Origin of the sequence: Lentzea albida, from assembly GCF_900111005.1 — a bacterium.
In the GTDB taxonomy this organism is placed as follows: domain Bacteria; phylum Actinomycetota; class Actinomycetes; order Mycobacteriales; family Pseudonocardiaceae; genus Lentzea; species Lentzea albida.
Window position 1 is genome coordinate 57,672 of sequence record NZ_FOFV01000002.1, and the last position, 57,430, is coordinate 115,101.

The 57,430-nt window shown below is 70.4% G+C and carries 52 protein-coding genes (2 of these 52 only partly in view); 23 read left to right on the forward strand and 29 right to left on the reverse strand.

The window, feature by feature from the left end:
* The 4 genes in view from BMY74_RS05680 to menC are tightly spaced (at most 1 nt apart) and all read left to right on the forward strand, a layout consistent with a single transcriptional unit that may run on beyond the window.
* On the forward strand, positions 1–2,790 hold the 3' portion of the coding sequence (locus tag BMY74_RS05680) for a serine hydrolase (protein ID WP_245785923.1). The gene continues 432 nt to the left of window position 1, outside the view; 2,790 of the gene's 3,222 nt are visible here — the last part of the coding sequence; the start codon falls outside the window, past its left edge; the stop codon is at positions 2,788–2,790.
* Position 2,791: 1 nt separating this feature from the next.
* Positions 2,792–3,856: a M20 family metallopeptidase gene (locus BMY74_RS05685; protein ID WP_177229595.1), complete on the forward strand. Its 1,065-nt coding sequence runs from the start codon at positions 2,792–2,794 to the stop codon at positions 3,854–3,856.
* Positions 3,853–4,656, forward strand: a complete 804-nt coding sequence (locus BMY74_RS05690) for a GNAT family N-acetyltransferase (RefSeq protein WP_089910707.1) — start codon at positions 3,853–3,855, stop codon at positions 4,654–4,656. The genes BMY74_RS05685 and BMY74_RS05690 overlap by 4 nt, the downstream gene beginning before the upstream one ends.
* Complete coding sequence (gene menC / locus BMY74_RS05695; RefSeq protein WP_089910711.1) at positions 4,653–5,756, forward strand: o-succinylbenzoate synthase; 1,104 nt, start codon at positions 4,653–4,655, stop codon at positions 5,754–5,756. The genes BMY74_RS05690 and menC overlap by 4 nt, the downstream gene beginning before the upstream one ends.
* Positions 5,757–5,813: 57 nt before the next feature.
* Here the strand turns inward: menC and BMY74_RS05700 are convergent, their stop codons facing one another.
* Both BMY74_RS05700 and BMY74_RS05705 read right to left on the reverse strand, forming a co-directional pair.
* Positions 5,814–6,206 (reverse strand): PPOX class F420-dependent oxidoreductase, encoded by a 393-nt coding sequence (locus BMY74_RS05700; protein ID WP_089910714.1) that lies wholly within the window; start codon positions 6,204–6,206, stop codon positions 5,814–5,816.
* 10 nt (positions 6,207–6,216) lie between these two features.
* A complete protein-coding gene (locus tag BMY74_RS05705) occupies positions 6,217–6,846 on the reverse strand; it encodes a TetR/AcrR family transcriptional regulator (protein ID WP_245785985.1) in 630 nt (209 codons plus the stop codon).
* A 106-nt stretch (positions 6,847–6,952) separates the two neighbouring features.
* Between BMY74_RS05705 and BMY74_RS05710 the strand changes: the two genes are divergently transcribed.
* Positions 6,953–8,128: an epoxide hydrolase family protein gene (locus BMY74_RS05710; RefSeq protein ID WP_089910717.1), complete on the forward strand. Its 1,176-nt coding sequence runs from the start codon at positions 6,953–6,955 to the stop codon at positions 8,126–8,128.
* Positions 8,129–8,163: 35 nt separating this feature from the next.
* Here BMY74_RS05710 and BMY74_RS05715 read toward each other — a convergent pair whose 3' ends face one another.
* Complete coding sequence (locus BMY74_RS05715; RefSeq protein WP_143091457.1) at positions 8,164–9,390, reverse strand: glycosyltransferase; 1,227 nt, start codon at positions 9,388–9,390, stop codon at positions 8,164–8,166.
* Positions 9,391–9,522: 132 nt separating this feature from the next.
* Here BMY74_RS05715 and BMY74_RS05720 point away from each other — a divergent pair, with 132 nt between their 5' ends.
* The gene (locus BMY74_RS05720; protein WP_089910724.1) at positions 9,523–10,125 is read left to right on the forward strand and encodes a TetR/AcrR family transcriptional regulator; all 603 of its coding nucleotides are present in this window, start codon (positions 9,523–9,525) and stop codon (positions 10,123–10,125) included.
* Between the two features lie 81 nt (positions 10,126–10,206).
* On the opposite strand, the gene BMY74_RS05725 is transcribed toward BMY74_RS05720, so the two are convergent.
* The 4 genes from BMY74_RS05725 to BMY74_RS05740 all read right to left on the reverse strand — a co-directional run bounded on the left by BMY74_RS05725 (position 10,207) and on the right by BMY74_RS05740 (position 13,882).
* On the reverse strand, positions 10,207–10,998 hold the full coding sequence (locus tag BMY74_RS05725; RefSeq protein WP_218159529.1) for a hypothetical protein: 792 nt from the start codon (positions 10,996–10,998) through the stop codon (positions 10,207–10,209).
* Positions 10,999–11,161: 163 nt separating this feature from the next.
* Entirely contained in the window at positions 11,162–12,343 is a 1,182-nt protein-coding gene (locus BMY74_RS05730; protein WP_089910727.1) for a winged helix DNA-binding domain-containing protein, read from the reverse strand.
* A gap of 30 nt (positions 12,344–12,373) precedes the next feature.
* On the reverse strand, positions 12,374–12,787 hold the full coding sequence (locus tag BMY74_RS05735; protein ID WP_089910731.1) for a DUF1761 domain-containing protein: 414 nt from the start codon (positions 12,785–12,787) through the stop codon (positions 12,374–12,376).
* A gap of 45 nt (positions 12,788–12,832) precedes the next feature.
* Positions 12,833–13,882: an aldo/keto reductase gene (locus tag BMY74_RS05740; protein ID WP_089910734.1), complete on the reverse strand. Its 1,050-nt coding sequence runs from the start codon at positions 13,880–13,882 to the stop codon at positions 12,833–12,835.
* Positions 13,883–14,042: 160 nt separating this feature from the next.
* Here BMY74_RS05740 and BMY74_RS05745 point away from each other — a divergent pair, with 160 nt between their 5' ends.
* Positions 14,043–15,650: a PucR family transcriptional regulator gene (locus BMY74_RS05745; RefSeq protein WP_089910737.1), complete on the forward strand. Its 1,608-nt coding sequence runs from the start codon at positions 14,043–14,045 to the stop codon at positions 15,648–15,650.
* Here the strand turns inward: BMY74_RS05745 and BMY74_RS05750 are convergent.
* A complete protein-coding gene (locus tag BMY74_RS05750) occupies positions 15,598–16,464 on the reverse strand; it encodes a LysR family transcriptional regulator (protein WP_089912442.1) in 867 nt (288 codons plus the stop codon). The genes BMY74_RS05745 and BMY74_RS05750 overlap by 53 nt on opposite strands.
* Before the next feature lie 69 nt (positions 16,465–16,533).
* Here BMY74_RS05750 and BMY74_RS05755 point away from each other — a divergent pair, with 69 nt between their 5' ends.
* A complete protein-coding gene (locus BMY74_RS05755; RefSeq protein WP_089910740.1) occupies positions 16,534–17,124 on the forward strand; it encodes a short chain dehydrogenase in 591 nt (196 codons plus the stop codon).
* On the opposite strand, the gene BMY74_RS05760 is transcribed toward BMY74_RS05755, so the two are convergent.
* Positions 17,112–17,693 (reverse strand): TetR/AcrR family transcriptional regulator, encoded by a 582-nt coding sequence (locus BMY74_RS05760; protein ID WP_089910743.1) that lies wholly within the window; start codon positions 17,691–17,693, stop codon positions 17,112–17,114. The two genes, BMY74_RS05755 and BMY74_RS05760, sit on opposite strands and share 13 nt — an antisense overlap.
* A 105-nt stretch (positions 17,694–17,798) precedes the next feature.
* Between BMY74_RS05760 and BMY74_RS05765 the strand changes: the two genes are divergently transcribed.
* The 5 genes from BMY74_RS05765 (at position 17,799) to BMY74_RS05785 (ending at position 25,090) form a co-directional block, all read left to right on the forward strand.
* A complete protein-coding gene (locus tag BMY74_RS05765) occupies positions 17,799–19,322 on the forward strand; it encodes an MFS transporter (RefSeq protein ID WP_089910746.1) in 1,524 nt (507 codons plus the stop codon).
* A gap of 14 nt (positions 19,323–19,336) precedes the next feature.
* Positions 19,337–19,822, forward strand: a complete 486-nt coding sequence (locus BMY74_RS05770; RefSeq protein ID WP_089910751.1) for a universal stress protein — start codon at positions 19,337–19,339, stop codon at positions 19,820–19,822.
* Positions 19,823–20,126: 304 nt separating this feature from the next.
* Positions 20,127–22,250: a DUF8189 domain-containing protein gene (locus BMY74_RS05775; protein ID WP_089910754.1), complete on the forward strand. Its 2,124-nt coding sequence runs from the start codon at positions 20,127–20,129 to the stop codon at positions 22,248–22,250.
* Positions 22,251–22,311: 61 nt separating this feature from the next.
* A complete protein-coding gene (locus BMY74_RS05780) occupies positions 22,312–24,615 on the forward strand; it encodes a glycoside hydrolase family 95 protein (protein WP_089910757.1) in 2,304 nt (767 codons plus the stop codon).
* Between the two features lie 34 nt (positions 24,616–24,649).
* Positions 24,650–25,090, forward strand: coding sequence for a hypothetical protein (locus BMY74_RS05785; RefSeq protein ID WP_089910760.1), 441 nt, complete (start codon positions 24,650–24,652; stop codon positions 25,088–25,090).
* On the opposite strand, the gene BMY74_RS05790 is transcribed toward BMY74_RS05785, so the two are convergent.
* Positions 25,087–26,091, reverse strand: coding sequence for a LacI family DNA-binding transcriptional regulator (locus tag BMY74_RS05790; protein WP_218159530.1), 1,005 nt, complete (start codon positions 26,089–26,091; stop codon positions 25,087–25,089). The two genes, BMY74_RS05785 and BMY74_RS05790, sit on opposite strands and share 4 nt — an antisense overlap.
* A 99-nt stretch (positions 26,092–26,190) precedes the next feature.
* Between BMY74_RS05790 and BMY74_RS05795 the strand changes: the two genes are divergently transcribed.
* The 3 genes from BMY74_RS05795 (at position 26,191) to BMY74_RS46630 (ending at position 30,076) form a co-directional block, all read left to right on the forward strand.
* A complete protein-coding gene (locus tag BMY74_RS05795) occupies positions 26,191–28,047 on the forward strand; it encodes a discoidin domain-containing protein (protein WP_089910766.1) in 1,857 nt (618 codons plus the stop codon).
* Positions 28,048–28,135: 88 nt separating this feature from the next.
* Entirely contained in the window at positions 28,136–29,905 is a 1,770-nt protein-coding gene (locus tag BMY74_RS05800) for a ricin-type beta-trefoil lectin domain protein (RefSeq protein WP_177229596.1), read from the forward strand.
* A 36-nt stretch (positions 29,906–29,941) separates the two neighbouring features.
* Positions 29,942–30,076, forward strand: coding sequence for a hypothetical protein (locus BMY74_RS46630; protein ID WP_281244954.1), 135 nt, complete (start codon positions 29,942–29,944; stop codon positions 30,074–30,076).
* Between the two features lie 173 nt (positions 30,077–30,249).
* On the opposite strand, the gene BMY74_RS05805 is transcribed toward BMY74_RS46630, so the two are convergent.
* From BMY74_RS05805 to BMY74_RS05815, 3 genes are all read right to left on the reverse strand, one after another.
* Positions 30,250–30,525: a hypothetical protein gene (locus BMY74_RS05805; protein WP_089910772.1), complete on the reverse strand. Its 276-nt coding sequence runs from the start codon at positions 30,523–30,525 to the stop codon at positions 30,250–30,252.
* A gap of 86 nt (positions 30,526–30,611) precedes the next feature.
* Entirely contained in the window at positions 30,612–31,016 is a 405-nt protein-coding gene (locus tag BMY74_RS05810; RefSeq protein WP_089910775.1) for a DUF6292 family protein, read from the reverse strand.
* A gap of 72 nt (positions 31,017–31,088) precedes the next feature.
* Positions 31,089–32,459, reverse strand: coding sequence for a M14 family zinc carboxypeptidase (locus tag BMY74_RS05815; protein ID WP_089910778.1), 1,371 nt, complete (start codon positions 32,457–32,459; stop codon positions 31,089–31,091).
* 111 nt (positions 32,460–32,570) lie between these two features.
* On the opposite strand from BMY74_RS05815, the gene BMY74_RS05820 reads away from it, so the two are divergent.
* Complete coding sequence (locus tag BMY74_RS05820) at positions 32,571–33,296, forward strand: spermidine synthase (RefSeq protein WP_143091458.1); 726 nt, start codon at positions 32,571–32,573, stop codon at positions 33,294–33,296.
* Positions 33,297–33,693: 397 nt separating this feature from the next.
* Here the strand turns inward: BMY74_RS05820 and BMY74_RS05825 are convergent, their stop codons facing one another.
* The 10 genes from BMY74_RS05825 to BMY74_RS05870 all read right to left on the reverse strand — a co-directional run bounded on the left by BMY74_RS05825 (position 33,694) and on the right by BMY74_RS05870 (position 45,372).
* Complete coding sequence (locus tag BMY74_RS05825; RefSeq protein ID WP_218159531.1) at positions 33,694–34,347, reverse strand: GntR family transcriptional regulator; 654 nt, start codon at positions 34,345–34,347, stop codon at positions 33,694–33,696.
* An 18-nt stretch (positions 34,348–34,365) separates the two neighbouring features.
* Positions 34,366–35,709: an ABC transporter substrate-binding protein gene (locus BMY74_RS05830; RefSeq protein ID WP_089910784.1), complete on the reverse strand. Its 1,344-nt coding sequence runs from the start codon at positions 35,707–35,709 to the stop codon at positions 34,366–34,368.
* Positions 35,706–36,611: an acetylxylan esterase gene (locus BMY74_RS05835; protein ID WP_089910787.1), complete on the reverse strand. Its 906-nt coding sequence runs from the start codon at positions 36,609–36,611 to the stop codon at positions 35,706–35,708. The genes BMY74_RS05830 and BMY74_RS05835 overlap by 4 nt, the downstream gene beginning before the upstream one ends.
* A complete protein-coding gene (locus tag BMY74_RS05840; protein ID WP_089910790.1) occupies positions 36,605–38,764 on the reverse strand; it encodes a glycosyl hydrolase family 95 catalytic domain-containing protein in 2,160 nt (719 codons plus the stop codon). The genes BMY74_RS05835 and BMY74_RS05840 overlap by 7 nt, the downstream gene beginning before the upstream one ends.
* Positions 38,761–39,642: a carbohydrate ABC transporter permease gene (locus BMY74_RS05845; protein ID WP_089910793.1), complete on the reverse strand. Its 882-nt coding sequence runs from the start codon at positions 39,640–39,642 to the stop codon at positions 38,761–38,763. The genes BMY74_RS05840 and BMY74_RS05845 overlap by 4 nt, the downstream gene beginning before the upstream one ends.
* 9 nt (positions 39,643–39,651) lie before the next feature.
* Positions 39,652–40,611, reverse strand: a complete 960-nt coding sequence (locus BMY74_RS05850) for a carbohydrate ABC transporter permease (RefSeq protein ID WP_218159532.1) — start codon at positions 40,609–40,611, stop codon at positions 39,652–39,654.
* Between the two features lie 14 nt (positions 40,612–40,625).
* Positions 40,626–42,593 (reverse strand): alpha-galactosidase D, encoded by a 1,968-nt coding sequence (locus tag BMY74_RS05855; RefSeq protein ID WP_218159533.1) that lies wholly within the window; start codon positions 42,591–42,593, stop codon positions 40,626–40,628.
* 19 nt (positions 42,594–42,612) lie between these two features.
* On the reverse strand, positions 42,613–43,701 hold the full coding sequence (locus tag BMY74_RS05860; protein WP_089910800.1) for a mandelate racemase/muconate lactonizing enzyme family protein: 1,089 nt from the start codon (positions 43,699–43,701) through the stop codon (positions 42,613–42,615).
* Between the two features lie 252 nt (positions 43,702–43,953).
* Complete coding sequence (locus BMY74_RS05865) at positions 43,954–44,409, reverse strand: SRPBCC family protein (protein WP_089910803.1); 456 nt, start codon at positions 44,407–44,409, stop codon at positions 43,954–43,956.
* Positions 44,410–44,442: 33 nt separating this feature from the next.
* Positions 44,443–45,372, reverse strand: coding sequence for a D-2-hydroxyacid dehydrogenase family protein (locus BMY74_RS05870; RefSeq protein WP_177229597.1), 930 nt, complete (start codon positions 45,370–45,372; stop codon positions 44,443–44,445).
* Between the two features lie 25 nt (positions 45,373–45,397).
* On the opposite strand from BMY74_RS05870, the gene BMY74_RS05875 reads away from it, so the two are divergent.
* Entirely contained in the window at positions 45,398–45,856 is a 459-nt protein-coding gene (locus BMY74_RS05875; protein WP_177229598.1) for a DUF3291 domain-containing protein, read from the forward strand.
* Between the two features lie 245 nt (positions 45,857–46,101).
* Here BMY74_RS05875 and BMY74_RS05880 read toward each other — a convergent pair whose 3' ends face one another.
* From BMY74_RS05880 to BMY74_RS05895, 4 genes are all read right to left on the reverse strand, one after another.
* The gene (locus tag BMY74_RS05880; protein WP_089910808.1) at positions 46,102–47,232 is read right to left on the reverse strand and encodes a lipase family protein; all 1,131 of its coding nucleotides are present in this window, start codon (positions 47,230–47,232) and stop codon (positions 46,102–46,104) included.
* A gap of 86 nt (positions 47,233–47,318) precedes the next feature.
* Positions 47,319–48,725, reverse strand: a complete 1,407-nt coding sequence (locus BMY74_RS05885; RefSeq protein WP_089910811.1) for an FAD-binding oxidoreductase — start codon at positions 48,723–48,725, stop codon at positions 47,319–47,321.
* A 63-nt stretch (positions 48,726–48,788) separates the two neighbouring features.
* Positions 48,789–49,886, reverse strand: a complete 1,098-nt coding sequence (locus BMY74_RS05890) for a calcium:cation antiporter (RefSeq protein ID WP_089910814.1) — start codon at positions 49,884–49,886, stop codon at positions 48,789–48,791.
* A 132-nt stretch (positions 49,887–50,018) separates the two neighbouring features.
* Positions 50,019–50,375, reverse strand: a complete 357-nt coding sequence (locus tag BMY74_RS05895) for an SSI family serine proteinase inhibitor (RefSeq protein ID WP_177229599.1) — start codon at positions 50,373–50,375, stop codon at positions 50,019–50,021.
* 277 nt (positions 50,376–50,652) lie between these two features.
* Here BMY74_RS05895 and BMY74_RS05900 point away from each other — a divergent pair, with 277 nt between their 5' ends.
* From BMY74_RS05900 to BMY74_RS05920, 5 genes are all read left to right on the forward strand, one after another.
* Positions 50,653–51,240 carry a D-alanyl-D-alanine carboxypeptidase family protein gene (locus tag BMY74_RS05900; protein ID WP_245785924.1) on the forward strand — a complete coding sequence of 196 codons (588 nt, stop codon included), beginning with the start codon at positions 50,653–50,655 and terminating at the stop codon, positions 51,238–51,240.
* 90 nt (positions 51,241–51,330) lie between these two features.
* A complete protein-coding gene (locus BMY74_RS05905; RefSeq protein ID WP_089910820.1) occupies positions 51,331–51,948 on the forward strand; it encodes a TetR/AcrR family transcriptional regulator in 618 nt (205 codons plus the stop codon).
* 57 nt (positions 51,949–52,005) lie between these two features.
* Positions 52,006–52,488, forward strand: coding sequence for a hypothetical protein (locus tag BMY74_RS05910; protein WP_089910823.1), 483 nt, complete (start codon positions 52,006–52,008; stop codon positions 52,486–52,488).
* A gap of 33 nt (positions 52,489–52,521) precedes the next feature.
* Entirely contained in the window at positions 52,522–53,019 is a 498-nt protein-coding gene (locus tag BMY74_RS05915) for a COG4315 family predicted lipoprotein (RefSeq protein WP_089910826.1), read from the forward strand.
* A 213-nt stretch (positions 53,020–53,232) separates the two neighbouring features.
* Positions 53,233–55,473 carry an exo-beta-d-1,3/1,6-glucosidase gene (locus tag BMY74_RS05920; RefSeq protein WP_089910829.1) on the forward strand — a complete coding sequence of 747 codons (2,241 nt, stop codon included), beginning with the start codon at positions 53,233–53,235 and terminating at the stop codon, positions 55,471–55,473.
* Here the strand turns inward: BMY74_RS05920 and BMY74_RS05925 are convergent.
* Together BMY74_RS05925 and BMY74_RS05930 are read right to left on the reverse strand one after the other, a co-directional pair.
* Positions 55,451–56,212, reverse strand: coding sequence for a hypothetical protein (locus BMY74_RS05925; protein WP_089910832.1), 762 nt, complete (start codon positions 56,210–56,212; stop codon positions 55,451–55,453). The two genes, BMY74_RS05920 and BMY74_RS05925, sit on opposite strands and share 23 nt — an antisense overlap.
* Positions 56,209–57,430, reverse strand: partial view of a methyltransferase domain-containing protein gene (locus BMY74_RS05930; protein WP_089910835.1) — the 3' portion only. Its footprint extends 527 nt past the window's final position; only the last 1,222 of its 1,749 coding nucleotides appear in the window; its start codon lies off the right edge, out of view; the stop codon is at positions 56,209–56,211. The genes BMY74_RS05925 and BMY74_RS05930 overlap by 4 nt, the downstream gene beginning before the upstream one ends.

Here is a 57,430-nt window from a genome sequence, read left to right on the forward strand (position 1 = left end):
GTCCGCGCCCACGTCCACGTCCTCGACCTGGACACCCGCGAGGTGCGGCAGCTGACCGGCGGTGACTGGCACGCGAGCAGCCCCGCGTGGTCACCGGACGGCACCAAGATCGCCTTCACGGCAGCCCGCGACGACGACGCCGACCTGACGTTCCGCACGCCGGTGCACGTCGTCGAGGCCGACGGCCACTCCGACCCGGAGGTCGTCGGGCTCGCGGAAGGGCAGGCCGCGACCGTCACGTGGACCGGGGAGGGCCTGCTGGTCGTCGGACGCACCTCGTCCGACTCCGGCCACCTCGACCTCCTGCACCTCACGCTGGACGGCGAGGTGCGCAGCCTCTCGGGCTCGCTGGACCGCAACCTCATGCCCGGCGCGCCCGGCTACCCCGGCGGACTGCCGGCCCGGCACGGTGACGCGGTGCTGTTCTGCGCCCGCGACCGGGGCTGCACCCAGCTCTACTCCGCCGACCTCGGTGGCGGTGCGGCACCGCGTCTGGTCCTCGGCGGTGAATCCCGTTCCGTGGCAGGGCTTTCCGTGGTGGGTGACAAGGCGGCGGTCGTCCTGAGCACCCCCACCTCGTTCGGCGAGGTCGCGACCGTCGACCTGACCACCGGCGAGGTGGCCGTCCACACCGGACACACCAAAGTGGAGCCGATCGTCCGCGAAGAGCGGGAGTTCACGATCTCGGACGGCACGGTCGTGCACGGCTGGCTGGTCCGCAAGCCGGAGACCACCGGCCCGGCGCCGCTGCTGCTCGACGTCCACGGCGGCCCGCACAACGCGTGGAACGGCACCGCAGACCCGGTCCACCTCTACCACCAGGTGCTGGCGGAGCAGGGCTGGGCGGTGCTGTTGCTCAACCCGCGCGGCAGCGACGGCTACGGCGAGGCGTTCTACCGGGCGGCGCTCGGCGCGTGGGGCACGGCCGACGCGAAGGACTTCCTGGAGCCGATCGACCAGCTCGTCGAGGAGGGTCTCGCGGACCCGGAGAAGCTCGCCGTCACCGGCTACAGCTACGGCGGCTACATGACCTGCTACCTGACCAGCCGCGACACCCGGTTCGCCGCCGCCGTCGCGGGCGGTGTGGTGAGCGACCTGACGAGCATGGCGGGCACGTCCGACGGCGGCCACTACCTGACCGCGCTGGAACTGGGCGGCGCCGGTGACCACCTCGCGGAGATGTCACCGCTGACGCGCGTCGGTGACGTCCGCACGCCCACTCTGGTCTACCAGGGCGCGGCCGACGACCGGTGTCCCGCGGGCCAGGCCGAGCAGTGGTTCACCGCCCTGCGCCAGAACGGCGTGCCGGCCGAGCTCGTGCTCTACCCGGACGAGTCGCACCTGTTCATCCTCAACGGCAAGCCTTCGCACCGCGCGGACTTCAACCGGCGGGTGGCCGACTGGGTGCGCGAGCACGCGGAGCACCGCAGGCCCCTCGACGCGAAGCACTGGCAGCGCAGGCTTTCCGCGATCGCGGACAAGCACGGCGTGCCGGGCGCGGCGCTCGGGATCCTCTACAAGGGACAGACGGTCCAGGCGCACCACGGCGTGCTGAACACGGCCACCGGGGTGGAGGTCACCGACGACACGATCTTCCAGATCGGGTCGATCGGCAAGGTCTGGACGACGACGGTCGTGATGCGGCTCGTCGACGAGGGCCTGCTCGACCTCGACGCGCCGATCACCGACGTGCTGCCCGAGCTGAGGCTCTCCGACCCTGTGGTGGGCCAGAAGGTGACCATGCGGCACCTCCTCACGCACACCAGCGGCATCGACGGCGACAACTTCACCGACACCGGCCGCGGCGACGACTGCCTCGAGAAGTACACCGAACTGCTCGCCGACGCCGCCCAGAACCACCCGCTCGGCGCGACCTTCTCCTACAGCAACGCCGGTTTCGTGCTGGCGGGCAGGGTGATCGAGAAGCTCACCGGCAAGACGTGGGACGTCGCGATGCGGGAGAAGCTCTTCGCGCCGCTCGGCCTCACCCGCACCGGCACGCTGCCGGAGGAGGCGCTGCTGCACCGCGCCGCCGTCGGCCACGTCAAGAACGAGGGCAAGCTGGAAGTCGCCCCCGTGTGGGCACTCCCGCGCTCGGTCGGCCCGGCGGGAACGATCTTCTCGACCACCGAGGACGTGCTCGCGTTCGCCCGGATGCACCTCGAAGGCGGCCTGGCGGCGGACGGCACGCGCGTGCTGTCGGAGAAGTCGGCGGCCGTGATGACCGAGAAGCAGACCGATGTGCCCGACAAGAACGCGTTGGGCGACTCGTGGGGCGTGGGCTGGATCCGGTTCGACTGGGACGGGCACCGGCTGATCGGCCACGACGGCAACACGATCGGGCAGTCCGCGTTCCTGCGGCTGCTGCCGGAGCAGGACCTCGCGGTCACGTTGCTCACCAACGGCGAGGGCGCCCGCGAGCTGTACCTGGAGCTGTACCGCGAGATCTTCGCCGAACTGGCGGACGTCGTGATGCCCCGCCCGCTGGTGCCGGCCGCCGAACCCCCGGCCGTGGACGGTTCGCGGTACGTCGGCAGGTACGAGCGGGCCTCGATCACCCTCGACGTCTCCGAGGGCGAGAACGGGCTGGTGCTCGACGTGACGCCCACGGGTCCGCTGGCCGGTCTCTTCCCCAAGCCGCCGCAGGTCTCGCTGATCCCGGTCGACGACTCCACGTTCCTGTTCCGGGAGTCCGGGGACAGGAGCTGGTCGTCGCTCGTGTTCTACGCGCTGCCCACCGGGGAGCAGTACGTGCACATGGGTGTCCGCGCCACGCCGAAGGTCTCCTGAGATGAACCTGATCGACGACATCGGGCGGCTCGTGTCCTGCGAGTCGCCGTCCACCGACCTGGCCGCGGTCGCCCGCAGCGCCGAGGTCACCGCCGAGGTGGGGTCCGCGCTGCTCGGCGCGGAACCCGAGCGGATCGTGCTCGACGGCCGCACGCACCTGCGGTGGCGGCTCGGATCCGGACCCCGCAAGGTGTTGCTGCTCGGCCACCACGACACGGTGTGGCCGATCGGGACGCTGGAACGGATCCCGTTCGGCGTCGAGGACGGCGTGCTGCGCGGGCCGGGCTGCTTCGACATGAAGACCGGCGTCGCGATGATCTTCCACGCCGTCGCCGCGCTCGGTTCTCCCGACGGCGTCACGGTTCTGATCACCGGCGACGAGGAGATCGGCTCGCCGTCGTCGCGCGGGCTGATCGAGTCCGAGGCCGTGGAGCACGCGGCCGTCCTCGTCACCGAGGGCTCGGCCGACGGGGGCGCGCTCAAGACCGAACGCAAGGGCACGTCGATGTACGAGGTGACGCTGCACGGCCGCGCCTCGCACGCCGGCCTGGAACCCGAACGCGGGGTGAACGCCACGATCGAGGCGGCGCACCAGGTCCTGGCCGTCGCGCGACTGGCCGACGCCGGCACCGGGACCACCGTCGTGCCGACCGTGCTCTCCTCCGGCACGACGACGAACACCGTTCCCGCACAAGGGAGGTTCATGGTGGACGTGCGTGTGCGGACCACCGCCGAACAGCTCCGCGTCGACGAGGACATCAAGGCCCTGCGGCCCGTGCTGGACGGGTCGAAGGTCGAGGTGACCGGCGGCCCCAACCGGGCTCCGCTGGAGCTGTCCGCCTCCAGCGCGCTGTTCGACCTGGCGTCCGGGCTGCTGCCGGGGCTCACGCAGGCGGCGGTCGGCGGGGCGTCGGACGGCAACTTCACCGCGGGCGTCGGCGTTCCGACGCTCGACGGCCTCGGTGCCGTCGGCGGAGGAGCGCACGCCGAGAGCGAGCACGTGCTGGTGTCGGAACTCGTCCCGCGCACCGAGCTGCTCGCGGCGCTCGTGAGGGAGCTGACATGACGCTGGTGGCGCAGAACGTGGTGGTCCGGCAGCTCACCGAGATCTCGGAACTGCTGGCCACGCAACGGTTGTACGAGTCGATCTGGCGGCCGACGGACGGCGGCACTCCCCCGGTCACCGCCGAGCTGCTGCGCGCCATGACCAAGGCGGGCAGCTACGTGGCGGGCGCGTTCGACGGCGACGAGCTGGTGGGCGCCTGCATCGGGTTCTGCTCACCGCCCGCCGCCGGCGCGCTGCACAGCCACATCGCCGGGGTGGCCGCGGGCATGCGCGGGCGCAACGTCGGCTACGCGCTGAAGCTCGACCAGCGGACGTGGGCGCTCGAACGCGGTCTCACCGAGGTCACCTGGACGTTCGACCCGCTGGTGCGCCGCAACGCCTACTTCAACCTGGTGAAGCTCGCCGCCGGCGCGACCGAGTACCTGCCCGACTTCTACGGCTCCATGCACGACGACATCAACGGCGGCGGCGAGACCGACCGGCTGCTGGTCAGCTGGCGCGTCGACGCCCCGGAGGTCGTCGCCGCGTGCGCCGGGCGGCCGCGGACCGTCAGCGCGACGGGCGTGGTCGGGCTCGGGATCTCCGACGACGGCCTGCCGGTGCGCGGGACGTCGTCGGGCGGCACGGTGCTGGTCGCCGTCCCACCGGACGTCGAGACGCTGCGGGCCACGAACCCGGCCGCGGCGCACGAATGGCGTCACGCGGTGCGGGACGTGCTCGGCGGGCTGCTCGCCGAGGGCGCCCGCATCACCGGGTTCGACAGGTCGGGCTGGTACGTCGTGGAGAGGAACGGTTCGTGAAACTGGACGGGGTCGAGCTCCGCTGGGTCGAGATGCCGCTGAGGTCGCCGTTCCGCACCTCCTTCGGCACCCAGACCGTGCGGCAGCTGTTGCTGCTGCGGGCGGTCGCGGACGAGGGCGAGGGCTGGGGCGAGTGCGTCGCGATGTCCGAGCCGGTGTACTCCTCGGAGTACCAGGAGGGCTGCGCGGACGTGCTGCGGCGCTACCTCGTGCCCGCGCTGACGGGTGAGGTCGACGGCATCTCCGTGGTGCCGCGGCTGAAGAAGTACTACGGCCACCGGATGGCCAAGGCGGCACTGGAGATGGCGGTGCTCGACGCCGAACTGCGCGCGCGTGGCGTGTCGTTCGGCCGTGAGCTCGGCGCCACGCGCGACCGGGTGCCGTGCGGGGTGTCGGTCGGGATCATGAACTCGATCCCGGAGCTGCTGGACGCCGTCGGCGGCTACCTCGGCGAGGGGTACGTGCGGATCAAGCTGAAGATCGAGCCGGGCTGGGACGTCGAGCCCGTGCGGGCCGTGCGCGAGCGGTTCGGTGACGAGGTGCTGCTGCAGGTCGACGCGAACACCGCCTACGCGCTCGCCGACGCACGGCACCTGGCGAGGCTCGACCCGTTCGACCTGCTGCTGATCGAACAGCCGCTGGACGAGGAGGAACTGCTCGCCCACGCCGAGCTCGCGAAGGTCGTCCAGACGCCGATCTGCCTGGACGAGTCGATCACCTCGGCGTCCTCGGCCGCGGACGCGATCAGGCTCGGCGCGTGCCAGATCGTCAACATCAAGCCCGGCAGGGTCGGCGGGTACCTGGAGGCGCGGCGCATCCACGACGTCTGCGCCGCGAACAACATCGCGGCCTGGTGCGGCGGGATGCTCGAGACCGGCATCGGCAGGGCGGCGAACGTGGCGCTGGCGGCGTTGCCCGGCTGCACGCTGCCCGGCGACACCTCGGCGTCCGACCGCTACTACAAGCTCGACGTCACCGAGCCTTTCGTGCTCGACGACGGCCACCTGACCGTGCCGGCAGGGCCCGGACTCGGCGTGACGCCGCTGCCGGAGGCGTTGGAGGAGGTCACGGTGAAGACGGAGTGGATTCCGCTGGCGTGACAGCCGCGCCGGCCTGCGGAAGTACCACTCCCGCAGGCCGGCGCCGCCCGGCTCACGTCAGGGCGTGTGCACGCGGTCGACCTCGATGGTGAGCACGACCCGCTGCTGCGCACCGCCGCCGAACCCGGGATAGGGCCGGCCGAGGTACTTCTCGGACAACTCGTCGATGTGCTCGCGAGCGCCGTCCTCGGTGATGTCCACGACGCTGCCGCGCAGGGCCCAGTAGCGGGAGGGAGCGGCGGGGTCGGCGATGCCGAGGGCGACCCGCTGGTCGCGGCGGACGTTGCGGGTCTTCTGGTGGGTGTCGACCGTGTTGACGAGCACGTGCACGCCGTCGGTGCCCGCCCAGGTCTGGGAGATCTGCGGCGACCCGTCCGGCATGAGCGTGGACACGAAGCAGATGGCCTTCGCGTTGAGGACGTCGATCAGGTCGTCGGACAGAGCCGTCATGGGTGGTCCTTCACTTCGTCTGGTCGTTGTACAGGTGGTCGATGACCGTCTCGTCCGGCTGGTCGCCGGACAGGTCGGCGTGGCGCAGGCCCGTCAGGGCGATCCGCAGCGCACGGCGCCACAGCTGCGGAGCGTGCTCGCGGGAGGCGTCCATGACGCTGCCCACCATCACGTGCACCGCGGCGAAGTCCGAGGGCGTCGCCCCGGCCGGCAGCTGTCCTGCCCGAACTGCCCGGTCGACGAGGCCGGCGACCAGTGGCGTCATCTGCTCGTGCGCCCGTTGCACCAGTTCGCTGGCCTGGTGGCGGCTTCGGAGCAACTCCCCCAGTCCTCGGCTCTGCGCCTCGATCTCGAGCTGCCGTTCGAGGAACCAGGCGAGCCCGGCCCACGCGTCGTCGTACCGCGAGGCCTGCACGGCGAGGTCCGTGACGGTGTCGATGTGCTCGCTGAACAGGGCGTTCAGCAGGTCCTGCCGCTCGGGGAAGCGGCGGTACACCGTGCCCATCCCGGTGCCCGCGGCCCGAGCGATGTCCTCGTAGGAGACGTCCAGCCCTTGTGAGGCCATGAGCTCACCGGCGGTGCGCAGCAACAGCTGGCGGTTGCGCTCGGCGTCGCGGCGCAGAGGAGGAGAGGCGTCCATCACGGACACGACCGTAGTCAAGTGGAAGAGAAATTCCAAGTTGAAGAACTCTTCCACTTCTGCCTACGATCATGCCGTCCCTCCCCTGATCCCACGGAGCACTCCTGTGTCCTTCACGCCTGCCCACGACGCGGTGGAACCGTTCCCGATCTCCGTGCCCGACGCCGATCTGGTGGACCTGCGCAACCGCCTGGCCGCGACCCGGTGGCCGGACCGCGAGACCGTCCCCGACAGCCGCCAGGGGCCGCGGCTCGACCGGATCCGGGACCTGTGCGCGCACTGGGCCACCGGGTACGACTGGCGGCGCGCCGAGCGGGACATCAACGCCCTCGGCTCGTTCCGCACCGCGATCGACGGGATCGACGTCCACTTCCTGCACGTCAGGTCCGCCGAGCCGCACGCGGTTCCCCTGCTGCTGTGCCACGGCTGGCCCGGCTCGATCCTCGAGTTCCGCCGCCTGGCGGGCCCGCTGACGGATCCGGCCGCACACGGCGGCGACGCCCGCGACGCGTTCCACGTGGTGATCCCCTCGATGCCGGGCTTCGGCTTCTCCGGCAAGCCGGCCTCGACCGGCTGGAACACCGCGCGCATCGCCGACGCGTGGATCACCCTCATGCGCCGCCTGGGCTACGGGAGCTTCTTCGCCCAGGGCGGCGACTGGGGCGCCGCCGTCGTGGAGCAGATCACCCGCAGGGCGCCCGAGTCGTGCCTGGGCGCGCACTTCAACCTGCCACTGGTGTTCCCCACCGCGCAGGAACGGAACGAGGCGACCGCGGAAGAGCGACAGATGATCGCTCGCGCCCAGCACTACCAGGACCGGCAGAGCGCGTACGCCCGCGAGCAGGCGACCCGGCCGCAGACGATCGGGTACTCGCTCGCGGACTCGCCGGCCGGGCTCGCCGCCTGGATCTACACGCTCTTCCAGGACGTCACCGACAGCGGTGGCGACCCCGAGACCGTCCTCGACCGCGACGACATCCTCGACGACGTGATGCTCTACTGGCTGCCCAACGCTGCGGCGTCCTCCGCCCGGCTGTACTGGGAGGAGGACTTCGGCGGCGCCGTGCCGGCCTCGCAGCCGAACCCCGTGCCCGCCGGGTTCAGCATCTTCCCCGGCGAGGCCGTGCAGGCCTCCCGGCGTTGGCTCGAACGCCGCTACGAGAGCGTGCTGCACTACGCCCAGCTCGACCGCGGCGGTCACTTCGCCGCGCTCGAGCAACCGGAGGTCCTCACCGAGGAGATCCGGAAGACCTTCCGCTCACTGCGGAGTTCCCGGTCGTGATGTGTCCACAGAGGACATGATCGGCCTGCACGAGGTCACGGCCCGGATGCTCGGCCGACGATCTCGACCGCGGTGGCGATGCCGTCCTCGGCGGTGATCCGACCACCCAGCGCAGCGGCGCGCTCGCGCATGCCGCGGTCCGTGAGAGTGGTCTGCAGTGCGGTGGCCAGCGACTGCTCGGACAGCGCCGACCGAGGCAGTGGACGCGGACCGACGCCGAGCGCGGCGATCCTGTTGCCCCAGAACGGCTGGTCGACTCCATGTGGCACCACGACGGAGGGGACGCCGGCGCGTGCGGCTGCCGCCGTGGTGCCGGCACCGCCGTGGTGCACCACCGCCGCGACTCTCGGGAACAGCCACGAATGCGGTACCTGGTCGACGACGAGCACGTCGTCGCCGTCGGCGACGTCCTGCATGCCGCCCCATCCGGTGAGCAGGACGGCACGCACCCCCGCCCGGCGGACCGCCCCGGTCACCAGCCGGGCGGTCGCCGCGGGGTCCGCGCCCACCATGCTGCCGAAGCCGATGCACACGGCGGGCTCGCCCTCGGCCAGGAACCGCTCGAGCTCCTCCGGCGGGGTCCAGCCGGGGTCCTCGGGCAGGAACCAGTAGCCGGTGACGTTCCAGTCCGCGGGCGCGGACACCAGGTGCCGGCTGAACCCGTAGAGCGGGGGTGACCCGAGCTCCGGACGAGGCCGGCGCCGGGGAAGGCCGAGGACCTCGGTGCGCACGGCGCGGGACACAGCGCGGAACGGCATGGTGAGCGCGGCCTCGGTGATCGCGGAACCGACCAGGTTGCCCGCTCTGCCCGTCCAGGCGGGCATCCACGGCGTCAGCACGCCGGGCAGCGCGGAGGACACCAGCCCCACCGGGTGCAGGTGCGCGTGCACGAACGGCACACCGAGCCGCTCGGCCACGTCCTGCCCCAGCACGGCTCCCCCGATCCCGCCCATCAGGACGTCACTGCCCTCGGCGTGGCCGAGCAGCTCACGGGCCTGCACGACCGACTGCTCGACGAGTCGCGCGCGCATCCCCCTGGGCACCACGCCACCGGAGAAGTCCATCTCGGCCGCGGCACGCGCGGCCTCGTCCATCCGTCCGGTCAGCGGCGCGGCGTCCAGTCCCATGCCGGTCAGCCAGCCGGTGAAGTCCTCCGGTGCCACGACCCGCACCGCGTGGCCCGCTCGCGTCAAACCGAGCGCGAGAGCCGCATAGGGCTGGACACCACCTCGGGTGTCGACAGCGACGACACAGATCTGCACGACGTCCTCCATTGCAACTTGTTGTTGCAATAATAACCGCGTCCGTCGACTCGTTCGCAACTGCGAGTTGCAATGTGGGCGGCTGCGGGATACTGATCAGCGACGAGCAGCACGGCCGAATCGGAGCACGACATGAGCAGCGGCGATCCCGGCGCTCCACGACGGCGTGACGCCGGCCGCCCTCGTGGCGCGTCCGTGGTGGCGGCGATCCTCACGGCCGTGCGCGCCGAACTCGCCGAGACCGGGTTCGAAGGGCTGAGCGTCGACCGGGTGGCACGGCGCGCCGAGGTGAACAAGACCAGCGTCTACCGGCGCTGGCCCACCAAGGAGGCACTGGTGGCGGCCGCCATGGACGGGCTGCGCACCGACTTCGCCGACAGCCCCGACACCGGCAGCCTGCGCGGCGACCTCCACGCCCTCGTCACCCCCATCGCCGAACTCCTGTCCCAGGCCGAAGGCACCGCACTGGCGCGAGCCGCGATCAGCTCCGGCGCCGCGAGCGACATCGCCGCTCTCGCCGCCCACCGGCTCTCCGAGCAGACGACACAGGTGCTCACCTTGGTCGAACGAGCTCGCGCTCGCGGTGAGTGGCGCGAGGACGCCGACCCGCGACAGGTCATCTTCACGCTGGTCGGCGCCCTGTTGCACCGAGTGCTCCTGGAACACGACGACCCCACGGGCCCCTGGCTGGACTCCTTGATCGACCTCGTGCACCGCGGCGTCGCCCCGAGCTGACCGGCCTCGCTTCCGATTCCCGGGCACGGCGGTGCGCGGGAGGAGGACGAAGCAGGCATCGTCGCCCGCCGAGCAGTCAGGTCATGCGACGACCGGCCTCCGCAGCCGGAACCACGTGGTGGCCGCCGCCACGAGCAGCAGCGCCGCGGCCGCGATGACCGAGAGCACCGGCTGCTGCGCGTCCGCGGTGGCGATCACCACCGCGACGAGTGCCCAGACGACCGCGAGACCGTAGGACAGCAGGCCGGACGTGCGCCACAGCAACGCCACGGCGGTCGCGGTCGCACCCGCGAGGATCGCGATCTGCCCGGTCACACCGGCGGGACCGTCGATCGGCGCTCCGCTCTCGGTGAGCGCGGTGGTGAGGTTGACCCAGATGGCCACGCTGCTCCAGCCGGTGTAGACGCCCAGCATCGACCACAGCAGCGCTCGTGGGGCCCGGTGCCACCCCGTGATCTCGGCACGATGGCGTACCGCGATGTTCAACGCTGTGAGCAACCCGATCAGCATCACGACGAACACGGCCACCGTCGACCACACGGGCTCCACCTCCGCCGCGACGAGCCACGCGGTGAAGCCGGCGAACACCACGGACAGCGGCCGTGCCAGCCGATCGCGGAGCTGCTGTCCCGGAGACCGGGTCACCAGGGCCCAGACCGCGTACGCGAGGCACAGGACCTCGACCAGGCCCCAGATCGAGAACGCGTAGCCCGCCGGCACGATCGGTGGCTCACCGGCACGGTCGGAGGTCGTGAACGCTCCCCCACCGAGTGCCGACACCAGCAACGGGCTCACGACCTGCCCCAGCGCCAGCACGACCAGCACGACCCGCCACACCAGCCCTGTGCGCCCACCCAGTCCCGCAGTCGACACCACGATCTTCCTCCCGCTTCGCGAGCCGCCCGGCAGCACCTCACCTCAATCGTGGTGGTGCCGCGCGCGACCTGCACGACGAGCGAGGTGGTCACCAGGTCTCGGACAGGAGCAGCCGGTCCGGAACCGATCCTTCCCAGGCGCGCGGACAACGGAGTGACCGTCACCCCGCCAGTTCGCGCTCGAGCGGCGTGCGCATCCGCGGTACCACCCCAACCCCGCCCAACCACGTCGAGCAGCGCTCCGCGGCCTCGTCCACCCGCTCCTGCTCCTCCGCCGAGACCTCCTCCAGCAACCGGTACACCACCTCGCCGGTCGAACGCTGGGCCCAGCCACCGACGACGCGGCCGTTCGCCCAGACCGTCGGTCCCACGTTGCCCGCGCGATCGAACAACGCCGCCTTGTGCTCGCCGAGGAACCAGTCGCGGTCCTGCCAGCCCATCGGTGTCGGGTCCATGCTCGGCAGCAATGCCGCCCACGGCTCCGGTGTGGACACCGGTTCCACGTCGTCCTGCAGCACCACGCCCGCGACGCCCGCCAGGTCGACCTCCACCGTCGCGAGCCCGGCCAGGGCCTTCCTCGTCCGGCCGACCGTCCACCCCGTCCACCAGCGCAGGTCCGACACCGGTGCCGGCCCGTACGCGCGCAGCCACGACCGCGCGAGCTCCACTCGCGCCGCGTCGGGTTCCCACGGCCTCAGCCCGTCCGGGATCCAGTCCCGCAGGGCGTGCCAGACGTACTGCGTGCTCAGCCAGGTGCCGCGCGGCCGGCCGCGGACGATCCGGCCCTCCGCGGCCAGCTGGAACAACACCCGGCTGGTGACGTAGCTGGTCGCCTCGTAAGGCTTGCCGGGGAACAACTTCAGCTGCTGGCGCAGCCGTGGCTCCGCGGCGCTCAGCTGCTGTGCCGTCGCCGAACCGAGGCCGCGCAGCACGCCTTCTGTCGCTCTTTCGACCTCGGCGAGCCACTTCTCCGGCTCCGGGACGTCGTCCGGGTGTCCCTGCCGCGCGAGCTGCTGCACCAGCAGCCGCCGCTGCTTCGCGGCGACGTCCTCGGAACAACCGTGCTGCACCAGTGCCGCGGTCTCCAGGTCCGTGACGAACACCGTGCGGCGCATGCCGAGCAGCCGAAGAACCGTGCGCTCCTCGTACAGCGCGCGTTCGACCTCCGCGACCGCCGGCCGGCCGAGCCGGGCAGCCGCGCTGAGGTGCACCGTCGCGGGGTCGGTGGCGTGCAGGGCGACGACACCCGCGACAGCGTCGCCGACCGTGGCGGCAGACGTGGCCAGGTGGTGGCGGACACCCAGGCGTGCCCGGCGCTGCTCGACACCGATCTTCGGTGGCATCTGTACTCCCGTTGTCACTGAAGGTCGGCGTCAGATCAGCACCAGGGCGAGACCGGTGAGAACGCTGCCGACGACGAAGTAAGGAGCGTTGAGCAGGCCGTAGCGCAGCGGATGCGGGAAGTTCGGGTTGATCGCGATGGTGAAGGTCATCGCGGCGAGGTACCCGACACCGACGACCACGCCGAACGTCAGCGCGTCACCCACGGACGTGATGCGCAACGCGGCGAACAGCAGCCCGCTGGTCAGCACGTTGACCAGAGTGCACAGCAGCGGGCCGATCCCGTCGATGGTGCGACGCTCGGGGGCCGGCGCACCTTCACGGCCGAGGGCACTGGCGTACTGCCGCGGGATCACGAACATGAAGTACACGGCGCCCAGGCCGGCGAGCACGACCGTGGACACGGCCACGGCGATCCAGTTGATCTCGGACACAACGGCGAACATGGTTCTCGTCCTTCTGTTTTTGTTGTGCTGTAAGGCTTCAGGGCGTCACTGCGTGGACAGTTGCCGTGCCGCGCGGGTGTCGGCCGTGCGCCGCCGGAGACCGGGCTGGGTGATCGACGGCGGCGCGTAGGCCACGTCGACCGGCCCGACGTCGGTGCCCGGCGGCACGATCTCGTCGATGCGGTCGAGCACGTCGTCGCCGAGCAGCGTGTCCGCTCCCGCGACGAGGTCGTCGAGCTGGTCGGGGGTGCGGGGGCCGATGATCGCGGAGGTGACCGCGGGGTGGCCGGTCACGAACGCCAGCGCGAGGTGCGGCAACGAGATCCCGGCCTGGCCGGCGACCTGGGCGAGCGCTTCGACGGCGTCGAGCTTGCGCTCGTCGGTCATGTGCCGGCGGGCCCAGTGCAGGCGTCCGGCCGAGGCGGTTTCGGCGCTACCCCTGCGCAGGCGGCCCGCGAGCAGGCCCATCGCGAGCGGGCTCCACACCAGGACACCGAGCCCGTGACGCTCGCAGACCGGGAGGATCTCGCGTTCGATCTCGCGGTTGAGGATGGAGTAGTGCGGCTGCTCCGTGCGGAAGCGGGCAAGCCCCCGCCGCTCGGCCACCCACTGGGCCTCGACGATGTCCGACGCCGGCAGGTTGGAGTGACCGATGGCCCGGATCTTGCCGGCGCGGAGCAGGTCGGTCAGCGCGGCGAGCGTCTCCTCGACGTCGGTGCCGGGTTCGGGGTGGTGGGCCTGGTAGAGGTCGATGTGGTCGACCCCGAGGCGGCGCAGCGACCCTTCGACGGCGGCGACGATCCAGCGGCGGGAGCTGCCGCGCTGGTTGACGTCGGAACCCATGGGGCCGTTGAACTTCGTGGCGAGCACGACGTCGTCCCGGCGGCCACGCAGGGCTTTGCCGACGATCCTCTCCGATTCGCCGTCGCCGTAGACGTCCGCGGTGTCGATCGTGTTGATGCCCGCGTCGAGGGCGCGGTGCACGATGCGGACGCAGGCGTCGGGGTCGGGGTTGCCGTACGGGCCGAACATCATCGTGCCCAGGACGTAGGGGCTGACCTGGATGCCGGTGCGTCCGAGTGGGCGGGTGCGCATGTGTTCTCCTGCTGTGCCGGGTGACGTCGAGAAGGACGATGTCACCAGAAGAGGACAGGGAACGTCCGCTACTGCCGCGTGGCCATCGCGGAGGTGCCTGTACGTTCCAATTGGCGCAGACCGCTTGGGTTCCTCTGTAGACGGTTGGCACAGTGGTGGGATGAGCCCGCGAACAGGCCTCACCCGCGTCCTGGACGACCTGGGCACCACGCTGATCGACCTCGTGCGCGGTGACCCGGGCAGGTCCGCCGGTGTCGGCGGTGTCGTGATCCACGACCCGGACGACGACCAGGTGCTGCCGCCGTCCGCGTTGGTGCTGGGCGTCGGTGTGCGGGACCCGGCGGAGGTTCTCGGCGCGCTCGGTGAGGAGGGCGCGGTCGCGCTCGTCGTGCGCGGGCCGGTCGTGGTCACCGACGCGCTGGCCGCGGCCGTGGACCGCTCCGGCGTCGTGTTGCTCGGCCTGGCGCCGGGGGCGTCGTGGACGCAGCTCGCCGCGATGTTGCGCTCCCTGCTCGCCGAAGGCGAGGTGGACCCGTCCGAGACCTTCGGCGGGGTGCCGGCCGGTGACCTGTTCGCGCTGGCCAACGCGGTGGCATCGCTGATCAGCGCCCCGGTGACGATCGAGGACCGCAGCTCGCGCGTGCTCGCGTTCTCGGGGCGCCAGGACGAGGCGGACCCGTCGCGCGTCGAGACGATCCTCGGCAGGCAGGTCCCCGCGCGGTACTCGCAGCTGCTGGAGGCGCGCGGGGTGTTCCAGCAGCTCTACCGCAGCGACGAGCCCGTCACCATCGAGGAGCTGCCCGCCGACGACGGGTCGTTCTGCCTGCCGCGTGTCGCCGTGGCGGTGCGGGCGGGCGACGAGTTCCTCGGCTCGATCTGGGCCGCCGTGCACTCACCGCTGTCCCCCGACAGCACCGCCGCCTTCCGCGACGCGGCGAAGCTGGTGGCGTTGCACATGATGCGGCAGCGCGCGGGCGCCGACGTCGAACGCCGGCTGCGCGCGGACCTCGTCTCGACCGCCGTCGAAGGAGGCGCGGGAGCGGCGGAAGCGGTGCGGCGCCTGGGTTTGGCGGACCAGGCGTGCGTCGTGCTGGCGCTGGCCCTGGCCCACTCGCACGGTGACGACCCGGCCGCGCACGCCCGTCTGCTGGCCGAACGGCAGCAGGTCGCGGACGCGTTCGCCATGCACCTGACGGCCGTGCACCCGCGTGCCGCCGCCGCGTTGATCGGGGACGTCGCCTACGCGATCCTGCCCGCGGAGTCCGAGGACCGGGCGATGCGGATCGCCGCGGACTTCCGCAACCGCATCGGCAACCAGGTGCTCGTCGGTGTCGGCGAGGTGTCCGACGGCCTGACGCTCTCGCGGTCGCGCGCCGGTGCCGACCTGGTGCTGCGGGTGCTGCGGGCCGGGCGCGCCTCCCGGCCGGTGGCGCGCGTGTCCGACGTGCACAGCGAGGGACTGCTGCTGGAGCTCTCGGACCTGATCGCCGAACGCGGCGACACGCTGACCGGACCGGTCGCGCGGCTGATCGAGTACGACCGCCGGCACAACGCCTGCCTGGTCGAGACGCTCGGCGCGTGGCTCGACGCCTTCGGTGACGTGGCCGCCGCGTCCGCCGCGGTCTTCGTGCACCCCAACACCTTCCGGTACCGGCTGCGGCGGCTGTCCGAGGTCGGGGAGATCGATCTCGGCGACCCGAACGCGCGGTTCGCGGCTATGCTCCAGCTTCGGTTGTGGCGGCCAGATGGCGCCGCGCCAGAGCGGTGAACGCCCCGGTCGACGGGTGCGGTGCCGCCGCGGGCCACGCCAGGTGCACGACGATCGGCTCGGCGTCGGTCAGCGGCAGGTAGGTCACGCCGGGGTGCGGGTGGTGGTGGCTCGTGCCGGCCGCCGTGACCCCGACCGTCGCTCCCGTCGCGATCGACGTCAGCCACTCGACCACGCCCGGCACGTCCACGGTGCGCGGCCGTCCGCCGGAGGGCCAGAGGTCGGCGCTGGTCGTCGCCGCGGTCTCGCACACCGCGACGCACTCGCCCACCAGGTCGGCGAGCACCAGGGCGTCGCGGGCGGCGAGCGGGTGGTCGTCCGCCACGGCGGCGACCCGCGGTTCCTCGATCAGCGCCAGGTGGTCGAGGCCCGCCTGCGCGGGGCTGGTGCGCAGGACCGCGATGTCGGCGTCACCGCGCCGCAGCGCCGCCTCCGGGTCGTCGGCGCGGCGGATGCGCACCAGGACGTCCGGGTGTTCGGCCCGCCACTCGCGCAGGAACGGGATGGTGAACCGGCCGAGCGCGGCCCAGGCGAACGTGAGCCTGATCGGCTGGGGCCGGGTGGCCTCGGCGAGCGCCGAGTCGAGCGAGGTGAGGATGCGGTGGCTGTGCTCCCACAGCCGCCGGCCGGGTTCGGTCAGCGCCACGTGCCGGGTCGTGCGTTCGACCAGCCGCACGCCGATGCGCCGTTCGAGCTGGTCGAGCGTGCGGGACAGCGCGGGCTGCGTGACGTGCAGCGCGAGGGCGGCCGCCGTGATCGACCGGTGGTCGCCGATCGCGGCCAGGGCGCGCAGGTGACGCAGCTCGACATTCATGACCACCGATCATAAGTGCTGCACGAACGGCATTTCACTCCTCTTCGGAGCCGACCTAGCGTCGGTGGCATGAAGATTCTTCTCGTAGGAGCGACCGGCACGCTGGGCAGCGCCGTGCACCAGGAACTGGTCGAGCGCAAGCACGACGTCGTGACCGTCTCCCGCACCGGGGGCGACCTCCAGTTCGACGTGACCGATCCGGCACAGGTCGCGGAGCTGTACCAGACCGTCGGGCAGGTCGACGCCGTCGCGTCGGCCGCGGGGCACGTGCCGTTCAAGCCGCTGCGGGACCTGACGGTCGAGGACTACCAGGCGGGCGTGACCGGCAAGGTGCTCTCGCAGGTCGTCCTCGTCCGGGAGGGCCTCGCGCACGTGACGGAGTCGTTCACGCTGATCACGGGCGTGCTGGCACGCGAACCGATCGTCACCGGCGCCGCCGCGTCGCTGGTCAACGGCGCGGTGGAGGCGTTCGTGCGGGCCGCCGCCATCGAGATCGCACCGCAGCGGATCAACGCCGTCAGCCCTACGGTCTTCACCGAGGCGCTCGACGTGTACGGCGACTACTTCCCCGGCATGAAGCCGGTGCCGCTGGCCGAGGTGGTGCGGGCGTACGTGCGGTCGATCGAGGGACGGCAGACCGGGCAGGTCTACGTGCCCTGAACGCTCACGCGGCCGAGCAACCGGTCCACGAGCTCGGGCAGCTGCTGCTTGCCGCCGCCCTCCAGCCACAGCGAGATGCCGGTGCGCACCGTGACGAGGAACGTCGCCGCCATGAGCCGGGCGATCTCCTCGTCCGGTTCGCGGTGCACCAGCACGGCGGTCAGGTCGCGTTCGAGCGCGACCTGGTCGCCCGCCTGCCGGGCGATCAGGGACGGGTGCCGGCGCAGCAGCCGCAACTGCTCGATCCACTCGACGTCCGGCATCGGCCGGTCGCGGTACAGCTCGGCGGTGGACGCGCGCAGGGCCTCCCACGGCCCCTCGTCCGCCGGCCGGGCCCCGACCAGCGTGACCAGCGCCCTGATCCGCTCGCGGTCGGCGTCGACGACCGCGTCCTCCTTGCTGGTGAAGTAGTTCGAGAACGTCCTGCGCGACACCCCTGCCTCGTCCGCGATCTCCTCGACCGTCACCCCGTCGAGGCCGCGTTCCATCGCGAGCCGCAACGCCGCCGCGGCCAGCGACCGCCGGGTCGCCGCCTTCTTGTGCTCACGCAGCGTGATGAGGGTCTCCATGCACTCAGCCTAGCGGCGGAGTAAGTTTCACATTGCGCAAATTTGCACAACGCGCAAGAATTATGGGGACGAAGGGGCGAGACGTTGAAGAACGAAAGTCAGGCGATGGGTCACCGGCAGGTGATGGAGTCGCTGTCCGGTCTGCTGCTCGCGCTGTTCGTGGCCCTCGTCAGTTCCACGGTGGTGTCCACCGCCCTGCCGCGGATCATCGGGTCGTTGAACGGCACGCAGACGCAGTACACGTGGGTGGTCACCGCCACCCTGCTCGCGGCGACGGCCACGACCCCGATCTGGGGCAAGCTCGCCGACCTGTTCAACAAGAAGACGCTGGTCCAGGTCGCGATCGTGATCTTCGTGATCGGCTCGCTGCTCAGCGGCTTCGCCCAGGACACCGGACAGCTCATCGCCGCCCGCGCGTTCCAGGGCCTCGGCGTCGGCGGCCTGCAGGCACTCGTGCAGGTCGTGATCGCCGCGATCATCCCGCCGCGCGAGCGCGGCCGGTACAACGGCTACCTCGGCGGCGTGCTGGCCGTCGCGACGGTCGGCGGCCCGCTGCTCGGCGGTCTCATCGTCGACGTGTCGTGGCTCGGCTGGCGCTGGTGCTTCTGGATCGCCGTGCCGCTCGCCGCCATCGCGTTCGTGGTGCTGCAGGCGACGCTGAAGCTCGAGACCGTGCGCCGCGAGAACGTGAAGATCGACTACCTCGGCGCGGCCCTGATCGCCGCCGGCGTGAGCGTGCTGCTGATCTGGGTGTCGTTCGTCGGCAACTCGTTCGCGTGGGCCTCCTGGGAGACGGCGACCATGGTCGGCGCCGGCGTGGTGCTGCTCGGCGCCGCCATCGCGGTGGAACGGCGGGTCAAGGAACCCGTGGTGCCGCTGCACATCGTCGTCCAGCGCACCCCCGCTCTCGCGATCATCGCGAGCCTCGCCGTGGGCGTCGCCATGTTCGGCGGCTCGGTGTTCCTCGGCCAGTACTTCCAGATCGGCCGCGGGTACAGCCCGACCGAGGCGGGCCTGCTGACCATCCCGCTGCTCGCGGGCGTGCTGGTGTCGTCCACGATCTCCGGCCGCATGATCAGCCGTTCCGGCAAGATCAAGCCTTACATCGTGGCAGGCACGATCCTGCTGGTGCTGGGCTTCCTCGGCCTCGGCTTCATCGACCACGCCACCCCGCTGTGGGAGATCGGCGTCGCGATGGCCGTCGTCGGCACCGGTGTCGGCATGAGCATGCAGAACCTCGTGCTGGCCGTGCAGAACGGCGTGCCGCTGAGCGAACTCGGCGTCGCCAGCGCGACCATCACGTTCTTCCGCTCGCTGGGCGGCACGATCGGCGTGTCGGTGCTCGGCGCCGTGCTCGCCAACCGCGTCACCGCCGACCTCTCCACCGCACTGCACGTGCCGGCGGGCCAGTCGACCGGCACCACCAGCGCGTTGAACCTGCAGGCCCTGCCGCCCCAGGTCCAGACGATCGTGCACACCGTCTACGGCGACGCCACCGCGCACATCTTCATGATCTCCGCGGCCGTCGGCGTGATCGGCATCATCGCGGCACTGCTGCTCAAGCCGATCACGTTGCGCACGACGATGGATCTCGAGAAGAAGGACGCAGACTCGGTGGTCGCGCGATAACCAGAGGGGGAACCATGAGCGCCGGCCTCAACAACGCCTTCGAGTCCACCGTGGACTGCTTCGGTCCCGTTCCCCGCCCGTCGTCGCGGACCATCATGGTCGGCCTCGACGGCTCCGACACGGCGATGCGCGCGGCGGCCTCGGCGTTCGGCCTCGCCCGCCGCCAGGAAGCACGACTGGTGGTCACGTTCGTCGCGTGCCACTCGTCCCTGGCGGCACTGAGCCCCGCCGCCGCGTCGGTGTTCGAGCACGAGGCGACCGCCCACCTGTACGCCGAGCTGCGCGACCAGGTCCGGCAGTTCGCGGAGGAGCTCGACGTGCCGGTCACCTTCGTGAAGGCGTTCGGCGACCCGCTCACGGTGCTGCGCGACTCGGCCGACCAGTGCCAGGCCGACATGGTGGTCGTCGGCGCCTCGCAGCAGGCGGGGCACCGGTTCGCCGGGTCGGTGGCGACACGCCTCATCCGGTCGGGTCACTGGCCGGTGCTCGTCGTGCCCTGACGCCTGCCCCTTTCCGACACCTTGTGCCCGCGCTCGCTCGTCGAGCGCGGGCACCGTGGTGTTCACGTGGTGTTGCTCGCGACGCGCGGCCTTCCCTGGACGAGGCCGTGCCCGCACACATCCGACCACTATGACCTCTACCGGACAGAAAGTACCGGAACAAGCCGCACACGATCCCCATACATCGGATCGCTGCTACGGTACGTCCGGACACAGTCATCACTAAACTTAATTTAGTATTTATTCTTGACGCGCCCAGCCGGCCGCCGCACACTTCAGCCACTCGACGACGAGAGGTACGGGTATGCCGAGAACCCTGCTGTCCGTGGCCACCACCGCCCTGTTGCTCCTCACGCCCACGGCGGCCGCCGCCCCGTCCGCGCCGCCCGAACACGCGGGCGTCGACCAGGGCGCCCCGACCTACTACGACTCGGGCCTCGCCCGCACTCCGTACATGGGCTGGAACTCCTACTTCGCCGTCGGGGCGGCGTCGGAGGAGAAGGTGCTCGGGGTGGCCGACCACCTCGTCAGCAGCGGGCTCGCCGAAGCCGGTTACGACATCGTCTGGATCGACGGCGGCTGGAACGCGAACCCGCCGCGCGACGGCAGGGGTGCGCTCGTACCCGACCCGGCACGCTTCCCCAGCGGCTTCCACCAGCTCGTGGACACGTTGCACGCCAAGGGGTTGAAGGCGGGCATCTACACCGACGCGGGTGCGTGGGACGGCAAGAACTGCGCCGCCGGCAGCGGTGGCGGGTACTACGAGGCCGATGCGAAGCAGTTCGCCGGGTGGGAGTTCGACGCCATCAAGATCGACTTTCTTTGCGGCATCGCGCAGAACATGGACCCGGCCGTCGCCTTCACGCAGTTCTCCGCGGCGGTGCGGAAGGCCGGGCGGAAGATGATCCTCAACCTCTGCAACCCGGTCACCGACGAGTGGGGCGTGCCGCACCGCTGGGACCAGACCGCGTACGTGGCCTACACGTACGGGCCGCGCGTCGGCGACTCGTGGCGCACCTCCACCGACGTCGCGTTCGGCACGCCGTACGAAGGCATCTGGCGTGACGTGCTGCGGAACATGGACCGCAACCTCTATCGGCCCGGCGCACAGGGGCCCGGTCACTACAACGACCCGGACTACCTGATCCCGATGCGCAAGACCGAGCAGGGCACGTACGAGCTGAACGAGGAGGAGTCGACCTCACAGCTCGTCCTGTGGTCGGTCATGGCCTCGCCGCTGATCATCGGCTCGGACCCGCGCACGCTGCCGCCGTCGATGATCGAGACGCTGAAGAACCCCGAGATCATCGCCGTCGACCAGGACCCGCTGGCCATCCAGGGCGTGCGGGTCGCCGGGTCGAACAACGTCGACGTCTACAGCAAGGTGTTGCAAGGCAGGGGTGAACGGGCCGTCGCGGTGCTGAACCGCAACGACCGGCCGGCGCAGTACGACGTCACCATCGGCGACACCGGGCTCAAGGGCACGGTCAGCGTCCGCGACCTGAGGGCCCGCGCCGACCGCGGCACCACGACCGACAAGATCACCGTCACGGTTCCCGCGCACGGCACCGCGTTCCTCAAGCTGCGCGGTGAGACCGCCGTTCCCGGCACCGACCTCGGCGGCGAGACGTCGGCCAGCCCGGCGCTGATCCGCTGGGACGACAGGACCATGGCGACGTTCGCGCGGGACAGGTCGGGCCGTCTCATCCAACGCTCGATGGTCGGCGGCGAGTGGCGCGACTGGATCGTCCTCGGCGGCCCCAACAACGGCCAGGTCCTCGGCCAGCCGAGTGCGTTCGCGAGCCCGAACGGCCGCATCGACCTCTTCGTCCGCGGCACGGACAACGTGGCGTACCAACGGACTTACGCGGGCGGCAAGTGGGGCGACTGGACTTCGCTGGGCGGCAGCCTCACCGACTCCGTGTCGGTGGCGTTCACCGGACCGGACAGCTGGAGCCTCTTCGGCCGCGGCGCCGACGGTCGCGTGTGGACGCGCGACAGGAACAACCCCACCTGGACCTCGGTCGGCTCCCCCGGCAACCAGCAGATCTACGGCAGGCCCTCAGCCGCGACGGTCGCCGCCGGCACGTTCGTCGTGGTCCGGCTGCAGGACGACTCCGCCTGGTACCGCAGGCGCACCGCGAACGGCTGGTCCGCGTGGACCTCGCTGGGCGGCGTGATCAGCGGCAGCCCGACGGCGGTCGCGAACGGCGACCGCGTCAACGTGTTCGTGCGCGGCAGCGACTACACGCTCTGGCAGCAGGACCTCGTCGGCGGCGCGGGCACCTGGTGGTCCAAGCGCGACCAGTTCGTCAGCAACGCCCTGACCGGCGCCGTCGGCGGGGCGGCCGGGGTGAACGGCTCGACGTGGGTGGCGGTGCGCGGGCCGGACGACGCGGTGCACGTGTCGAACCTGACGGCGCCCTGACCCCGGAGCAGCAGATGAAGCCCCCGTACCCGCTCACACCCCACCTCCCCGGAGCCCACCGATGACCTCACGCCGCACTTTCCTGAAGGCCACCGGAGCGTGGGGGCTGGGAGCCGTGGTCCTGCCCGCGTTCTCCGCCCACGCCGAACCCCACCGGCCGGCCACCGATCCGCTCGCCGCCGACCCGACCACCCTCTGGTACCCCGCTCCCGCCGACGAGGCGAAGATCATCGAGCAGGGCCTCCCGATCGGCAACGGACGCCTCGGCGCGCTCGTCGGCGGTGGTGTCGAGAAGGACTTCCTGTACCTGACCGACGTCACCCTGTGGACCGGCGAGCTGAACGACACCCTCGAAGGCGACGGCCAGCTCCCTTACGACTCCACGCACTTCGGCACGTTCTCGATGCTCGCCAAGCTCTACGTCGAGGTACCGGCACACGCCGGCGCCACGGACTACCGGCGTGAGCTCGACCTGAGCAACGGCCTCGTCACGACGAGGTACGTCCACGGCGGCAGGCGGTACCGCCGCGAGATCTTCTCGAGCCACCCGGACGACGTGGTGGTCGTCCGGCTCGTCGGCCCGGACCAGTCCGGCACCATCACGCTCCAGGGCGCGCACGGTGAACCGACCGTCGGCGACGCACCGCACACCGCGGCCGTCTTCACCGGCTCGTTCCCGAACAAGCTGGCGTACAGCGGTGTCGTGACCGCGTTCAGTCCTGATGGAACGGTCGAAGTGGACGGTGCGAACCTCGTCTTCACCGGGTGCTCCGACCTGGTGGTCGTGTTCTCCGGCGGCACGAACTACGTCCCGGACGCCTCCCGGGGCTTCCTGGACCCGCTCGTCGAGCCCGCGCAGCTGGCGCTGCGGAAGGCGGCCGTGCGTGCCAAGGCGGACGCCCTGCTGCGCACGCACGTCGCCGACTACCGCAAGAAGTACGACCGGCAGAGGGTCGACCTCGGCCGGTCCACCGACGCCCAGCGCGCGATGGACACGTGGACCCGGCTCCGGGCGAGGGCGTCCAGCCCCACGCCCGACCCGGAACTCGAGGCGAGCTACCTCCAGTTCGGCCGCTACCTCGCCATCACGGGCTCGCGCGACAACCTGCCGATCAACCTGCAGGGCCTGTGGCTGTCGAACAACACCCCCGACTGGTACAGCGACTACCACACCGACATCAACATCCAGATGAACTACTGGCTCGCGGACAGGGCCGCCCTGTCGGACACGTTCGACGCGCTCGCGAACTACTGCGTGGCGCAGCTGCCGGCGTGGACGAACACCACGCAGGCGGTGTACCAGGACGAGCGCAACCGGTTCCGCAACACCAACGACCGCGTGGCCGGGTGGGCGGTCGCCTTCTCCACCAACATCTACGGCGGCAGCGGCTGGTGGTGGCACCCCGGCGGCAACGCGTGGCTGTGCATGTCGCTCTTCGAGCACTACGAGTACACGCTCGACCGCGACTACCTGGCCAAGATCTACCCGTTGCTCAAGGGCGCCTGCGAGTTCTGGGAGGCGCGCCTGGTCGAGACGCCGCAGGGCCTGGTCGACGACCACGACTGGTCACCCGAGCACGGACCGCAGGACACCCGCGGCAACACGTACAACCAGGAGCTGGTGCACCACCTCTTCGGCAAGTACCGGATCGCGACGGACGTGCTGCGCCGCGACCAGTCCTACGGCCGCAGGATGTCGGCGTTGCGCGAAAAGCTCTACCTGCCGGTCGTCAGCCCGAAGACCGGCATGCTGCAGGAGTGGATGTCGCCCGACGACCTCGGCGAGACCACGCACCGGCACCTGTCCCCGCTCGTCGGCTTCTTCCCCGGCGACCGCGTCAACCGCGACGACTCCCCCGCCGCGGTCCTCGACGGCGTGCGGCAGCACCTGATCACGCGCGGCATGGAGAGCTTCGGCTGGGGCCTGGCGTGGCGCGCGGCGTGCTGGGCGCGGCTGAAGGACGCCGACCGGTCGTACGAGCTGATCCAGAAGGTCATCCGGCCGTCGATCGACCACGCGAACGGCACGGCGCCGAACTTCTTCGACATGTACAGCTTCGGCGACCGGTCGATCTTCCAGATCGACGCGAACCTGGGCGCTCCGGCCGCGATGCTCGAGATGCTGCTCTACGCACGGCCGGGTGTGATCGAGCTGTTGCCCGCGCTGCCCTCGGCGTGGAAGACGGGTTCGGTCACCGGGATCGGTGCCCGCGGCGGCTTCACGGTCGACCTGGCGTGGAAGGACGGCAAGGTCACCACGGCGACCGTCCGCAGCGTCGGCGGCACGGAGACCGAGGTGCGCTTCGGCCGCTGGAAGAAGAGGATCAGCCTGCGGAAGGGCCAGTCGGTCACGCTTCGTCCGTGACGTCCGGCGGGGTCGTGGCCACTAGAATCGGCTGGTGGCCACGAATCCCGCAGAAGTCACCCTGACGACTCCGCGCTCGGCGTTCGTGCAACGCGTGTTCGCCGGGGCCACGATCGCCGCGCTGGCCGGGGGCATGGCCGTGCTCGCCTTCTCGGACCAGGCGTGGTGGGCGATCCTGCTGTGGGAGCTGGGCATGTTCGTCGTCCTGTTCGGCATGCTGGCGCTCTGGTCGTCAGTGGGCGAGTCGGCGAAGGAGACCTCCGCCCTGCGCGCCAGGGGGACCGTGGTGGTCGCCGAAGTGCTCGGCAGCACCGCGCACGACGACGGCGAGTCCGTCAGCCACGAGCTGCGGTTGTGGGTTCCGGTGCCGGGCGGCGGTTTCGAGGTGCACCACCGGTGCGACCGCTACGACGGCGAGCAGAACCTCCGCGTCCTCGTCGACCCGGTGGTCCGCACCTGGGGTGTGGTGCACTAACGAGCCGCTGTCGATTCCCGCACCACCAACGTCGTCGCCAGCTCGATGTGCAGCGCCTCGGGCTGGTGACCGTCCAGCACCCGCATCAACTGCGTCACCGCGATCCGGCCCATCTCCTGCAACGGCTGCCGCACCGTCGTCAGCGGCGGGCTGGTCGCCTCCGCCAGGTCGATGTCGTCGAACCCGGCCACCGACAGGTCCTCCGGCACGCGCAGGCCGCGTTCCCGCGCCGCCTGCAACGTGCCGACGGCGACCTTGTCGTTGAAGCACACGATCGCCGACGGCCGCGGCTCCAGGTCCAGCAACTCCGCCGCCGCGGACCTGCCGTGCGCCGTCGTGGGTTCCACGTGCCGCAACCGCTCCGGCGCGAGCAGGACCCCGGCCTGCGCGAGCGCCGCCCTGTGCCCGGCCAGGCGGGCGTCCCCGGCGAGCCACTCCTCCGGCCCGGCGATCACCGCGATGTCGCGGTGCCCCAGTTCGATCAGGTGGTCCGCGACCGCACGCGCTCCCGCGAAGTGCGCGGCCGACACGGACGCGATGTCGGGCAGCGGCAGGATGCGCGGGTCGACGACGACGAACGGGTATCCGGCTCGGGACAGGGCGACCAGCTCGTCGCCCTCCTCGGGCGGCAGGATCAGGATCGCCGCGTCGACGTCGTCCGTGCCGGGCAGGTCGCGCAGCGCGCCGGTTCCCTGTCCCGACTCCCCGGCGTCGAGCACCAGCCGCAGGCCGTGCAGCTTCAGCGTCTCCGCGATCGAGGAGACGATCAGGCCGAAGTAGTCGGTGAGGACGTACGGGCACCGGACGTAGACCGTGCGGGTCCTCGTCGCCACCTCGTGCCTGCGCCGCTCGACGGCCTGGAGCACCAGGTCACGGGTGCGCTGGGCCACGTTGACGTGGTCGTTGAGCACGCGGGAGACCGTCGCGATCGAGACGCCCGTCTCCGCCGCGATGTCCCGCAGGCTCGCGCGTTGTTTCACGTTCTCGATCTTGCGTTCCACCAGGTCAATGTACCGGAAATCCTCCAGACCATTGACCGTCGCCACGACCGGGTGTTTCATCCTGAAAGCTGACTTTTCACAGTGATGGATGGGTGTTACATGAGACGAACCGCGATCGTGGCCCTGGTCCTCGGCCTCACCGCCGTGCCGGCCGCGGAGGCGTCCGGTCCGCCGCAGGTGAGGGTGTGGGTGACCACGCCGGACCGCGCGGAGCTGCTGCACGAGCGGCCGCGCGTGGCGTTCGGCACGGGCGAGTCGGCGCACCCGACGATCGTGGTCGACCCCGACCGCCGCTACCAGGAGCTCGACGGTTTCGGCGCCTCCATCACGGACTCCTCCGCCGAACTGCTGGCGAGCCTGAACCCCTCCGTGCGCGCCGAGACCATGCGCAAGCTCTTCGACCCGGACAGCGGCATCGGCGTCAGCTTCCTGCGCCAGCCCGTCGGGTCGTCCGACTTCACCGCCGCCGCGGAGCACTACACCTACGACGACGTGCCGGCCGGGCAGACCGACTTCGGGCTCAGGCACTTCAGCATCCGCCACGACGAGGAGAAGATCCTTCCGCTGCTGCGCGAGGCGAAACGCCTCAACCCGCGTCTGAAGGTCATGGCCACGCCGTGGAGCCCGCCCGCGTGGATGAAGGACAACGACTCGCTCGTCGGCGGCAGACTCAAGGACGACCCGAAGATCTACGACGCCTACGCGCGGTACCTCGTGAAGTTCGTGCAGGCGTACGCGAGGGCGGGTGTGCCGGTCGACTTCCTGTCCGTGCAGAACGAACCGCAGAACCGCAAGCCCGACGCCTACCCCGGCACGGACATGCCCGTGGCGGCACAGGTGCGGGTGATCGAGGCGCTCGGCCCGAAGCTCAGGATCGCCAGCCCGCGCACCAAGATCCTCGGCTTCGACCACAACTGGGCCACGCACCCCAACGACGGCACGGCGGAGGCCGACTACCCATACCAGGTCCTGCGGTCCAAGGCCGCGAAGTGGGTCGCGGGCACCGCCTACCACTGCTACTACGGCGATCCGAGCGCGCAGACCGCGTTGCACGACGCCTTCCCGGACAAGGGGATCTGGTTCACCGAGTGCTCGGGTTCCAAGGGCGCCACCGATCCGCCCGCCAAGGTCTTCAGCGACACGTTGCGCTGGCACGCCCGCAACGTCGTCCTCGGCACCACCCGCGACTGGGCGCGCAGCGCGGTGAACTGGAACATCGCGCTCGACAGCACCGGCGGCCCGCACCTCGGCGGCTGCGGCACGTGCACCGGCCTCGTCACCGTGCAGCCGGACGGGTCGGTCGTCACCGACGCCGAGTACTACACCATCGGGCACCTCTCGAAGTTCGTGAAGCCCGGCGCGCGCCGGATCGCCAGCACGTCCTTCGGCACCACCGGGTGGAACGGCCAGGTCATGGACGCCGCGTTCCGCAACCCGGACGGGTCCACCGCCCTGGTGGTGCACAACCAGAACGACGACCCGCGCTCGTTCGCGGTCAACGCCGGCGACCGCACGTTCGAGTACACCCTGCCCGGCGGCGCGCTGGCGACGTTCACCTGGACCGGTCACCACCGGAGCAGGCTCGACGCGGTCTCCCTGGCCGGTGCGACGGCGTCTCCGGATGGCGCGCTCGCCATCGACGACGACGCCTCGACCCGGTGGTCCAACGGCGGTCCCCAGGCTCCCGGCCAGTTCCTGCAGGTCGACCTGGGGCGCCGCAAGGACTTCCGGCGCGTGGCCATCGACTCCGGCGGCAACCTCGGCGACTACGCCCGCTCCTGGGAGCTCTCGGTCAGCGACGACGGCAAGGCGTGGCGCGCGATCGCGTCCGGTGAGGGCGCCGGCCAGCTGACGAACGTCGACGTGCGGCGCACGAGCGCGCGGTACGTCCGCATCACGTCCACCGGGGCCGCGGGCAACTGGTGGAGCATCGCCGATTTCCGGCTCTACAACTGAACAACCGCTGTCGGGCGCCCAAACCCTGCAAGGAGCGCTTATGTCAAAGACGACACAACGTTGGCGTGGTATCGCAATAGCTGCAGCCGTGGTGACGGTCGGGTCCACGTTGGTCTCCCCCGCCGCCACCGCGGCGACCAACGCGAGCGTGTGGCTGACCACGGGTGACCGGTCGGCCCAGCTGACCAGGCAGGCGGACGTGGCGTTCGGCTCGGGTGGCTCCGGGTCGACGATCACGGTGAACCCGAACTCCACCTACCAGTCCATGGTGGGCTTCGGCGCCTCGTTCACGGACGCGGCGGCGTGGAACATCTTCAACTCCCCGCGCCGCAACGAGATCATGACCAACCTGTTCGACAGGAACAACGGCATCGGCATGAGCTTCATTCGCCAACCGATCGCCTCCACCGACTTCTCGCGCAGCTTCTACACCTACAACGACGGCGCGGCGGACCCGTCGCTGTCGCGGTTCTCCATCGACCACGACAGGGCCTACATCCTGCCGCTGCTGCAACAGGCCAAGCAGCTCAACCCGCAGCTCGCCGTGATGGCGACGCCGTGGAGCGCGCCGGCGTGGATGAAGAACAACAACAACCTCATCCGGGGTTCGCTCAACGACAGCCGCATCGGCGTCTACGCCGACTACCTCGTCAAGTTCGCGCAGGCGTACAAGGCCGCGGGCATCCCGATCGACTACATGAGCGTGCAGAACGAGCCGCTCTTCGAACCGCCGGGCTACCCCGGCATGTACATGTCGCCGCAGCAGCAGGTCAACGTCATCAACACCCTGGTGCCGAAGCTCCGCGCCGCCGGCGAACAGGCCCGTCTGCTCGGCTACGACCACAACTGGGACAACGTCGACTACGCGCAGACCGTCAACAACGGCGCGGGCGGCAACGTGATCGGCTCCGCGTGGCACTGCTACGGCGGCGACCCCAGCCGCCAGTCGATCGTGAAGCAGAACCAGCCCGGCAAGGACGTGTTCTTCACCGAGTGCTCCGGCACGAGGTCGGCGAACGACGCGGCGACGTTCCGCGACACGTTGCGCTGGCAGGGCATCAACCTCGCCATCGGCGCCACCCGCAACCACGCGCGCACCGTCGCGATCTGGAACATGGCGCTGGACCAGAACAACGGCCCGGTGATCGGCAGCTGCACCAACTGCACCGGCGTCGTCACGACCAGCGGCGGCAACGTCACGTACAACGCCGAGTACTACGTGCTCGGACACCTGTCGAAGTTCGTGCAGCCCGGCGCGGTCCGCATCGACTCGACCGGCTACGGCGAGGGCGGCGTCCAGAACGTCGCGTTCCGCAACCCGAACGGCCAGATCGTGCTCGTCGCGCTGAACTCGGGCGGCCAGCAGAACTTCCGGGTCCAGTACAACGGCCAGACGTTCGGCTACACCCTCCCGGCCGGCGCGATGGCGACGTTCACGTGGCCCGGCACGCTCGACCCGGGCCAGCCCCCGACGGGCCGGACCGGCGCCATCACGGGGCTGGGCGGCAAGTGCCTCGACGTGACCGACGGCTCGACCGCGAACGGCACCCTGCCGCAGATGTGGTCGTGCTTCAGCGGCCCGAACCAGACGTGGACCCTGGCCTCCGACGGCACCGTGCGCGGCCTGGGCAAGTGCCTCGACGTGACCGGCAACGGCACGGCGGACGGGTCGGCGGTCCAGCTCTGGGACTGCTTCGGCGGCCCCAACCAGCGGTGGACGGCCTCGGGAGGCACGCTCGTCAACGCGGGCAGCAACAAGTGCCTCGACGTGATCGGCAACAACACGGCGGACGGCGCGAAGCTGCAGATCTGGTCCTGCACCGGCGGTGCCAACCAGCGGTGGACGGTGCCCGCGTAGAGCTTTGAGGTCATGTCGTGCGGGTAACCGCACGACATGACCGATCCCATCAACCCGGAAGCACCGCATTCGCCGGGAACGCCCAGCCTCGACGACCTCGACGTCGAGATCGTCGAGGAGCCCGAGATCCCGCAGGAGACGACCGAGGACGAGAGCGAGCCGCCGGACTAGTCCGTGTCCCGTCAGTTCGTCCGGTGGCAGGCGCGGGCGAGCGACCCGGAGACGGTGCCGCCGCGATGACCTCATACCGGGTTGTATTCGGGCATCGCGGCGGTGCCGTCTCCGGGGCCCTCGCCCGCTACTGCCGCCCGACGAGACTGCCGGGGCACGGACTGACCCGGCCGTCAGGCGCGGGCCGGCACCACGGCCCGCGCACCGGGGAGGAACGAGCGCGCCGCCGTCAGCAGCGTGCGGGCCTCCATCAACTCGCCGTACTCGAGGTGCTCGTCCGCGGCGGCGACGTGCGCCAACGCCCGCTGGGGCGCGTCCGGGGAGTCCATCACGGCCTGGGCGAGGCACTTGCGCGCCCGTTCGGTCTGCTCGCCGAGGTCATGACCCGACGTGGCGCGGATCAGGGCGAGAGCGTCGCGGATGGCGCGGTCGAGTGTGCTGGAACGCATGGAGTTGCCGCCTTCGGAACAGCCGGGGACGTGGTGCGCCGACTGCTTGACGCGGCACCGGCTACCCGCGTCCTCCGCCGGTCAAACTACGAAAGCACCGCGCGCTGCGAGGGCACGAACGCGGCGAAGTCGCGGTTCGCCCGGCCGTGCTCCTCGTGCAGCAGCCCGGACACCCAGCTCACCACCGCGTCCGGCGACGGGCGCGGGTCACCTTCCAGGCGCGCGACCTCGACGAGCTCACCGAGCCGGTCCTCCACGGCCACCGCCCACCCGGTCAGCTCGTTCCACACGAGCGCCACGTAGTGGTCGGGGAAGTCGGGCAGCCGGCCGTCCAGCGCCACGTAGGCGGTCACCATCGGCTCCATGTCGGCGCACGAGCTGTCCCCGCGCAGGCCGAGCCCCGTGACCACCTGTGTCAGGTAATGCCGCACCTCGCGCACGGCGGAATCGTCGAAGTCGATCTCGATGTCGATGCCGGGCTCGATGCTCATGGCGCGCGGATACCCCGGCGGGGTGTGGCCAAACACGACGTGACCGACCACACCCGCATGGAGCAGTCCAGGTCAGCCGCCGTAGGGGTTAGCGGCCTTCTTCGCGGCGTAGGTGAGCATCGGCCTGACCTTCGCCCAGTGCCCGTCCTGGCACGGGTACGCGGGCAGGAACCCGGCGCAGTCGCCCTGCCAGTTGCCGATCTCCCAGGTGTAGTGCGGGACGCCGAGCTCGCCGTACACCCAGTCGTCGATCGAGCCGCCCGCGGTGTAGAGCAGCTCACCCGGCTGGCCGTACTCCCAGTCCGCACCGGCGAGCTGGGCCATGTCCTTCGCCATCGCGCGCAACGGCCCGTCGTTCGGCGACGGCGTGGTCGTGTAGCCCCACGGCAGCAGGACGACGTTCAGCGCGGAGTGCATGGTGATGACCATGCCGCGCGTCTTCGGGTCGGCCGGGTCGGTCAGGGCGGGGCCGCGCGTGTCCGGGAAGAGCCCGCGGAAGAGCTTCTCGAGCGCCCTGGTCTCCACCTCGGAGTCGGGGTTCGGGCCGCGGTAGACCTGGTGGCACGGGTCGGACGACGTGCCGTTGTCGCCCCACTGCGCGTCGAAGTTCCGGTTGACGTCGATGCCGATCTGGGCGTTCGGGTCCTCGGTCGTCGGGCACTGCCTCGGGCCGTTGGTGTGGTTCGCGTTCTTGCGCTGCAGCTTCGGCGAGTCACCGCCGGACTGGACGATCTGCACGCCGTCCGGGTTCGCGATCGGCACGACCCACACCTCGGTCGTGTCGAGCAACGACGTGACCTCGCGGTCCTTGCCGTAACCCTGCGTGAGGTGGTCGATCCAGCGCCATGCCATGTCGCCGGTGGTGATCTCGCGGGCGTGGATCTGCCCCGACACGACCAGCCGCGGCTTGCGGGAGTCCGGGTTCAGCCGGCAGTCGCCGGGGCCCGACCTCGTGATGCAGACGGCCTTGAGGTCGTACCCGCCGGCGCCCTGGGTCTTGCGCCACGAGTCGCCGTAGTCGACGACGGTCGCGAGGCGCGGGTACCGGCCCGCCACCTGGTCGAGGTGGGCGTGGTGGGCCTTGACCGTGCGATAGCCGCCGTAATAGGTCTCGTTGATCCCGTGGCCCTGCGTCTTCGCCGTGGACGACGGCGGCGCCATGACGGACTCGACCGCGCCCGTGTAACCGGCCTCGGTGAGCCTGGTGTGCGTGTCCTTCGACCCGAGCACGAACAGGTCGTCGCCGTCGCGCTGCTCCAGCACGTCGAACCCGCGGGCCAGCAGGTCCTGGGCCTTCTGCCCGAGCGGGGCGGGAACGCGGTAGACGTACGTCGGGCCCTCCTGCGCCGCGACGGGCGCCGGTGGCTCCGCCGTGGACGTGCCGACGAGCAACACGGCGCTGGCAACCCCCGCCAGCACAAGACTCAGCTCTCGCTGCCTCATTCTGTCCGACCCCCTGTTGGAGACAGTCATGTCCGCATGCGCGGCACACGCTCCCACAGAAGCACTTCGTTCGCCCACCACTCGAGCGTCTCAACAGCCATCATGGTGACCATGCGATTCGAGACCGTCGAACGCCGCCGCGTGCGTTCCGGCATGGCCGACGTGGAACAGGACCGCGATCGCCGCGAGGCCTGGCTCATCAGCGTCGACGGCACTCCTCGATCCTATGTGGACCTCCTGGACCCCGCCGACCTGCCGTTCGGCGTCACGCGCAGGATCGCGGACGTGGTCGACGCGCTGCCGCCGGGTCCGCTCAACGCCCTGCACATCGGTGGTGCGGCAGGCAGTCTGCCGCGCTACGTCCAGCACGTCCGCCGCGGCTCCGACCAGCTGGTCGTGGACGCCGACGACGCCATGGTCGACCTCGTCAACGCCCACCTCCCGGTGCCCACCGGGATCTCCGTGCGGGCCGGGAACGGAGTGGACGCCCTGCGCGCCGCCCGTGATCTCGACCTGGTCGTGCTCGAAGCCGTTGTCCTGCCGGAAGAACTCGCGAGCGAGGACTTCCAGCGGTACGTCGCCGAGGCGTTGACGGGCTCCCGCACGTACGTCGTGAACGTGGTCGACCAGCCGGATCTGTCCGCGACCACCAGGCTGATCGACGTCGTGGCCGCCCGGTTCGGCGTGCCGCTGGTGATCGCCGATCTGGGCTTGCTGGCGGGAACCGGTCCCGGCAACGTGGTCCTCGTGTCCACCGAGGCGGTCCTGCCCGTCGCCCAGCTCGACGCCAGGGCGCGCGAAGCCCGTTTCCCCGCTGCCGTCTCGGTGGGACTCTGATCGCGGCACGACGCACCTGCGGGTTCACCACAGGGACGCGCTTGTCCGGGCACCCGCCCGCCAGTCCGAACGCGACGTCGAGCGCCTCCGGGTGCGCGTCACGCCCAGGGCCCGGGCCGGTGGGCCATGGGCGGGCTCCGCGCTTCACCCTGCCCGACCTGCTGAGCCATGCGCGCGACCCACGCCTCCGGCGCCTCGCCCTGCCCACCGACTCGACCCGGTAGGCCATGCGCGGGCTCCACACCTCCCACACTTCGCCCTGCCCGCCGGCCCGACCCGCTGAACCATCCGCGGGCTCCACACCTCCCGCACCTCGCCCTGCCCACCGGCCCGACCCGCTGAGCCATACGCGGGCCCCACACCTCCCGCACCTCGCCCTGCCCGCCAGGCCCGACCCCTACATCCGGTCCAGCAACCGAGCCCGCGCGATCTCCAGGTGTGCCGTCATCGCCGCGCGAGCCCCCTCCGCGTCCCCCGCCACCAACGCGTCCACGATCGCCCGGTGCTCCGTGATCGTCTGCACCCCGAACGGCTGCTGGAAGTTCAGCCGGAACAGGTGCAGGTGGCAGTGCGTCTTCGCGAACGCCTGGAGAACGGCCTCGTTCCCCGCGATCCGCAGGACCAGCTCGTGCAGGCGCTGGTCGTGCGCGGTGAGGTTCTTGTAGTCGTCGTAGGCGTCGTCCGCGGGGGCGGCCGGGCAGGTGGCGAGTTCCTCCTCGACGAGGGCCACGGACTCCGGGGTCATGCGGGCCGCCGCCAGGGCTGCCGACGGGGGTTCCAGCAGCAGGCGGAGGGCGTAGAGGTCGTCGACCTGCTTGCGGTTCAGCAGGTCCGTCACGCTGTAGCCGCGCAACGGGAGCCTGCTGACCAGTTCTTCCGATTCGAGGCGGGCCAGGGCTTCCCGGATCGGCGTCGGGGAGACGTCCAGCTGCCTTGCCAGCTCGTCGATGTTCACACGGGCGCCCGGGGCGATGCCGTCACTCATGATGAGGGCGCGGATCTGCTCGTAGACGTCGTCCGCCAGCACGCGCCTGGCCGGTATCCGCAACACCACTCCTGAGGCTCCCGTCTAGTTCTTGGCCAGTATCTCCTGCGAGACGCGTTCCATCTCGGCGAACACGTCGTCGGAGCGCTGGCCCGCGAAGTACGCCTCGAAGAGGGGTTGTTCCGCCGACTGGACGGCCGAGCCGTTGGCGTAGGCGGTGGACGGGTGCAGGACGCCGTCCTTCACGTACTGGTTGAAGACGGTGAGGTCCACGCCCTGCGACTTCATGGACGTCACGGTGTTGTCCATGGCCGCCGGGATCGACGGGAAGAACGTGCCGGTCGCGCCCGCCCTGGTCTGGCACTCCTCGCCGCCCATGTAGCTGACCCACCGCCAGGTCAGGTCCGGGTTCTTGGTGCCCGCCCAGATGTTGTTGCCATTCGAGTTGGACAGGACCGAGCGCGTGCCGTCGGGACCGAGGACGGTCGGGGCGATGCCCACCTTCACGCCCGGGATCTTGCCGAACGACGGGGCGGACCAGGAGCCGCCCATGGTCATGGCGACCTTGCCCGAGCCGATCAGGTCCACGTCGGAGATCGTGGACTGGCTGCCGGTCGTGAAGGTGCCGAGCTTCGGGGAGAAGCCGCGGTCGGTGAGCGACAGGACCCACTTCATCGTCTTGGTGAAGCGCGGATCGGTGTAGTTGAACCTGGTGGGCCACTGGTCCTTGTCGCCCAGCCGCCAGCCGAGCGTGTTGACGAACGGGGCCCACGAGGTCTCGCCGATGAAGCTGCGGCCCGCCATCGCGCCGATGCCGTAGGTGGCGATCTGGGTCTTGTCGAAACCCGGTTCGTCGCCGTGCCTGCCGTTCTTGTCGACGGTCAGGCGGGCGACCACCTTCTCGAACGTGCCGCCGTCGTCGGGGTTCCAGGTCAGCTTCTGCACGTCGGCCTCCGGCACGCCGGCCTTGGCCAGCATGTCGGCGTTGTAGTAGAGCGCGGACGCCGCCCAGTCCAGCGGGAGCGCGTACTGCTTGCCGTCGGTGAACTTCCACGTGTCCAGGCCGACGGAGTACCTCTTGGTGTCCAAAGAGGACTTGGTGATGAGGTCGTCCAGCGGCATCAGCTGGTGCTGCGAGGCGTAAGCCTGGAGGAACTGCACGGAGTTCTGGAACGCGTCCGGCGCGGTGCCCGCGACGAAGCCCGCGGTGAGCTTGGTGAAGTAGTCGTCGACGTTGTAGCGGGTGATCTTCACGTCGACACCGGGGTTGGCGGCCTCGAACGCCTTCTCGCACTCGCCGTAGGCGACCGCCTGCTTGTCGTCCCACGTCCACCAGTTCACGGTGTTGCCCGAGCCGGAGTCGGAGCTCCCGCACCCGGCGACGACCAGGGCTGTTGCTGCTACCAGGGCAGCGGCGGCGATTTTCATGGCTTCTCCAGGAGACGGGATCGGAACGCGTCGAGTGCGATGTCGAGGTCATCTGAGCCGCCCGCCTCGTGGGCGCTGTGCTCCCAGACGGCCATCTGCTTGGGTCCGGCGTAGGCGTGGTAGGCGCCGAACACGGTGGACGGCGGCACGATGTCGTCCATCAGGCCGACCGAGAACCACGCGGGTGCCGCGGCCCGGGAGGCGAACCCCACACCGTCGAAGTAGGACAGGGTCGGGAAGACGTCGGAACGCCGGTTCTCGGCGATGTAGGTCGTGAGTTCGGTGTACGGCGGCCGCCCGCAGACGTCCAGCGCCCTGCGGAGGTCGCAGAGGAACGGCGCCTGCGCGTGCACGGCCGCCAGGTCGGGCACCAGGCCCGCCACGGCCAGCGCGATCCCGCCGCCCTGGCTGTTTCCGATGATGGCGACATCCGAGGAGCCCAGGGCGCGGACGGCGTCGACCGCGCGCACCGCGTCCACGAACACGCGGCGGTAGAAGTAGGTGGAGCGGTCGGTGATGCCGCGGGTCAGGAACCCGGTGCCGCCGCGCTGGTCCCGCACCTCGACCTGCAGGTGCGCGAACCCGGCACTGGCCCACGTCAGGTTCTCGACCGCGCTGCCCCGGTTGCCGCCGTACCCGTGGTACTGGACCACGGCCGGAAGGCCCGTAACCCCGCGGGGAGTCCGCAGCCAGGCCCGGATGCGATCGCCATCGCAACCCGTGAACGACACGTCGTACACGTCGAGCGTCCGCAGCGGCGTGGCGACCGGCACCGCCTCGACCGCGAGATCGAGCGAACGGGCTTCGGCGAGCGTCGAGTCCCAGAACGAGTCGAAGTCGTCGGGACGGACGTAAGAACTGCGGTACTCCCCCAGCGCGTCCAGGCCGAGATCGGTCAGCACGACACCCTCCCCTGCAGCTCCACCACGTCGGTCACCACGACCTCCGTGACCTCTTCACCGATGCGCACCGGCACGACCTCCGAGGCGTCACCCGAGAGCCTGCGCAGCCGCACCGAGATGTCGCCGTCATGCCACGTGATGTCCGCGGAGAGCCCGCCGCGGCACCGCAGACCGCGCGCGGAACCCCGGGACCAGCCGGCGGGCAGTGCGGGCAGCACGTCCACCACCCCGGCGTGGCTCTGCACCACGACCTCGGCCAACGCCGCCGTGAAGCCGAAGTTGCCGTCGATCTGGAACGGCGGGTGCGTGCTGAAGAGGTTCGGCAGCAGCCCGCCCCACTCCGAGCCGTCGACCGGGGCGTCGCGGTGCCGGTCGCCGGTGAACGCCTCCGAGGCCTCCAGCAGCAACGCACGCACCGTCTCGCCGTCGCCCAGCCGCGCCCGCAGGGCCATCTTCCAGGCCCACGACCAGCCCATCGCGCCGGGACCGCGCCGGTCCAGCGAAGCCGCGGCGGCGTCACCGAGAGGCGTGCCGGCGACGACCTGGCCGAGCGGGTGGACGGAGACGAGGTGCGACAGGTGCCGGTGCGACGGGTCCTCCTCCACGAAGTCCACGGCCCACTCCCCCAGCCGCCCGTCGACCACCGGAACGGGACGCAACCGGGGCAAGGCAGCCGAGATCTCCGCGAGCACCGGATCCGAGCGCCCGGACGCCAGTGCCAGCGCCGAGGTCCGTTCGAACACGGCACGGACCAGCACCACGTCCATCGTCACCGACCACGACAACGCTTGCGGGGCACCGGAGGAGTCGAGGAACCAGTTCTCCGGTGACGTCGACGGGCACGTGTCGAGGTAACCGTCCGGGCCTTCCACCAGCCAGTCGAGGCAGAACTCGGCACACCCGCGCAGCAACGGCCACGCGCGCTCCAAAGTGGACCAGGTGCGGGCGAAGTCGTAGTGGTCCCAGGCGTGCTGGACGAGCCACGCGCCGCCCATCTGCCAGATCGCCCACGACGGCGCGCCGTGCCCCATGCCGACGGGCAGCGACCACCCCCAGGCATCCGTGTTGTGGTGCGCCACCCAGCCCCGCGCCCCGTACAGCGACCGCGCCACCTCCGCGCCGGTGACCGCGAGCTTCTCCAGCAGCTCCAGCAACGGGTCGTGGCACTCGGCGAGCCCGGTGACCTCGGCCGCCCAGTAGTTCATCTGCGTGTTGATGTTGATCGTGTAGTTCGACGACCACGCCGGTCGCAGTTCGTCGTTCCAGATGCCCTGCAGGTTCGCGGGCGGCGCGCCCGGCCGCGACGACGACACCAGCAGGTACCGGCCGTATGCGAACAACACGGAGGCGATGAGCTGCTCGTCCTTGCCGCTCAGCAGGTCCAGCACGTCCACGACGTCCGGGACGTCGCCGAACCGCACGTCGCACGCGTCCATCAACGTCATGTGGTCGCCGTGCCGCCGGCCGCTCCACGACGACTCGGTCGTGGTCGAACTCGTGAGCGTGAGCAGCCAGCGCTCGCCCGAGTGCACCTTCACCGTCACCGCGCCGCGTTCCCCGTCACCGTAGACGGGCGCCTCGACCTGCGGTTCGTGGCGGGGAGCCGAATCGACCGGGATCTCCACCACCAGGTTCAGGCCGTTGCGCGAGACCTCCCGCAACGGCGTCGAGATCTCGACGGCCGACGGCACCGCTCCGGTGATCTCCACGCACAGCGCGGTTTCCGAGGCCCACACCCGCCGCACGACGTCCGAACCGCCGATGGTCATCCGCTCGGTGACCACCCCGGTGGCCAGGTCCAGCGTCCGGCCGTGCGACTCGCCGACGGGCAACGTGATCCACAGGTCGACGTACGGCAGGAACGTCTGGCTGTACGGGCCCTCGAACGACATCAGCAACTCGGTGGCGCGCTCCAGGTCACCGCCGAAGATCGCTTCACGCACCTGCGCGAGCCGGTGCGGACCAGCCCCGGACGCCAGCACGTCCGCCAGCGCGCGGGAGGGCCCGGCCGCGGTGCCCGACCACACGGTCGCGTCGTTGACCTGCACGCGGGACCGCCCGGTCCCGCCGAACACCATCGCGCCGAGGCGGCCGTTGCCCACGGGCAGCGCCTCGGTCCACTCCGCCGCAGCCGACGGCCAGTGCAGTCTCACTTGATCCCCGTGAAGCCGATGGAGTTGACCAGCCGCCGCCCGAAGACCACGAACAGCAGCAACATCGGCAGCGCCGCGACCAGCGTCGCCGCCATCAGGCCGGCCCAGTCCAGCGACGCCTGCGGTGAGGACTGCTTGAACACCGCGAGCGCGAGGGTGAGCGGGCGGACCGACTCGTCGTTGGTGACGAGCAACGGCCAGAAGTAGTCGTTCCAGGTGGTGATGAACTGCAGCAACGTCAGGGTCGCCATCGGCGCGACGCTCATCGGCAGCACGATCCGGAAGCACACGCGCAACGGCCCGGCGCCGTCGATGATCGCGGCCTCCTCGACCTCGTGCGAGAGCCCGAGCATGAACTGCCGCAGGAAGAAGATGTTGAACGCGGAGAAGAACGCGCTCGGCAGGATCATGCCGGCGAACGAGTTGAGCAGCCCGAGGTCCTTCATCAGCACGAAGTTCGGCAGCAGCGTGAACACCGACGGCACCATCAGCGCGGTCAGCAGCACGCCGAAGACGACGTCACGACCCTTCCACCGCAACCGGGAGAACGCGTAGGCCGCGAGTGCCGAGAACACCACCGTGACGAGCGTCAGAACTCCCGCGTACACAACGGAGTTCCACAGCGCGAGTCCCAGTTCGATCTTGGCTCCCGACCCGCCCTCCGCCGCGGCCTCCGCGGGCGTCGCGAGGCCCAGAGCGCGCTTGAACGGGCCCCAGGTGAAGTGCACTGGCAGCAACGACGACGGGTCCGTCGACATCGCGAAGTTGTTCGACAGCGCGGTCCGCACGATCCAGTAGAACGGGAAGATCGTGATCAGCAGCACGACGACCAGGTAGCCCCAGGCGACGCCGCGGCCGAGTTTCACGGGAAAGGTCATGACGCCTCCTCAGTTCGTGTCGGACTCGCTCGCCCGGGCCATCCGCATCTGCGTGAAGGTCACCGCGACGAGCATCAGGAACAGGGCGAGCGACATCGTCGCGGCATAGCCGAAGTCGAACTGCCCGAACGCCTTGTCGTAGATGTACATCTGGAGCACGAGCGACGCGTCCGCCGGACCGCCCTTGGTGCTGACCTGGACGATGTCGAAGATCTGGGTCGCGCCGATCACGTTGAGGACCACGACCATGACCAGGATCGGCCGCAGCAACGGCAACGTGAGCGAGCGGAACATCTGGAACTCGGAAGCCCCGTCGATCCGCCCCGCCTCGTAGATCGTCGCGGGGATCGTCTGCAGGCCCGCGAAGATGAGGACGGCGTTGTAGCCCATGGTCTTCCACACGTTCAGCGCCGCCAGCGTCGGCACCGCCCACGCGTCCGAGCTGAAGAACATGACCGGCTCGCCGGTGATCCAGGTGATGAGCTGGTTCACGATGCCGAGCTGCGGGTCGAGCATCCAGGTCCACACCAGCGCCGTGACGACGCCGGAGATGAGGAACGGCAGGATCATCAGCCCGCGGACGGTCGTGTTGACCCCCAGCCGGTGCAGCACGACCGCGGTGATCAGCGAAACGCCGACGCCGAGGACCACGGACAGGACGACGAAGTAGGCCGTGACGCCGAGCGAGTGCCAGAACCGGCCGTCGTCCAGCAACTGCCGGACGTTGTCGAGCCCCGTCCACACCGGAGGGGTGAGGATGTGGAACTCGGTGAAGCTGAGGTAGACGCCGCGCAGCATCGGGTAGGCGAAGAAGACGCCGAACCCGAGGACGGCCGGTGCGACGAGGAGCCACGCGACCCACGTGTCGTTGCGGCGCGAGGCGGGGCCCCGGCGGCGTGGGGGTGGAGGCGCCGTGGTGGCGGAGCCACGCACGACCTGGGCGCTTGTGTCCTGCACGGTGGTCACCACGACGCCTCCTGGTCTCAGACGCGGATGCTGTCGACGTCGAACACGGAGTCGTCCGGGTTGCCGAACCGGATCGTGTTGGCGCCCTTGAGCAGGTAGATCGGCACGGTGACCTTCTGCGGCGTGTTCCAGTCGTCGTCGTTGGACCCGGCGACCGGCAGCTTGAAGGCGGTGCCGTTCACCGTGACGACACCGGTCCTGCTGGCGTCGGCCGAGATGTAGGCCAGCTCGACGAGGTAGGTGCCCTCACGCGGCACGGTGACCGTCGGCATGGTGACGATGCCGCTGCCGCCGAGGTACCCGACCTTGCTGCCGCCAGAGCACGCGCAGCCGTAAACGGTCGCGCCGCCGCCAACGCTGCCCCTCTCCGCTTCGTACGTCACGCTTTCCTGCGGTGTCACGAAGTTGACCGGCTTCGAGCGGGCGCCGTTCTGCACGACGGTGAACTCGTAGGAGGTCGCCGGGGTGAGGCCGGTGACGGTCGCCGTCGTGTCGGTGGTGGTGGCGACCTTCCTGTTGCCCGCGTAGACGTCGTAACGAACGCCGGTCTTGCCGTACCACTTCAGCGACACGCTGGTCGGCGTGGCCGCGGTGCCCTGCACGACAGCGGGCGCGACCGAGGAGCGCGGCGTGATCGTGAACAGCTTCGAGCCGTGCACCGGCAGTTCTTCCGTGATGGAGCCGGACTTCTGGCCGATGTCCTTCTTCGCCCACACGTCACGGACCTTGGCGTTGCCCTGGATGCCGAGCCGCGCGAAGTCCGCCGTCACCGGCGCGGGCCGGGACCCGAGGTTGAACAGCGCGACGGTGTAGCTGCCGTCGCGGTTGCGGGCGTACCAGACCTGCTGGTCGGAGAACTGGTCCACGGGCCGCGCGGGAACGCCGGCCTGGTTGATCGCGATGACCTCGTTGTTGGTCAGCAGCTGGTAACCGAAGTCGTCGATCTTCGTGAGGTCGTCCCCGATGTAGAGCGGCGAGGACGAGATCGACCACAGCGTCATGTAGCTCTGCCGCTCGGCCTCGGTCAGGCCGTCCATCTGCCCGTTGCCGACGGCGAGGCTGTCGAGGTTGTTCCATTGGCCGGGGCCGGCGTCGTCGATCCACTGCACGACGTCGTTCCAGCGCTGCTTCACCGACTGGTTCCAGGTGACGAGGGTGTCGCAGTAGCACTCGACGTCGGTGTCGACGCGCCAGCCGTTCGTGTTGGCCTTCCACACGTCGGCGTGGCGGTGGCTCAGCGCCCACGAGATGAGGAACTCGATCGGACGGCCGGTGCTCTTGAGCGCGGAGTTCCACGCCTTCACGTCGGTCGTGTTGTCGTAGCGCTCACCGCCGCGGAAGCTGCCGGGGCCGACGCCGTCGAGCTTGAGGAAGTCGACGCCCCAGCCCGCGAGCACCTGCGCGATGGAGTCGATGTACTTCTGCGAGCACGGGTTCGCGAAGTCCATCTTGTAGGCCATGTCCCACCCGTTGGTCTTGCGCAGGTCGGGGTAGACGATGTCCTTGGTCGTGCAGCCGGGCGCGTTGTAGATCGGGGTCTTGCCGTCGTTGTACGCCTTGAGGTCCAGGCCGACCGCGAGGTACGAACCGAACTTCAGCCCCTTGCCGTGGACGTACTCGCCCAGCCACTTGAAGCCGCGCGGGAACTTCTTCGCGTCCACCACCGGCCTCCCGTACTCGTCGAACGAGCCGAGCCAGCCCGCGTCGACGTTCACGTGGTCGTAGCCGTGCTTCTTGAACTTCGCCGCCAGCACGTCCGCCTGTGCCAGCACGTTCTTCTCGTTCAGCCAGCTCGCGGGACCGTCCGGGTTCACCCCGGGGTAGTTGGTCGCCTGCAACGTCCAGCTGCTCCAGCCCATGTAGGGCTTCTCCGCCTTCGCCGCGGTGTTCTGCTGGGCTGTTGGGGCCTGGGGTGCTTGGGCCTGGGCCGCCGGAACCGCGATCAGCGACGCGAGCAGGCCGGCAACGACACCTAACGCTCTCAAGACCACTCCTTTGTGATTTTCAGGCGACCCGGAGGTCTTCCATCGCGTCGCGGTCCCAGTCGATTCCGAGACCCGGTGTGTCCGGTGCGAGTGCGTGTCCGTTGTGGACGGTCATCTCGCTCTTGGTGATCCCGCGCAGCTGCGGGATGTGCTCGACGAACCTGCCGTTGGGCAGGGCAGCCGCGAGGCTGACGTGCAGCTCCATGAGGAAGTGCGGGCAGACGTCGGCGTTGAACGCCTCCGCGAGGTGCGCGACCTTGAGGAACGGCGTGATGCCACCGATCCGCGCCGCGTCGACCTGCACGATCGAGGCGGCACCGCGTTCGAGGTACTCGCGGAACTGCGCCATCGAGTACAGCGACTCCCCCACCGCGATCGGGATGGCGGTGCTCCGGGCGAGCCGTGCGTGTCCGCTCACGTCGTCCGCGGGCAGCGGTTCCTCGAGCCAGGTCAGGTTGGTGTGCCGGAACGCGTCCGCGCGCCGGACCGCCTCGGCCGCCGTCATGGACTGGTTGGCGTCGACCATGATCGCGAACCGCTCGCCGACCGCCGCCCGGACGGCTTCGAGCCGTTCGACGTCCTCGGTCAGGTCGGGTTTGCCGACCTTCATCTTGATGCCCTGCCAGCCCTGCGCGGCCGTCTCCTTCGCGCCCGCGACGAGTTCTTCGGCGGACAGGTGCAGCCAGCCGCCCTCGGTGTCGTAGAGCGGCACCTCCTGGCGGAACCCGCCCGCCATGCGCCACAACGGTTCTCCCGCGCGCAGGCACCGCAGGTCCCACAGCGCGGTGTCGACGGCGGCCAGCGCGAGCGAGGTGATCGCGCCGACAGTGGTCGATCGCGTGTACGCGAACAGGTCGTGCCAGACGTGCTCGATCCGGCGCGCGTCGGCGCCGACGAGCCTGGGCAGCAGGTGGTCGGTCAGCAAGGCGAGGACGGAGCTGCCGCCCGTGCCGATCGTGTAGGCGTATCCGAGACCGGTGAGCCCGTCGTCCGTCGTGACCTCGACGAACACGGTCTCCTGCTTGATGAACTGCTGGACGGCGTCGGTGCGCAGGGTCTCGACCGGAACATCGACCTGGAACGCCTCAGCCCGCACGACCTTCGTCACACCAACTCCTCGGACCTTTGATCCTATAGGATATTTGACGAGGATTGAACGCTGGCGTTACGGCGGTGTCAACGATCGTTCGGCCACGTTCCCACGCCAATGACAGCGTTTTCAACGGGTTGCCGCGACCGGGTCTCGTTCCGGTCCTCCGATGTTTGCAGCTCACAGCCGCAGAACACACCCCGACGGGCGTGTGGGGGTGTGTTTAAAAGTGAGTGGTTCTGTCCGGTGTTGCCGGGAGGACAGGAACGATCAAGCGGACTCGGCGGTGCGCTTCAGCCGCTCGAGCGTCGCCTCGATGTTGCGCTGGTTCGTCACGGCGCGGTCCTTCACACCGGTCGCCAGCCGCGTGATCGGCACGTACCAGCGAGGCCGGCGGTCCCACGTCGACTCGGTGACGCGGCAGCCGTCCGCCGTCTCCTCGATGTCGTACTGCCAGCGCGACACCGCGAGCCCCAGCGACTTCACCTCGAACGCGAACCGCGTCTCCGAGCAGTCCGTCACCGTGGACGTGGTGGGCCAGACCCGCCAGCCGCGCTTGTTGACGCCGCGGAACCGGGCGCCGACCTGCGCGCCGGGCGCGTTCAGCCACCGGCCGCCGGAGTACTCCTCGGCACACCGGCTGAGCCCGCGGAGGTCGCTGACCAGCTCGAACACGCGCTGCGGCGAGGCGGCAACGTCGATGTGCGCGGTGGCGTCCGGCGTCATGCACCGAACTTACTACCGGTAGGTAACTGACCGCTAGAGCTGCCGGATCGGTTCACCGGCGAGGAACGCGTGGATGTCCTCCACGGCCTCGGTGAAGTACGTGCGGTAGTTCGCCTCCGTCACGTATCCCAGGTGCGGGGTCGCGAGGACGTTCGGCAACGTCCGCAGCTCGTCGGTCAGCGGCAGCGGCTCGACCTCGAACACGTCCAGCCCGGCGCCGGCGATCCGCTTCTCCCGCAACACCTCCAGCAACGCCTCCGAGTCCACGATCGGCGCCCGCGAGGTGTTGACCAGGAACGCCGAGGGCTTCAGGCAGGCCAGCGCGGCGGCGTCCACCAGGCCGCGGGTGCGGTCGCTCAGCACCAGGTGGACGGACGCGAAGTCGCTCTGCCCCAGCAGGTCGTGCAGCCCCGAGGCGAGCCGGACGCCCTCGGGTTCGACGCGCTCGGCGGTCAGGTTGGGACTCCACGCCACCACGTCCATGCCGAACGCCCGCCCGACGCGGCCGACGGCCTTGCCGAGGTTGCCGAAGCCGAGCAGGCCGAGGGTGCGGCCGGCGAGGTCGACGCCGACGGTGCTCTGCCACGGGCCGCCGGCGTGGAAGGCCGCGTTCTCGACGGCCAGGTGACGGGCGAGGCCGAGGATCAACGCCCACGTCAGCTCGGTCGGCGGGGTCTTGGCGCTGCCCGTGCCGCAGACCGTCACGCCGTGCGCGCGGGCCGCGGCCAGGTCGATGGACGCGTTGCGCATGCCGCTCGTGATCAGCAGCCGCAACCGGGGCAGGCGCGCGAACAGGGCCGCGTCGAACGGGGTCCGCTCGCGCATGATCACGACGCACTCGGCCTCGGCCAGCGCGTCGGCCGGGTCGTCCAGGTGCTCGCGCAGCACCGTCACGTCGAGGCCCGACCAGTCGGCGTTGGCGAGCGCCACGCCCTGGTAGTCGTCCAGCACCGCACACCGCATGAGCCGATCATGTCAGAGTAGGCGCATGGGAGCCTTCCACCTGGCGCAGGCCAACATCTCGACCGGGCGGTGGGCGTTCGACCACTGGAGGATGCGCGGGTTCGCGAGCAGGATCGACGCGATCAACGACCTGGCGCGGCAGGCTCCCGGGTTCGTGTGGCGGCCGACCTCCGAGCGGATGCTGAACGACCTGGTCAGGCTCGGGCTCGACCCGATGCGCGAGGCCTACAACCTCAGCGTGTGGGAGTCGGTCGAGTCGTTGTGGGCCTTCACGTTCAGCGGTGTGCACCTCGAGGCCGTCAAGCGCAGCGAGCAGTGGTTCGAGCCGGGGAGCGCGTTCGACGTCATGTGGTGGGTTCCCGCCGGGCACCTGCCCACCACCGAGGAGGGCCTGGCGAAGCTCGAGCTGGTGAAGAGCGGCCCGACACCGGAGGCGTTCACGTTCCGGCGCCGCTTTCCCGCGCCAGAGCACCCCGCACGATGATCTCCGCCATCGGCCGCGGGTCGATGGCCTCTCCTCGCGCGAACTGCTGCAGGAACAGGGACGCACGCGCCGAGCGCCTCCGGCGGATCACCTGCGCCGAGGCCCGCAAGGGCGGGCACGAGCGTCGAGCGACGACTGCTGGCAGGCGGCCGAGGAGTCCACCTTCACGGCGAGGAGGCCCCTCCCGCTGCTGCACGGATTCCTCGCGGGAGGGACCTGCTTCACGGCTCTCGCCGCGGCGGTGCTCAGCAGTTGGGACGGGTCGTCTTCCCGGCGAAGCGATCACCCAGCCAGTTCAGCGCGTTCGCGCCCCAAGCGCTGACCGCCGTGACGTGCCCGAGCAACGGCAGCGGCGTCCACTGCACGTCGGCGCCCAGCGAGCACCACTGCGTGCGCAGCTTCTGACCGACACCGAACGGGATCAGCTCGTCCAAGGTGCCGTGGTAGAGGTACACGGGCGCGGCGGGCTTGACCGAGCCGAGCGTGTTCTCCTTCAAACGCTGCTGCCACAACGGGTCCTGGATGACGTCCGGCGTCGTGGTCAACGAGTTGAGGCGCGTGAACGGGGCCACCAAGGCGATCTCGGCGACGCACGCCGCGCGGATCCGGTCGATTACCTGCTGGCCGCGGGCGTTGAGCACCGACGACAGCGGCAGTTCCGGGTAGGCGGCGGCATATCCGGCGGCCGCGGCGAACACCAGGCCCGATCCCGCGTTGCCGTCGTTGAACTTCGCGACCGCGTTGAGGTCGGCCGGCACACCACCGGCGGCCACGCCGACGACGTTCAGCGAAGGGGCGTAGGACTTCCACTGCTCGGCGGCGGAGGAAGCGGCCTGACCTCCTTGCGAGTAGCCGAAAACGCCGACCGGTGCGTCCGCGGACAGGCCGGGGATCCCGCTCGCCGCCCGTGCCACGTCCAGCAGCGCACGCCCCTCCGAACGGGCCACCGCGTACGTGTGGTCCCCTGGTGTGCCAAGGCCTTCGTAGTCGGTCACGGCGACCGCCCAGCCGTTGAACATGGCCTGCGCGAGGAAGGCGATCTCGACCTCGGTGCCGGCTTGGAGCTGCCGCGACGGCGCGCACTGGTCGCCCAGGCCCTGCGTGCCCATCGCGTACGCGACGATCGGGCGCGGGCCGTTGTTCCACGGCAGCGGCGACACGAGCACCATGCCCGACACGACGGTGCTCGTGCCCGTCGCGGAGGTCGAGCTGTAGCGGATGTCGTACGCCTTCACGGGCGCCGGGAGCAGCCTCAGCGGCTCCGGGTGCCACGCCACCTCCCTGCTGCTGACCAGTTCGCCCGGCGCGGCCGCCGAAGAGGGTGTGACCAGGGCGAACAACAGTAGGACGGCGGTGAGCACGGCACGGAGCTGCATCGTTGGACCCCTTTGTGGTAACCGGCGTTACCGCAATGTAGGGCCGAACGTCGCAACGGAGCAATAGCCCGTACGGCTTGATGGATTCAAGCAAGCCCCTGGGCGAACGTGAATACCCTGTCCGGGTCGTACTTGCGCGCGACCTCGCGCAACCGGGTGAGGGACGAGCCGTAGTAGGCCTGCGCCCAGTCCGGCATCTGCGGGTCGATGTAGTTGACGTACCCGTTGGCGCCGAACATCTTCCCCAGCTCGTCGCGCGCCACGCCCATCGCGCGCCGGGCGTTCGCCTCCCCCGCCTGCAACGACAGCTCGACCTGGATGCTCGCCAGCGCGCCGCGGTGCGGGAACGCCGTCGCCGGGCCGCGGCCGACGGCGCCGCCCAGCCCGTCGATCATGTTGTAGGAGTTCGGGGTGTTCCTGAAGACGTCCGCGAGCTTCTGCGGGTCGGTGATCGGCTTCGTCAGCATCCGCGACGTGGCGACGTAGCTGCCGCGCGGCTGGCTGCCGCCGCCTCCGTTCCACGAGGGCCTGCACGAGCCGTCGCCGACCCTGCACCACGCGAACCGCTCCATCGCGGCGAGGAAGCCCTGTTCGGTCTCCCGGCGCGAGGTCGGCTGCGCGCCGACGCGGCGGACGAGGTCGTCCAGCACCGGCTTCAGATTCACCTGCGTGCCGGCGAAACAGCCGCTCACCTCGACGTGCGGGGTCGCGCCGCTGCCGACGCCGAGCGTGGACGTGAGCGCGTCCGGCGCCTTGCCCTGCCAGTCCGGCCACGCGCTGAGCAGCGAGGCCAGGGCCGCCGACGGGAACGTGAGGGCGAACGTCGTGAGGTCGCGCGCGGGTTCGGTGCGGAACACGAACGACGTGACGATGCCGAAGTTGCCGCCACCGCCACCGCGCAGCGCCCAGAACAGGTCCGCGTGCTCGGTCTCCGACACCGTGCGGTGCACGCCGTCCGGCGTGACGATCCGGGCGCTGACCAGCCGGTCGCAGGTGAGACCGAACTGCCGGGCGGTCATGCCGATGCCACCGCCCAGCGTCAGCCCGGAGATCCCGACCGTCGCGCACGTGCCGGCGGGCATCATGCGTCCGGCGTTGGCGAGTGCGATGTAGAGGTCCATCAACAACACGCCCGCACCGACCTCGGCCGTGCCGTCGGCCCGCACGTCGATCCGGTTGAGCCCGCGCACGTCCACCACCAGCGCACCGTCCGCCGTGGAGTACCCGGGATAGCTGTGGCCACCACAGCGAGCGGTGATCCGGGTCCGCTCCTGACGCGCGATCTCGATGCACCGCTGGACGTCCGCCGGTGTCAGGACCTTCGCGATCGCTCTGGGACGCTGCGCGTCGTACTGCGTGAAGTAGCCGAGCTTGGCATCGCCGTAGGCGGCGTCACCCGGCCTGATCAGCTGGACGTCCACTGTGGACCGGCCGACCAGCGCCGACACGGCCCCGAGTGCGGCGGATTGCAGAAGTGCCCTGCGTCGCAACATGCTCCGAACGTAGGAGTCGGGCGGAACGGGGCACAACGGATCCGGGTACCGGTCCGGAACCCGTTACGGGTTCACAGCCAGGAACAGGAAGGCCGCCAGGAGGACCAGGTGCACGCCACCCTGCAGGCGCGTCGCCCGTCCCGGCACCACGGTCAGCACGCTGACCAGGACCGTGAGCAGCAGCAGGATCATCTGCGTCGACCCGAGCCCCAGCATCAGCGGCCCGTCGAGCCAGATGGTCGCCAGCGCGATGGTCGGGATGGTCAGGCCGATGCTCGCGATCGCCGAGCCGTAGCCGAGGTTGATGCTGGTCTGGATCCTGTCGCGCAGCGCGGCGCGGGCGGCGGCGATCGTCTCGGGCAGCAGCACGAGCAGCGCGATGACGACACCGACGAACGACTGGGGGAAGCCGGCGGCCTTCACGCCCGCTTCGATCGCGGGCGACTCGATCTTCGCGAGGCCGACCACCGCGACCAGCGCGACGAGCAGCAGCCCGAGCGAGGTGAGCGCGGCCTTGCCCGACGGCGCGTCGGCGTGCTCGTCCGCCTCGATCACGCCGTCCTCGTCGACCGGCAGGAAGAAGTCGCGGTGCCGCACGGTCTGGGTGAAGACGAACATCGCGTACAGGCCGAGGGACGCGAACGCGGCGAACGCGAGCTGCGGGCCGGAGAACTCGGGGCCGGGCGTGGACGTGGTGAACGTCGGCAGCACCAGGGTCAGCGTCGCGAGCGTCATGACCGTCGCGAGCGCGCCGCCGCTGCCCTCGGCGTTGAACAGGATCGTGTTGTGCTTGATGGCGCCGAGCAGCAACGCGATGCCGATGATGCCGTTCGTCGTGATCATGACCGCGGCGAACACCGTGTCGCGCGCGAGCGACGAGGCCTCCGGACCCCCGGACACGATCAGCGTCACGATCAGGGCGACCTCGATGACCGTCACCGCGACCGCGAGGACCAGCGACCCGAACGGCTCCCCCACCCTGAGCGCGACGACCTCGGCGTGGTGCACGGCGGCGAGGACGGTCGCGGCGAGGACCACGGCGACGATCGCGACGAGCACGCCCCCGAGGTCGCGGCCCCAGAAGAGGGCGAGCAGGACCACGCCGAGCACGGGGGTGATGGTCGTCCAGTGGAGCAGCGGGAAGCGAGGGGCGGCGGCCATGATCCAACCCTCGCATACCCGGCGGGTTCTCCGCCATTCGGCGCAGCACTGATTCCGGGTGCGAGAAAATGTGGAGCGGAGCGCCCCTGCCGCGCCCCGCTCCACATTCCTGGATGGTGCCGTGTTCGATTCCTAGAAATCGAAGAGGGCACCCGTGTGCGCCAGCATGACGCACGAGTTCGGGTAGGTGTGCACCTCGTTCACGGGCTCACCCCGCCAGAAACCGAACATCGCGACCTCGACCGGGGCGTAGTGGAACGTGCACGCCCTGTCGTCGGCCCGCAGGGCCTGCAGGTCGGTGCCCGCGGAGGCCAGCGTCGCGCAGGCGAGGGCCCTGCGCGGGTGCTGGTCACCTCGTTCGCAGGTCAGGACGGTCGCCTTGAGGGCGCCGCCGTCGAACTCCGAGTACTGGGCGGTCAGCACGAGCGCGGTGGTCCCGCGTGCGGCGGGAGCGGCCTGCGCGGTGCCGGCGAAGGCGAAAAGTGACACGAACAGAGCAACGAACGCACAAATGCGGCCGGACATGAAAGCGGTCCTCCTGAGACCTCACAAAAACGGGCCGGTTCTCGGCCGCCGCAGATGTTGCCACCCGGAATCGGGTGGGCGAAAGGGGCCAGCATTCGTTCACTGATCACATCTTCGCTCCCTTAAAACGCGGTTGGGCCGAACGGATGTGTCGCGCGACACGTTCGCCGAGACAGAGCCGTCGACGGACTGTTGCGGGTTGCTGACAGACGAGGTTGCGCGCGGACGTATTATTCGAATCGTGTCCAAGACCTCCAGACGCGTCGTGTTCGGCGTGCTCCTGATCGTCACACTCGTGGTTTCCACCGGCGGCGCGCTGGGTTACCTGGGCAGATTGACGATCGTGTTCGACCGCCACCCGGGAAAGCAGCTCGCGATAATCGAGGAAGTGCCCGGACCGCCGGACGGACCGCAGTGCGCGATCGACGCCCGCTACTTCGACGAGGAGCCGAGAGGCCTGCGGCCCGAGGTGCTGCAGGCGTGGCTGAAGCTGCGCCAAACCGCCTCTGAGCAGGGCATCACGCTCTGCCTGAACGACGGCAAGCGCAGCCGTCAGCAACAGCGGGCGGAGTTCGACGAGGCGGTCGAGAAGTTCGGGACCGAAGAACTCGCGTCGAAGTACGTGCTGAATCCGCCGGACCGTTCGATGCACGTGATCGGATTCGCCGTCGACGTCCAGCCGATCGAATCCGCGAAATGGGTCGAGAAAAACGGCAGCACCCTCGGCTGGTGCCGCCGTTACGAAAACGAGCAGTGGCATTTCGAGTACAGCTCCGGCTATCTCACCGGAGGGTGCCCCGCCCTGATCCCCAGCGCGACGGGCAGCTGAACCCCCGCGCAAAGGTCTAGACGCCTGACATGCGCGCGAGGTTGCACGGACATAATCTGACAAGCCCAGTTACCAGATCGGGGGACACCGGTGGCCCGTGCCTACGGCGGCATCTCACCCGAGCAGCGCAGGGCCGAACGCCGCGCGAAGCTGCTCCAGGCGGGCCTGCGGCTGTTCACGAGCACCGGTTTCGCGGCGACGAAGATCTCCGGGCTGTGCACCGAGGCCGGCGTCTCCACGCGCAACTTCTACGAGGAGTTCGCCTCGAAGGAGGACCTGCTGCGCGAACTGCACGACCTGATCAACGCGACGGCGTTCGACCGGGTCCGCTCGGCGCTGGCCGGGCTGGCGACCGACGACGTCGGCACGAGGATCACGACGCTGCTGGACGTGTTCATCGGCAGCGTCACGGCCGATCCCCGTGCGCCGCGCCTCACCTACGTCGAGGCCGTGGGCGTGAACGCCGAGATCGAGCAGCAGCACGTCCGCTGGGTGCGCACCTGGGCGGAGTTCATCGAGTCCGAGGCGCTGCGAGCGGCGGACGCGGGCGCGGCGCCGCGGCGGGCGTACCGGCTGACGGCGATCGCGCTGGTGGGAGCCATCACGGGCCTGCTGCGGGAGTGGCAGGCGCACGAGCCGCCGCTCGCCGTCGACGAGATCGCCACCGAGATCCGCGCGCTCGTGCTGGCGGCCATCACTCGCCCGTAAGGGTGTTCGGGACCGAAAGCGGCCGCACGTGCCCCGCGCCACTCGTACGGTGCTGAGATGGTCGAAATCCCCGCGGCGCTCGAACAGCTCGCGGCCGAACGCGGCCTCGGGCCGTGCGACCACAGGTTCCGGCGGCGCGTGACGATCTTCTCCGTGCTCGGCGTGTTCGCCGCGGCCGGGGTGGTGCTCCTGCTGCTGATGCTCAGCGCGGCCCCGGTCGTGGTGCTGGCGCTGCCGATCTGGATCGCCTGGCTGCTGGTGCAACGCCGCCGCGGCGGTGGCCTCTACCTGTTCACCGGCGGGTTCGTCGTGGTGCGCGGGTGGACGGTGCCGCAGGTCGTGACGTGGGACGAGGTCGAGGAGATCCGCCGCGAGGGCATGGTCGTGACGGCGTTCCAGGTGCCCGTGACGGAGTCCAGCGACTACCACGTGGAGCTCAAGGGCCGGGTCCTGTCCGTGACGCTCGACAGCACCTACGAGGACTTCCAGAAGGCGGCGACGATCATGCGGTCGCGCGTGCGCCGGACCGGGGCCCGGTGAACCGACCCGGCGCCGCCGCCCGTATCACCCGTTGTGAGCCGATTCGCCGTTCTCGCGCTGCTCGTGTGCCTGGGTGCCTGCTCCTCCCCTCCGGACGAGGAGACGGCCACGCTCGCCGAACTGGAGGCCGCTGCCGGTCCGGTCGCGGGGCCCACCCAGATCCTGCCGGGAGACATCGCGAAACTGCAGGTCGTGGAGTCGCCCGCGGTCGGCGCCGTCGTCGCCGACCGCGAGGCCTACACGCTCTACTTCACCACGCAGGACGGCCCGTCCAAGCCCACGTGCCTCGAACCGGAGTGCACGCTCGTGTGGCCGCCGTTGCTCGCCAAGGGCGGCAAGATCGAGGCACCGGGCCTCGATCCGGCCCTGCTCGGCACCACGAAGCGCCCGGACGGCCTGGAGCAGGTGACGATCGCCGGCAAGCCGGTCCACCGGTACGTCGACGACGAGCAGGCGGGCGACACGACCGGGCACGGCGTGGACGACAGGTGGTTCGCCATCTCACCGGCCGGAGCCAAGGCGACGCGCTGAGGCACCGGGCGCGCGACCGCACGGCGTGACGCCCGAACCACCCACTGGTACCGGCGGCCCCGAGGGGTTGCCGGTTTGTCGCGTTCGGGTTACTCGAACGATTCGTTTGTACCGGAAATCCTGAAACCGGTTCCGCGCGGAACCGGTTTCAGGTATCAACTGTGAGAGCGCTCCCATAGACGCTGCCGCCGCACGAGCCCTCTCGGAGACCACATGGATCGCGACGACGTGCCCTACCTCGACGCCACGCTGCCCACCGCAGAGCGGGTCGCCGACCTCCTCGGCCGCATGACGCTGGCCGAGAAGGTCGGCCAGATGATGCAGCTGGACTCGAGGGAGGACCTGGACGACCACGTGCTGCGCAAGCACGTCGGCTCGATCCTGCACACCTCGCCCGAACGAGTGCTGCGCGCGCAAGACCTCACCACGCGGACACGGCTGCGCGTGCCGCTGCTGATCGCCGAGGACTGCATCCACGGCCACTCGTTCTACGAGGGCGCCACGATCTTCCCGACGCAGCTCGGCATGGCGGCGTCCTGGGACCCGCGGCTCGTCGAGCAGGTCGCCCGCGTGACCGCCGTCGAGGCCGCCGCGACCGGCGTGCACTGGACGTTCTCGCCGGTCCTGTGCATCTCGCGCGACCTGCGTTGGGGCCGCGTGGACGAGACGTTCGGCGAGGACCCGGTGCTGATCGGTGAGCTCGCGGCCGCCATGGTCCGCGGTTACCAGGGCGATGGCCTGACCGACGAGACGGCGATCCTCGCGACCGCGAAGCACTTCGCCGGCTACTCGGAGACCCAGGGCGGCCGTGACGCGAGCGAGGCGGACCTGTCGCGCCGCAAGCTGCGCTCGTGGTTCCTGCCGCCGTTCGAGCGGGTCGCCCGCGAGGGCTGCGCGACGTTCATGCTCGGCTACCAGTCGACCGACGGCGTGCCGATCACGGTCAACTCGTGGCTGCTCGACGAGGTGCTGCGCGGCGAGTGGGGCTACAAGGGCACGCTCATCACCGACTGGGACAACGTCGGCCGCATGGTCTGGGAGCAGAAGCTGCAGCCCGACTACATGCACGCCGCCGCGGCCGCGGTGAAGGCCGGCAACGACATGATCATGACGACCCCGCAGTTCTTCGACGGCGCGCTGCAGGCCGTCGAGGAGGGTCTGCTGGCCGAGTCGGACCTCGACCGCGCGGTCACCCGCATCCTCACGCTGAAGTTCGACCTCGGGCTCTTCGAGAACCCGCGCAGGCCCGACGCCGAACGCCAGCGCACGATGATCAACCACGACGACCACGTGGCGCTGAACCTGCAGGTCGCGCGCCGGTCGCTGGTGCTGCTGCGCAACGACGGCGTGCTGCCGTTCGCCCAGGGCAAGGGCAAGATCGCGGTCGTCGGCCCGCTCGCGGACGACGCGCAGACGCAGCTCGGCGACTGGGCGGGCTCGTCCGGCCAGGCCGACTGGCTGCCCAACGGCCACCCGCGCGAGATGATCACGACCGTCCTGGACGGCCTGCGCGAGCTGTCGGCGGGTGAGGTCACCTACGCCCGCGGCGCCGACATCCTCACGCTGGAGCCGGACCCCGAGGGCGACACGTTCCCCGACGGCCAGCCGCGCCCGCCGGTGGTCAAGCCGTGCGCGCCGGACGCGGACCTGATCGCCGAGGCCGTCGCGGCAGCGCGGGACGCCGACTACGTCGTCGCCGTCGTCGGTGACCAGATCGAACTGGTCGGCGAGGGCCGGTCCACCGCCACGCTCGACCTCATCGGCGGCCAGATCGCCCTGCTGGACGCGCTGGCCGAGACCGGCAAGCCGCTGATCGTGGTGCTGCTCGCGTCCAAGCCGCTGGTGCTGCCCGCCTCCGCCCGCAACGCCGCCGCGCTGCTGTGGGTGGCGAACCCCGGCATGCAGGGCGGCCGCGCGATCGCCGAGGTGCTGCACGGGCTCGTCGAGCCGAGCGGACGCCTGCCGATCTCGTTCGCCGCGCACGCCGGCCAGCAGCCGACGTACTACAACCAGATCCGCGGCCAGCACGGCACGCGCTACGCCGACCTGACGCAGGAGCCGGCGTTCGCGTTCGGCGAGGGTCTGTCGTACACGACGGTCGAGTACGGCGACCTGCACGTGGAGACGGCGGTGCTGCGCCCGGACGAGACCGTCAAGGCGTCGATCACCCTGTCCAACACCGGCTCGCGGCCCTCCCGCGAGACCGTGCAGGTCTACGTCAGCGACGCCGTCACGTCGGTGAGCTGGGCGGACAAGGAGCTCAAGGCGTTCCGGCAGGTCGACGTGGAGCCCGGCGAGACCGTCAAGGTCGACCTGGAACTGCCGGTGTCGGACTGCACGATCGTCGACGCGGCCGGGGTGCGCGTGGTGGAGCCCGGCGAGTTCGTGCTCCTGGTGGGCCCGAACTCGAAGGACCTGCGCCGCGCCGAGTTCACCGTGAAGCCGCTGCCTTGAAGGGACCGGGCACGATCGTGAGGTAGCGGGGAGGGACCTCCACCGCCTTCGTGATCGCCTTCTTGACCGCCGGGACGAGGTCCGCGTCGACCAGTGCGACAGCGGGCCTGCCCGGCGGGTCGATCAGCAGGCTGGCGCCCCGCGCGCCGGCTTTCAGGGCGGCTTCGACCACCGCGTCCTGCTCGGGATCCGGGTTCTGGGCGCGGTGGTAGGCCGTCAGTTCCGCCCCGAGGTCGTTCGTGCCCGGGGTGTGCGGCCGGTGCTCCTGCGGTTCCTCGCGCCTGATCCTCGTGTCGACCACCAGCAACCGCTGACCGGGCAGGTCGAGTGGGTCGGGGTCCGTCCGGCCGATCTCGCCGAGCGCGAGTCCGACGGCCGCGTCGAGGGCCTCGCGCGCGGACAGCCCGCTGCCGTGCGGCAGGTCCACGCTGCACATCAGCGTGGCACCACCCCTCGCCCGCACGCCTCGTGCCCAGGCCGGAACGTCGTCCGACGGCAGCACGGCGCGTTCGGCGGGGCGGTTCACCGACACGAGTTCGAGGACGCCGTCGTCGCGCAGTTCTCCCGCCACGATCGCACCCCACTTGGCGTGCACCTTGACGGCACCGCCCAGCAGGTTCAGCACGCCCGGCACGTACCAGACGCCTTCGGCCGGCCGGCCGAACGTGCGCCGGAACGCGTGGGGCACCAGCCTGAGCTCGGGCGCGAGCTCGGGCCGGTCCGCGATGTCGACCGTCATGCCTGCTCCGCCGGAACCTTCTGGGCCAGCAGCCGGTAGGCGTTGCCGTTGCCGGTGCGGGCGGCCGCGATCCTGTTCACCGTCTGGTCGAGCGCCAGCGCGACGAAGAACGCCGGGATGCCCAGCGACCACACCAGGAAGCTCTTCGTCCTGCGCAGCCTGACCTCCTCCGGACGCCACGGCGCGGGCGTCCGGGGTGCCTTGTCGCCGAGCCACAGCAGCAGGGCGAGCGTGAAGTCGTTGCAGAGGTGGGCTTCCTTGCGCTCGGTGGCCACCGTGGTCAGCCCGCGTTCGGCGAGCGCCTGCTCCAGGTTGCCGATCGGCATCATGTGCTGGTGCTGCGGCTGGAACCACGGCATCCAGTACCGGCCGAACATCCGGCCGAGCCGCCACTCCGGATCGGGCAGCTCGATCAGCAGGTACCCGCCCTGCGGCAGCACGTCCGCCGCGATGTCGAGCTCCTCCCACGGGTCGCGCACGTGCTCCAGGTAGTGGTGCATGCTGATCACGTCGTACTGGCCCTTGAGCTCGCCCGCGAAGTCCTTGAAGCTGCCCCGGTAGGCGTTCTGGATCCGCCCGAGCCGTGCCGCGTCCTCGATCGCCGCGCCCTGGTCGAGCCCGTCGAACGTCGTCTGCGGCAGGACCTCCTTGGCGCCCAGGCAGAAGTGGGCGTGCCCGGAGCCGACGTCCAGCCAGCGCTCGGGCCTGGTGAACGGCTCGACCATGCGCGCCCGGCCGTAGTAGGGGTCGGTCTTGCCGGAGAACACCGCCTCCGCCGACGTCTCGCCGAGGCCGTCGTAGAAGTCGCGGTAGTAGAAGCCCAGGCCTTCCTCGGTCAGGCGCGGGTTCTGCCAGACGTGTCCACATCGGACGCAGCGGTCCATCGTGAACGTGCCGGGCTTGCGCTGCACCAGGTCCGTCGCGGTGACCCAGCGGCGCAGTTCCGCACCCCCGCACGACGGGCAGTTGTCGCGCGGTGCCTCGTGGAAGTTCTTGTCGCGGTTCTGCTCGTACCAGGGCCCGGCCTGCTTCAGGTGCTCTGCCTGCCGCTTCTCGGCCGTGGACTTCTTGCCCCCGGACGTCTTGAACCACAGGTAGGGCGTCCGCAGCACGCGCGGCACCCAGAGGTCACGCGGTTTCAGCGGCGTTCCGGCGAACACCAGGACCGGGTGCGCCCAGTAGGCGGCGAGCGCGACGAGACCCCACCGCCAGTCCGTG

Coding starts and splice junctions, on each gene's coding strand:
- BMY74_RS05730 (WP_089910727.1), bottom strand. CDS start 12,343: ATGCCACCGAAGATCGGTGTCGAGCAGCGCCGGGCACGCCTGGGTGTC.
- BMY74_RS05890 (WP_089910814.1), bottom strand. CDS start 49,886: ATGGCCGCCGCCCCTCGCTTCCCGCTGCTCCACTGGACGACCATCACC.
- BMY74_RS05820 (WP_143091458.1), top strand. CDS start 32,571: ATGCGATTCGAGACCGTCGAACGCCGCCGCGTGCGTTCCGGCATGGCC.
- BMY74_RS05740 (WP_089910734.1), bottom strand. CDS start 13,882: ATGCGCACCCGCCCACTCGGACGCACCGGCATCCAGGTCAGCCCCTAC.
- BMY74_RS05745 (WP_089910737.1), top strand. CDS start 14,043: ATGAGCCCGCGAACAGGCCTCACCCGCGTCCTGGACGACCTGGGCACC.
- BMY74_RS05925 (WP_089910832.1), bottom strand. CDS start 56,212: ATGACGGTCGACATCGCGGACCGGCCCGAGCTCGCGCCCGAGCTCAGG.
- BMY74_RS05810 (WP_089910775.1), bottom strand. CDS start 31,016: ATGAGCATCGAGCCCGGCATCGACATCGAGATCGACTTCGACGATTCC.
- BMY74_RS05735 (WP_089910731.1), bottom strand. CDS start 12,787: ATGTTCGCCGTTGTGTCCGAGATCAACTGGATCGCCGTGGCCGTGTCC.
- BMY74_RS05705 (WP_245785985.1), bottom strand. CDS start 6,846: ATGGACGCCTCTCCTCCTCTGCGCCGCGACGCCGAGCGCAACCGCCAG.
- BMY74_RS05880 (WP_089910808.1), bottom strand. CDS start 47,232: ATGCAGCTCCGTGCCGTGCTCACCGCCGTCCTACTGTTGTTCGCCCTG.
- BMY74_RS05870 (WP_177229597.1), bottom strand. CDS start 45,372: ATGCGGTGTGCGGTGCTGGACGACTACCAGGGCGTGGCGCTCGCCAAC.
- BMY74_RS05765 (WP_089910746.1), top strand. CDS start 17,799: ATGGGTCACCGGCAGGTGATGGAGTCGCTGTCCGGTCTGCTGCTCGCG.
- BMY74_RS05760 (WP_089910743.1), bottom strand. CDS start 17,693: ATGGAGACCCTCATCACGCTGCGTGAGCACAAGAAGGCGGCGACCCGG.
- BMY74_RS46630 (WP_281244954.1), top strand. CDS start 29,942: ATGACCGATCCCATCAACCCGGAAGCACCGCATTCGCCGGGAACGCCC.
- BMY74_RS05865 (WP_089910803.1), bottom strand. CDS start 44,409: ATGACGCCGGACGCCACCGCGCACATCGACGTTGCCGCCTCGCCGCAG.
- BMY74_RS05720 (WP_089910724.1), top strand. CDS start 9,523: ATGAGCAGCGGCGATCCCGGCGCTCCACGACGGCGTGACGCCGGCCGC.
- BMY74_RS05910 (WP_089910823.1), top strand. CDS start 52,006: ATGGTCGAAATCCCCGCGGCGCTCGAACAGCTCGCGGCCGAACGCGGC.
- BMY74_RS05815 (WP_089910778.1), bottom strand. CDS start 32,459: ATGAGGCAGCGAGAGCTGAGTCTTGTGCTGGCGGGGGTTGCCAGCGCC.
- BMY74_RS05690 (WP_089910707.1), top strand. CDS start 3,853: ATGACGCTGGTGGCGCAGAACGTGGTGGTCCGGCAGCTCACCGAGATC.
- BMY74_RS05685 (WP_177229595.1), top strand. CDS start 2,792: ATGAACCTGATCGACGACATCGGGCGGCTCGTGTCCTGCGAGTCGCCG.
- BMY74_RS05700 (WP_089910714.1), bottom strand. CDS start 6,206: ATGACGGCTCTGTCCGACGACCTGATCGACGTCCTCAACGCGAAGGCC.
- BMY74_RS05885 (WP_089910811.1), bottom strand. CDS start 48,725: ATGTTGCGACGCAGGGCACTTCTGCAATCCGCCGCACTCGGGGCCGTG.
- BMY74_RS05770 (WP_089910751.1), top strand. CDS start 19,337: ATGAGCGCCGGCCTCAACAACGCCTTCGAGTCCACCGTGGACTGCTTC.
- BMY74_RS05830 (WP_089910784.1), bottom strand. CDS start 35,709: ATGAAAATCGCCGCCGCTGCCCTGGTAGCAGCAACAGCCCTGGTCGTC.
- BMY74_RS05755 (WP_089910740.1), top strand. CDS start 16,534: ATGAAGATTCTTCTCGTAGGAGCGACCGGCACGCTGGGCAGCGCCGTG.
- BMY74_RS05795 (WP_089910766.1), top strand. CDS start 26,191: ATGAGACGAACCGCGATCGTGGCCCTGGTCCTCGGCCTCACCGCCGTG.
- BMY74_RS05805 (WP_089910772.1), bottom strand. CDS start 30,525: ATGCGTTCCAGCACACTCGACCGCGCCATCCGCGACGCTCTCGCCCTG.
- BMY74_RS05845 (WP_089910793.1), bottom strand. CDS start 39,642: ATGACCTTTCCCGTGAAACTCGGCCGCGGCGTCGCCTGGGGCTACCTG.
- BMY74_RS05775 (WP_089910754.1), top strand. CDS start 20,127: ATGCCGAGAACCCTGCTGTCCGTGGCCACCACCGCCCTGTTGCTCCTC.
- BMY74_RS05750 (WP_089912442.1), bottom strand. CDS start 16,464: ATGAATGTCGAGCTGCGTCACCTGCGCGCCCTGGCCGCGATCGGCGAC.
- BMY74_RS05780 (WP_089910757.1), top strand. CDS start 22,312: ATGACCTCACGCCGCACTTTCCTGAAGGCCACCGGAGCGTGGGGGCTG.
- BMY74_RS05875 (WP_177229598.1), top strand. CDS start 45,398: ATGGGAGCCTTCCACCTGGCGCAGGCCAACATCTCGACCGGGCGGTGG.
- BMY74_RS05920 (WP_089910829.1), top strand. CDS start 53,233: ATGGATCGCGACGACGTGCCCTACCTCGACGCCACGCTGCCCACCGCA.